General features: G+C 37.0%; 57 protein-coding genes (1 of these 57 cut by a window edge). 32 read left to right on the top strand and 25 right to left on the bottom strand.

What is annotated here, in order from left to right; translation table 11 throughout:
- Positions 1-894 precede the first annotated feature (894 nt).
- Both NZD88_RS17450 and NZD88_RS17455 read right to left on the bottom strand, forming a co-directional pair.
- A complete protein-coding gene (locus NZD88_RS17450; protein ID WP_259830839.1) occupies positions 895-2,211 on the bottom strand; it encodes a sensor histidine kinase in 1,317 nt (438 codons plus the stop codon).
- A 20-nt stretch (positions 2,212-2,231) separates the two neighbouring features.
- The gene (locus tag NZD88_RS17455; protein WP_259830841.1) at positions 2,232-3,575 is read right to left on the bottom strand and encodes a sigma-54-dependent transcriptional regulator; all 1,344 of its coding nucleotides are present in this window, start codon (positions 3,573-3,575) and stop codon (positions 2,232-2,234) included.
- Positions 3,576-3,878: 303 nt separating this feature from the next.
- Here NZD88_RS17455 and NZD88_RS17460 point away from each other — a divergent pair, with 303 nt between their 5' ends.
- The 5 genes from NZD88_RS17460 to NZD88_RS17480 all read left to right on the top strand — a co-directional run bounded on the left by NZD88_RS17460 (position 3,879) and on the right by NZD88_RS17480 (position 10,303).
- Positions 3,879-5,030, top strand: a complete 1,152-nt coding sequence (locus NZD88_RS17460) for an efflux RND transporter periplasmic adaptor subunit (protein WP_259830843.1) — start codon at positions 3,879-3,881, stop codon at positions 5,028-5,030.
- 29 nt (positions 5,031-5,059) lie between these two features.
- On the top strand, positions 5,060-5,782 hold the full coding sequence (locus NZD88_RS17465) for an ABC transporter ATP-binding protein (protein ID WP_259830845.1): 723 nt from the start codon (positions 5,060-5,062) through the stop codon (positions 5,780-5,782).
- Positions 5,783-5,916: 134 nt separating this feature from the next.
- Complete coding sequence (locus NZD88_RS17470) at positions 5,917-8,331, top strand: ABC transporter permease (protein WP_259830847.1); 2,415 nt, start codon at positions 5,917-5,919, stop codon at positions 8,329-8,331.
- Between the two features lie 53 nt (positions 8,332-8,384).
- On the top strand, positions 8,385-9,683 hold the full coding sequence (locus tag NZD88_RS17475; RefSeq protein ID WP_259830849.1) for a TolC family protein: 1,299 nt from the start codon (positions 8,385-8,387) through the stop codon (positions 9,681-9,683).
- A 95-nt stretch (positions 9,684-9,778) separates the two neighbouring features.
- Positions 9,779-10,303 carry a thermonuclease family protein gene (locus NZD88_RS17480; RefSeq protein WP_259830851.1) on the top strand — a complete coding sequence of 175 codons (525 nt, stop codon included), beginning with the start codon at positions 9,779-9,781 and terminating at the stop codon, positions 10,301-10,303.
- 135 nt (positions 10,304-10,438) lie between these two features.
- Here the strand turns inward: NZD88_RS17480 and NZD88_RS17485 are convergent, their stop codons facing one another.
- The 6 genes from NZD88_RS17485 to NZD88_RS17510 all read right to left on the bottom strand — a co-directional run bounded on the left by NZD88_RS17485 (position 10,439) and on the right by NZD88_RS17510 (position 16,016).
- The gene (locus NZD88_RS17485) at positions 10,439-10,855 is read right to left on the bottom strand and encodes a hypothetical protein (RefSeq protein WP_259830853.1); all 417 of its coding nucleotides are present in this window, start codon (positions 10,853-10,855) and stop codon (positions 10,439-10,441) included.
- Between the two features lie 204 nt (positions 10,856-11,059).
- Positions 11,060-12,253 carry an MFS transporter gene (locus NZD88_RS17490; protein ID WP_259830855.1) on the bottom strand — a complete coding sequence of 398 codons (1,194 nt, stop codon included), beginning with the start codon at positions 12,251-12,253 and terminating at the stop codon, positions 11,060-11,062.
- Positions 12,254-12,368: 115 nt separating this feature from the next.
- Positions 12,369-13,331, bottom strand: coding sequence for a helix-turn-helix domain-containing protein (locus tag NZD88_RS17495; RefSeq protein ID WP_259830857.1), 963 nt, complete (start codon positions 13,329-13,331; stop codon positions 12,369-12,371).
- Between the two features lie 441 nt (positions 13,332-13,772).
- The gene (locus tag NZD88_RS17500) at positions 13,773-14,384 is read right to left on the bottom strand and encodes a response regulator transcription factor (protein WP_259830858.1); all 612 of its coding nucleotides are present in this window, start codon (positions 14,382-14,384) and stop codon (positions 13,773-13,775) included.
- Complete coding sequence (locus NZD88_RS17505; RefSeq protein WP_259830860.1) at positions 14,381-14,920, bottom strand: hypothetical protein; 540 nt, start codon at positions 14,918-14,920, stop codon at positions 14,381-14,383. The genes NZD88_RS17500 and NZD88_RS17505 overlap by 4 nt, the downstream gene beginning before the upstream one ends.
- A 448-nt stretch (positions 14,921-15,368) precedes the next feature.
- The gene (locus NZD88_RS17510) at positions 15,369-16,016 is read right to left on the bottom strand and encodes a DUF1349 domain-containing protein (protein ID WP_259830862.1); all 648 of its coding nucleotides are present in this window, start codon (positions 16,014-16,016) and stop codon (positions 15,369-15,371) included.
- A gap of 83 nt (positions 16,017-16,099) precedes the next feature.
- Between NZD88_RS17510 and NZD88_RS17515 the strand changes: the two genes are divergently transcribed.
- The 9 genes from NZD88_RS17515 to NZD88_RS17555 all read left to right on the top strand — a co-directional run bounded on the left by NZD88_RS17515 (position 16,100) and on the right by NZD88_RS17555 (position 25,100).
- Positions 16,100-16,843, top strand: a complete 744-nt coding sequence (locus tag NZD88_RS17515) for a response regulator transcription factor (RefSeq protein WP_259830864.1) — start codon at positions 16,100-16,102, stop codon at positions 16,841-16,843.
- Positions 16,844-16,946: 103 nt separating this feature from the next.
- Positions 16,947-17,303 carry a helix-turn-helix domain-containing protein gene (locus tag NZD88_RS17520; protein WP_259830866.1) on the top strand — a complete coding sequence of 119 codons (357 nt, stop codon included), beginning with the start codon at positions 16,947-16,949 and terminating at the stop codon, positions 17,301-17,303.
- Positions 17,304-17,712: 409 nt separating this feature from the next.
- Positions 17,713-18,969 carry an aminotransferase class I/II-fold pyridoxal phosphate-dependent enzyme gene (locus NZD88_RS17525; RefSeq protein WP_259830868.1) on the top strand — a complete coding sequence of 419 codons (1,257 nt, stop codon included), beginning with the start codon at positions 17,713-17,715 and terminating at the stop codon, positions 18,967-18,969.
- Between the two features lie 6 nt (positions 18,970-18,975).
- Positions 18,976-19,605 (top strand): TetR/AcrR family transcriptional regulator, encoded by a 630-nt coding sequence (locus NZD88_RS17530; protein WP_169236204.1) that lies wholly within the window; start codon positions 18,976-18,978, stop codon positions 19,603-19,605.
- Positions 19,606-19,703: 98 nt separating this feature from the next.
- Entirely contained in the window at positions 19,704-20,789 is a 1,086-nt protein-coding gene (dnaX, locus tag NZD88_RS17535) for a DNA polymerase III subunit gamma/tau (protein WP_169236205.1), read from the top strand.
- A gap of 32 nt (positions 20,790-20,821) precedes the next feature.
- Positions 20,822-21,400, top strand: coding sequence for a hypothetical protein (locus tag NZD88_RS17540; protein WP_259830870.1), 579 nt, complete (start codon positions 20,822-20,824; stop codon positions 21,398-21,400).
- Positions 21,401-21,835: 435 nt separating this feature from the next.
- Positions 21,836-22,918 carry a chorismate mutase gene (locus NZD88_RS17545; RefSeq protein ID WP_169236206.1) on the top strand — a complete coding sequence of 361 codons (1,083 nt, stop codon included), beginning with the start codon at positions 21,836-21,838 and terminating at the stop codon, positions 22,916-22,918.
- Positions 22,919-23,018: 100 nt separating this feature from the next.
- Positions 23,019-23,945, top strand: a complete 927-nt coding sequence (gene rsgA, locus NZD88_RS17550; protein ID WP_259830873.1) for a ribosome small subunit-dependent GTPase A — start codon at positions 23,019-23,021, stop codon at positions 23,943-23,945.
- Between the two features lie 738 nt (positions 23,946-24,683).
- Complete coding sequence (locus NZD88_RS17555) at positions 24,684-25,100, top strand: nucleoside-diphosphate kinase (RefSeq protein WP_034707297.1); 417 nt, start codon at positions 24,684-24,686, stop codon at positions 25,098-25,100.
- Positions 25,101-25,179: 79 nt separating this feature from the next.
- Here the strand turns inward: NZD88_RS17555 and NZD88_RS17560 are convergent, their stop codons facing one another.
- Positions 25,180-27,024 (bottom strand): alpha-L-fucosidase, encoded by a 1,845-nt coding sequence (locus tag NZD88_RS17560; RefSeq protein ID WP_259830875.1) that lies wholly within the window; start codon positions 27,022-27,024, stop codon positions 25,180-25,182.
- Positions 27,025-27,214: 190 nt separating this feature from the next.
- On the opposite strand from NZD88_RS17560, the gene chrA reads away from it, so the two are divergent.
- The 3 genes from chrA to chrI are packed head-to-tail and all read left to right on the top strand — an operon-like array spanning position 27,215 to position 29,054.
- Positions 27,215-27,427, top strand: coding sequence for an MNIO class RiPP chryseobasin precursor ChrA (chrA, locus tag NZD88_RS17565; protein WP_259830877.1), 213 nt, complete (start codon positions 27,215-27,217; stop codon positions 27,425-27,427).
- 3 nt (positions 27,428-27,430) lie between these two features.
- Positions 27,431-28,525 carry an MNIO family chryseobactin maturase gene (chrH, locus tag NZD88_RS17570; RefSeq protein WP_259830879.1) on the top strand — a complete coding sequence of 365 codons (1,095 nt, stop codon included), beginning with the start codon at positions 27,431-27,433 and terminating at the stop codon, positions 28,523-28,525.
- 40 nt (positions 28,526-28,565) lie between these two features.
- Complete coding sequence (gene chrI / locus NZD88_RS17575; RefSeq protein ID WP_259830880.1) at positions 28,566-29,054, top strand: chryseobasin maturation helper ChrI; 489 nt, start codon at positions 28,566-28,568, stop codon at positions 29,052-29,054.
- A gap of 217 nt (positions 29,055-29,271) precedes the next feature.
- On the opposite strand, the gene rpe is transcribed toward chrI, so the two are convergent.
- Both rpe and chrP read right to left on the bottom strand, forming a co-directional pair.
- A complete protein-coding gene (gene rpe, locus NZD88_RS17580) occupies positions 29,272-29,922 on the bottom strand; it encodes a ribulose-phosphate 3-epimerase (RefSeq protein WP_169236212.1) in 651 nt (216 codons plus the stop codon).
- Positions 29,923-30,053: 131 nt separating this feature from the next.
- Positions 30,054-31,127 (bottom strand): chryseobasin maturation metalloprotease ChrP, encoded by a 1,074-nt coding sequence (chrP, locus tag NZD88_RS17585; RefSeq protein ID WP_169236213.1) that lies wholly within the window; start codon positions 31,125-31,127, stop codon positions 30,054-30,056.
- A 51-nt stretch (positions 31,128-31,178) separates the two neighbouring features.
- Here chrP and NZD88_RS17590 point away from each other — a divergent pair, with 51 nt between their 5' ends.
- A complete protein-coding gene (locus NZD88_RS17590; protein WP_169236214.1) occupies positions 31,179-31,883 on the top strand; it encodes a DUF4294 domain-containing protein in 705 nt (234 codons plus the stop codon).
- 22 nt (positions 31,884-31,905) lie between these two features.
- On the opposite strand, the gene NZD88_RS17595 is transcribed toward NZD88_RS17590, so the two are convergent.
- Positions 31,906-32,322, bottom strand: coding sequence for an NUDIX domain-containing protein (locus tag NZD88_RS17595; RefSeq protein WP_169236215.1), 417 nt, complete (start codon positions 32,320-32,322; stop codon positions 31,906-31,908).
- A gap of 110 nt (positions 32,323-32,432) precedes the next feature.
- The gene (gene mnmC2, locus NZD88_RS17600) at positions 32,433-33,140 is read right to left on the bottom strand and encodes a tRNA (5-methylaminomethyl-2-thiouridine)(34)-methyltransferase MnmC2 (RefSeq protein ID WP_259830883.1); all 708 of its coding nucleotides are present in this window, start codon (positions 33,138-33,140) and stop codon (positions 32,433-32,435) included.
- Positions 33,141-33,225: 85 nt separating this feature from the next.
- On the opposite strand from mnmC2, the gene NZD88_RS17605 reads away from it, so the two are divergent.
- The 5 genes from NZD88_RS17605 (at position 33,226) to NZD88_RS17625 (ending at position 39,141) form a co-directional block, all read left to right on the top strand.
- Positions 33,226-34,299, top strand: coding sequence for a branched-chain amino acid aminotransferase (locus NZD88_RS17605; protein WP_259830885.1), 1,074 nt, complete (start codon positions 33,226-33,228; stop codon positions 34,297-34,299).
- Positions 34,300-34,412: 113 nt separating this feature from the next.
- Positions 34,413-35,684 (top strand): spondin domain-containing protein, encoded by a 1,272-nt coding sequence (locus NZD88_RS17610; protein ID WP_259830887.1) that lies wholly within the window; start codon positions 34,413-34,415, stop codon positions 35,682-35,684.
- A gap of 408 nt (positions 35,685-36,092) precedes the next feature.
- Positions 36,093-36,605: an FKBP-type peptidyl-prolyl cis-trans isomerase gene (locus NZD88_RS17615; protein ID WP_169236219.1), complete on the top strand. Its 513-nt coding sequence runs from the start codon at positions 36,093-36,095 to the stop codon at positions 36,603-36,605.
- A 53-nt stretch (positions 36,606-36,658) separates the two neighbouring features.
- On the top strand, positions 36,659-37,726 hold the full coding sequence (locus NZD88_RS17620; RefSeq protein WP_423738670.1) for a peptidylprolyl isomerase: 1,068 nt from the start codon (positions 36,659-36,661) through the stop codon (positions 37,724-37,726).
- A gap of 248 nt (positions 37,727-37,974) precedes the next feature.
- A complete protein-coding gene (locus NZD88_RS17625) occupies positions 37,975-39,141 on the top strand; it encodes a retropepsin-like aspartic protease (RefSeq protein ID WP_259830889.1) in 1,167 nt (388 codons plus the stop codon).
- A gap of 611 nt (positions 39,142-39,752) precedes the next feature.
- Here the strand turns inward: NZD88_RS17625 and NZD88_RS17630 are convergent.
- Positions 39,753-40,007, bottom strand: a complete 255-nt coding sequence (locus tag NZD88_RS17630; RefSeq protein WP_123881224.1) for a hypothetical protein — start codon at positions 40,005-40,007, stop codon at positions 39,753-39,755.
- A gap of 491 nt (positions 40,008-40,498) precedes the next feature.
- Between NZD88_RS17630 and NZD88_RS17635 the strand changes: the two genes are divergently transcribed.
- Positions 40,499-41,011, top strand: a complete 513-nt coding sequence (locus NZD88_RS17635; protein WP_259830891.1) for a hypothetical protein — start codon at positions 40,499-40,501, stop codon at positions 41,009-41,011.
- A 234-nt stretch (positions 41,012-41,245) separates the two neighbouring features.
- On the opposite strand, the gene NZD88_RS17640 is transcribed toward NZD88_RS17635, so the two are convergent.
- The 7 genes from NZD88_RS17640 to NZD88_RS17670 form a co-directional block, all read right to left on the bottom strand.
- Positions 41,246-42,604 (bottom strand): M20/M25/M40 family metallo-hydrolase, encoded by a 1,359-nt coding sequence (locus tag NZD88_RS17640; RefSeq protein WP_259830892.1) that lies wholly within the window; start codon positions 42,602-42,604, stop codon positions 41,246-41,248.
- Between the two features lie 3 nt (positions 42,605-42,607).
- On the bottom strand, positions 42,608-43,966 hold the full coding sequence (locus tag NZD88_RS17645; RefSeq protein WP_259830894.1) for a M20/M25/M40 family metallo-hydrolase: 1,359 nt from the start codon (positions 43,964-43,966) through the stop codon (positions 42,608-42,610).
- A 1-nt stretch (position 43,967) separates the two neighbouring features.
- Complete coding sequence (locus NZD88_RS17650) at positions 43,968-45,371, bottom strand: M20/M25/M40 family metallo-hydrolase (protein WP_259830896.1); 1,404 nt, start codon at positions 45,369-45,371, stop codon at positions 43,968-43,970.
- Between the two features lie 55 nt (positions 45,372-45,426).
- Positions 45,427-46,671, bottom strand: coding sequence for a DUF1015 domain-containing protein (locus NZD88_RS17655; protein ID WP_259830898.1), 1,245 nt, complete (start codon positions 46,669-46,671; stop codon positions 45,427-45,429).
- A 3-nt stretch (positions 46,672-46,674) separates the two neighbouring features.
- Positions 46,675-47,640, bottom strand: coding sequence for a D-2-hydroxyacid dehydrogenase (locus NZD88_RS17660; protein ID WP_259830899.1), 966 nt, complete (start codon positions 47,638-47,640; stop codon positions 46,675-46,677).
- A gap of 116 nt (positions 47,641-47,756) precedes the next feature.
- Complete coding sequence (serC, locus tag NZD88_RS17665) at positions 47,757-48,821, bottom strand: 3-phosphoserine/phosphohydroxythreonine transaminase (protein WP_259830900.1); 1,065 nt, start codon at positions 48,819-48,821, stop codon at positions 47,757-47,759.
- A 118-nt stretch (positions 48,822-48,939) separates the two neighbouring features.
- Positions 48,940-49,290, bottom strand: a complete 351-nt coding sequence (locus NZD88_RS17670; protein WP_073335842.1) for a 4Fe-4S binding protein — start codon at positions 49,288-49,290, stop codon at positions 48,940-48,942.
- 59 nt (positions 49,291-49,349) lie between these two features.
- Between NZD88_RS17670 and NZD88_RS17675 the strand changes: the two genes are divergently transcribed.
- Genes NZD88_RS17675 through NZD88_RS17685 form a run of 3 tightly spaced genes read left to right on the top strand, consistent with a single transcriptional unit; the run spans position 49,350 to position 51,590 of the window.
- The gene (locus NZD88_RS17675) at positions 49,350-50,384 is read left to right on the top strand and encodes an acyl-CoA reductase (RefSeq protein ID WP_259830901.1); all 1,035 of its coding nucleotides are present in this window, start codon (positions 49,350-49,352) and stop codon (positions 50,382-50,384) included.
- A 45-nt stretch (positions 50,385-50,429) separates the two neighbouring features.
- Entirely contained in the window at positions 50,430-50,870 is a 441-nt protein-coding gene (locus tag NZD88_RS17680; protein ID WP_259830902.1) for a peptidylprolyl isomerase, read from the top strand.
- A 30-nt stretch (positions 50,871-50,900) separates the two neighbouring features.
- Complete coding sequence (locus tag NZD88_RS17685) at positions 50,901-51,590, top strand: Bax inhibitor-1/YccA family protein (RefSeq protein WP_169236229.1); 690 nt, start codon at positions 50,901-50,903, stop codon at positions 51,588-51,590.
- A gap of 523 nt (positions 51,591-52,113) precedes the next feature.
- Here NZD88_RS17685 and NZD88_RS17690 read toward each other — a convergent pair.
- The 4 genes from NZD88_RS17690 to NZD88_RS17705 all read right to left on the bottom strand — a co-directional run bounded on the left by NZD88_RS17690 (position 52,114) and on the right by NZD88_RS17705 (position 54,828).
- Positions 52,114-52,362, bottom strand: a complete 249-nt coding sequence (locus tag NZD88_RS17690) for a DUF6952 family protein (protein WP_034727575.1) — start codon at positions 52,360-52,362, stop codon at positions 52,114-52,116.
- The gene (locus NZD88_RS17695) at positions 52,362-52,670 is read right to left on the bottom strand and encodes a thioredoxin family protein (RefSeq protein ID WP_259830905.1); all 309 of its coding nucleotides are present in this window, start codon (positions 52,668-52,670) and stop codon (positions 52,362-52,364) included. The genes NZD88_RS17690 and NZD88_RS17695 overlap by 1 nt, the downstream gene beginning before the upstream one ends.
- 148 nt (positions 52,671-52,818) lie before the next feature.
- Complete coding sequence (locus NZD88_RS17700; protein ID WP_169236231.1) at positions 52,819-53,451, bottom strand: peroxiredoxin; 633 nt, start codon at positions 53,449-53,451, stop codon at positions 52,819-52,821.
- Positions 53,452-53,634: 183 nt separating this feature from the next.
- Positions 53,635-54,828 (bottom strand): pyridoxal phosphate-dependent aminotransferase, encoded by a 1,194-nt coding sequence (locus NZD88_RS17705; RefSeq protein WP_259830906.1) that lies wholly within the window; start codon positions 54,826-54,828, stop codon positions 53,635-53,637.
- Positions 54,829-54,995: 167 nt separating this feature from the next.
- On the opposite strand from NZD88_RS17705, the gene NZD88_RS17710 reads away from it, so the two are divergent.
- From NZD88_RS17710 to NZD88_RS17730, 5 genes are all read left to right on the top strand, one after another.
- The gene (locus NZD88_RS17710) at positions 54,996-55,823 is read left to right on the top strand and encodes a GLPGLI family protein (protein ID WP_259830907.1); all 828 of its coding nucleotides are present in this window, start codon (positions 54,996-54,998) and stop codon (positions 55,821-55,823) included.
- 104 nt (positions 55,824-55,927) lie between these two features.
- Positions 55,928-56,563: a 16S rRNA (guanine(527)-N(7))-methyltransferase RsmG gene (rsmG, locus tag NZD88_RS17715; protein ID WP_259830908.1), complete on the top strand. Its 636-nt coding sequence runs from the start codon at positions 55,928-55,930 to the stop codon at positions 56,561-56,563.
- Between the two features lie 62 nt (positions 56,564-56,625).
- Positions 56,626-57,030: a hypothetical protein gene (locus NZD88_RS17720; protein WP_259830909.1), complete on the top strand. Its 405-nt coding sequence runs from the start codon at positions 56,626-56,628 to the stop codon at positions 57,028-57,030.
- 6 nt (positions 57,031-57,036) lie between these two features.
- A complete protein-coding gene (locus NZD88_RS17725; protein ID WP_259830910.1) occupies positions 57,037-57,573 on the top strand; it encodes a DUF922 domain-containing protein in 537 nt (178 codons plus the stop codon).
- On the top strand, positions 57,570-57,671 hold the start of the coding sequence (locus NZD88_RS17730) for a PD-(D/E)XK nuclease family protein (protein WP_259830911.1). The gene runs 2,592 nt beyond the window's last position; only the first 102 of its 2,694 coding nucleotides appear in the window; the start codon lies at positions 57,570-57,572; its stop codon lies beyond the right edge, outside the window. The genes NZD88_RS17725 and NZD88_RS17730 overlap by 4 nt, the downstream gene beginning before the upstream one ends.

Consider the following 57,671-nt stretch of genomic DNA (forward strand, 5'->3'; position numbering starts at 1 on the left):
AAGCCGCTCTTAAAAAAACACAAATTACAATAAAGAAGTTAAATAGGTCGTTAGGTTATTGAATACAGAAAAAAAGGTTGTCCAAAAGGGTCAACCTTTTTTTGTTATAGAAACCTCTCCATATTTCAGAAAAATTAGTGTGATTTAAGGTAAATTCTTAAGCCATTTTGCCGATAAACATCTCAGCTTTTATCGACATATATCGATACCAATTATAGGATAATGTATTCTGCAATGTTGTTACTTTGTACCAGAGAAAAAACAAATGATGGTAGCTGTAAAAATAACACGTTATAGCTGCAAAAAACTAAATGATGAAATTAAAATAAGTGTATGCTTAACCTTGGCCTGACTTCTTGAAAGCCACTCTTAAAAAAACACAAATTACAATAAAGAAGTTAAATGGTTCATTAGGTTATTAAATACAGAGAAAAAGGAGGTTGTCCAAAAGGGTCAACCTCTTTTTTTTTTTGAGGCATCTCTGTATTTCAGAAAAATTATGATGATTTAAGGTGAATGTTTAAATCATTCTGTCGATAAACATCTAGGCTTTTATCGATATATATCGATGCTGATTGTAGGGTATTATATTCTGCAATGTTGTTACTTTGTACCAGAGAAAAAAACCAAATGAAAAACGTATTTGAACAGAAAAAGCGGCTATGCTTTAGAAGTTCTGTACAAACACACAAATGATGGTAGCTGTAAAAATAACACATTATGGCTGCAAAAAACTAAATGATGAAATTAATATAAGTGTATGCGTAACCTTGGCCTGACTTCTTGAAAGCCACTCTTAAAAAAACACAAATTACTATAGAGAAGTTAAATAGGTCGTTAGGTTATTAAATACAGAATAAAAAGAGGTTTATCCAAAAGGGTCAACCTCTTTTTTTATTTTAAAAACCACATTTCAAAAGAGCTGCCTTCTTCCTGTGACTGATAGATAAGATATCCCCGATGGGCTTCCATAATACTTTTTGAAAGAGTTAAGCCAATTCCGGAACCTCCATTTCTGGTCGTAAAAAACGGAAGAAATATTTTATCTTTAATTTCATGGGTGATGCCTGAACCATTGTCTGTTAACGCTAAAATAACCCGGTTGTTTCGAGATTTTATAGAGGTTTTAATAATCCTTTCTTCCTTTTCCAAGACGGCAAAAATAGCGTTGAGATAAAGATTGATAAGGCTTCGTTCAATCATTTTCAGATCTGCAGAAACAAAATGTTCTTCCAAATCTAAAACGACCTGAATATTGTTCTTTTCAAATTCATGTTTTAAAAAGTCAATGGCAGATTCTGTGATTTTTTTCAGAGAGACATTTTTGAGGATGGGTTTTGGAAGTTCTGCTACCTGGCGGTAATTGTCAACAAAATTGAGGAGCTGTTTTGATTTTGAAGTGATGATCATCAGGCTTTCTTTCATTTCTTCCTGATCTTCCTTATTGACTGTCTCCTGATTACTAATGTATTCAAGGTTTTGAATAAGACTGTTGACCGGAGTTAATGTATTTAAAAGTTCATGCGAAATCACTTTCATAAGGTTATTCCAGGCCAGTTTTTCTTTCTGCTCAATAATTTTCTGAACAGATTCTAAAGTGATAATGTAAAAACTATGCTGAACGTTTTTCACTTGTTTCGTTCTCATAGAAAAAGACTGTTTCGCATTTTGACGGATAGAAATATCAAGAAAATCCTGCGAACTTTCATAATTCGTTTCCTCAATAATTCGGTAAAATTCAGGAATTTTTGTGGCATACAGATTCCAGGAATTATATTTGGGGATTTCCAGGATATTCAGAAAGGTAGGATTCACGTAGAATACTTTCCATTCCTTATCAGTTTCAGATAAAATCATCAGACCGATGTCCATTTGGTCCAAAATACTTTCATACAGTAATTTGTAAGAAGATAAAGAAAGGTGTTCATTTTTACTTTGGTAATATAACTGTACACTGCCGTCAATTAAATCAGAACCTTCTTCTTTTGGAAACAATGAAAAATCTTTTTTAATGATGGATTGAATAATTTTCTCTGTTTTTGCAATCTGAGATAAAAATGAGAAATTGGCTAAAAGCACCAAAATTAGAGTCAGTAAAGAAAATAAGATCACATTCATCCATTTTTCTCTGACGAAAAAGTGATAGCATACTATTCCAGAGACGATAGCCAACGAAATATAAATCAACCAGATATAATTGCTTTTATGCATTGAAGTAAATATAACTAAAATTATAACCCGAACTTTTCCATTCTTCTATATAAAGCGGCTCTTGAAAGTCCCAGATCTTCAGCTGCCAAAGATATGTTACCCTGATGCTTTTTCAGGGCTTTTTTAATGAGCATTTCTTCCATGTCTTCAATATTAAGATTGGTGATCGTGTTTTCCTGTTCTTCCAGTTGAGGCATCAAAAGCTGAAGACTTTTGTCATTGGATAAAATTACACTTCTTTCGATACAGTGATCTAGTTCACGGATATTTCCGGGCCAGGGATAATTTTTTAGCTGAGATAATAAGTTTTCAGATAATTCCAAATTGGGTTTATGGTATTTCTGTTTGTAGCGGTCTAAGAAATATACAGCAAGAATATTGATGTCTTCCTGTCTTTCCCTTAAAGCCGGAATATTAATTTCCACCGTATTTATTCTGTAGTATAAATCCTGACGAAAACGGTTCTCCGCTACTGCTTTTTTCAGATTCTCATTGGTGGCAAAAATAAAACGCACATCCAGGATTCTTTCCTTGGTTTCCCCAATTCTGGAGAGTTTTCTGTTTTGGATCAGACTCAGTAATTTAGTTTGAAGTTGAAGTGGTAGATTGCCAATTTCATCCAGAAAAACAGTTCCGTTCTGGGTATTTTCTATTTTTCCGGCATAATCCTGATGAGCGTCTGTAAATGCTCCTTTTTTATATCCGAATAATTCAGATTCAAAAAGATTTTCAGAAATACTTCCCAAATCGATATGAACAAAAGGCTCATTTTTTCTGTCAGATTGCTCATGAATAGATTCTGCCAAAACATATTTTCCCGTTCCGTTTTCGCCCAAAAGAAGGATGTTGGCATCAGTAGGAGAGACTTTTTTTATTTGGTGAAGAATCTCCTGCATTTTTTGAGAATGACTGTCCAGCTGATACTGATTGCTTTTTTGATTGATGTTTTCCCATTGACTGAGCTTTTTATTCTTTCGTGAAATATCAACGGCAAGATTAACTGAGGCATACAGTTTTTCGTTATTCCATGGTTTGAGGATAAAATCTGAAGCTCCTTTTTTTAAGCCTTCAATAGCCAGTTCCACTTCACCATAAGCCGTCATCAGAATGATAGGAAGCTGTGGTTCAAGTGTTTTTATCTCATTCATCCAATACAGACCATCCTGACCATTTTCAAATCCTTTCCGGAAATTCATATCCAAAACAACAGCATCGATCTGATTTTCAGTTATAAATTTCAGAATTTTTGTAGGATGGCTAAGGCAGCTTACCTCTGAGAAAAACTTCTTGAGCCAAACCCTTGCAGAAAATAAAATATCTTCATTATCATCTACAATCAAAATATGAGCTTCTTTTTTACGCATATTATTTTTAAAAAATTAATTAAACAGAGAACTCAATACACAAAATTAAAGCTTAAGTGTTCATTATCGCACAAAAAGTGTCCGATAATGAACAGTTTTTAAAAATAGGTTTAAAGCTTTATTTCAGATTGTCAGAGACTTACAAATTTATAATTTACTGGCATCTGGATTGTGTAATTAATTGTAAGCAAACGAGTTATCTTAATTATGGATACGAAAATAGTAAAAAAGAAATCTAAATTGAAAATTGTTTTAGTCGGATTGATAATAATAGTGGCAGGATCACTATTCAGTCTGTATTTTATGAAACAAAAAAAGACGTATAATATTTCGGCAGAAGACATCCAGATGGATGAAGTCACCCGGGGAAAGTTTGAAGACATGTTGATGCTCACCGCACAGACGCAATCTCTCAATTCCTCTTTGGTTAATGTTTTGGAAGGCGGTGCCATCAAAGAAATATTTGCTGAAGACGGGCAGATGTTAACCAAAGGACAACCTATTGCACGGGTGTACAACCCCAATACAGAGTTTAATTATCTGAACCAGGAAACCGGAATTATGCAGCAGATCAGCCAGATGAGGAGCACGCTTCTTGAGCTTAAAAATCAGGAATTCGCTCAGGATAAGGAATTACTGCAGTCCCAGAATGATTATAATACCGCTTTGCAGTCATTTAATTTGCAAAAACGACTGTATGACGCTGAAATTGGGAAAAAGACAGATTATGACATCAGTTTGCAGAATCTGAATTACCAGAAACAAAGAAAATCAATCGTAGAAAAGGGAGCTTTTACTGAAAAAAAATCCAGAAGCTCACAAATGTCTGCCGTTAATTCTTCTATTAGTCAGATGGAGAAAAGCCTTCAGATCCTGCATTCCAATAAAAACAATTTCCTGATTATGGCTCCGGCTTCTGGAAGGTTGTCATCATTTAATGTTTCCATAGGAGAAAATCTGACAACCGGACAGAGTATTGGTAAAATCGATCTGATGGATGGCTATAAATTGGTTGCCAAAGTAGATGAATACTACATCAATAAACTTCAAATCGGAATTAAAGGAAGCCTGGATAATGACGGTAAATCTTATAACGTGATCATTACAAAAATTTTACCGGAAGTAAAGGACGGTCAGTTTTCTGTAGAGCTTAACTTTACAGATGTGAAACCTCAAAACCTCAAAATAGGGATGACTTTTGGCGTTAAACTGAAACTTTCCGCCGATACCCAGAGTGTAATGGTTCCTAAAGGTAATTTTTATAAAGATACCAACGGAAAATGGATCTTCGTGGTAAAAGGAAATAAAGCAGAAAAAAGAAACATTGCTTTAGGGCGTGAAAATCCTTTATTTTACGAAGTAGTTTCGGGATTGAAAAGCGGTGAAACAGTGATTACATCTGACTATTCAGATATAAAAAAATATGAAATCCTTGAGATTAAAAATAAAAAATAATTAACCTTCACATTTAAATAAGAATCAAAATGATTAATGTTCAGAATCTTTCTAAAATCTATAAAACTGAAGACGTACAAACCAATGCTTTAAATAATGTAAGCCTTCACATCAAAGAAGGGGAGTTTGTAGCCATAATGGGGCCTTCTGGCTGTGGGAAATCTACATTTCTTAATATTCTTGGCTTGCTGGATGATGCCTCTGCAGGATCTTACAAATTTGCAGATGTGGAAACTGTAAAAGCTGGAGAAAAAAAGAAATCTGCTATCCGAAAGAAAAATATTGGATTCATTTTCCAGAATTTTAATCTCATAGATGAGCTTAATGTCTATGAAAATATAGAATTACCCTTAATTTATAACGGAGTTTCCTCTTCTGAAAGAAAAAGAAGGGTAGAGGAAATTATGGAGCAAATCAATATCGGTCACCGTGCGAAGCATTATCCACAGCAGCTTTCGGGAGGTCAGCAGCAGAGAGCAGCCGTTGCAAGAGCTCTGGTGACAAAACCGCAGTTGATTCTTGCCGATGAACCTACCGGAAATCTTGACAGTTCCAATGGAAACGAAGTGATGAATCTCCTGGCAGAACTTCACAGAGAAGGTTCCACCATTATAATGGTAACGCACTCTTCTTACGATGCAGGGTTTGCTTCAAGAATTGTCAATATGAAAGACGGTGAAATATTTAATGAAGAACATGCTTCCCAAAGAAGAGATGTCTTTGAAAAAGCAGATGCTCAGGAACTCCAGTAGTTAGAACATTCTTTAACTAAATTATATTGTAAAAAACTAGTAACCGTGGAAGCTCTGCTTCTTTGATGTCAGGTGTATTTTCGACCTGAATAGGGTTGGAAATATACCTTCATCACTTACAAAATTATACTACCATGCTAAATAACTGGCTTAAAATAGCTTTCATTAATTATAAAAAAAACTGGTTGTCTACTGCAATCAATTTATTCGGACTTACGGTGGGTCTTACCGGATTTATGCTGATTCTCCTGCATTGGAATGATGAAGAATCATTCGAAAAATGGAATCCAGAAAAAGATCATATCTACTATTTCCAAACCTATCATAAGAAAGAAAATTCTTACGGGAATAATATTTCTATCCCAATGGCAAAACGTGCCAAAGAAGTCATTCCGGGAGTACAGGATTATGTTTTGTTCAACGGTTCGGGAATAGGAATTAAAATGACGACCAAATACAAAACGGTTTATCAGCGGGAAGGGATGACATCTTCGGAGAGCTTTTTTAATTTTTTTCCCTTTAAATTGGTTTCCGGAACCTACAAAAATGCTTTGAAGGGAGAAGGGGTCATTGCATTGTCAACAATTGCGGCTAAAAATCTTTTCGGTACAACGAATGCCGCTGGAGAAAGTGTCAAATTTGATGGCAAAAATTACGTGGTAACTGCTGTTTATGAGTTGCCGAAAGAAAACAGCCAGATCAAGCCCGAGTTCATTATTAATCCGGTGGAACAGATTAAAAGTGATGAAAAGAATTGGGGAAATTTCAATTATGGTTGCTTTTTTATGTTGAAAGAAGGAACAGATCCTGCTATTGTACAGCAAAAATTCAGAAAAGAAGTTTTCGAATACAGAGCAAAACTTGATAAGGATCCTTCAGGTATGACAACCGAACAATATTTGGATTTATATGGCCCTACCGCTAGTGTACTTACTCCGCTTGATGAAATAAAACTTCACGCAAAAGCATCCTGGTTTGGAACTCCTGATTTTAAAACCATCATGATATTGTTTACCCTTTCTGTCTTGATCGTTGTTTTATCGGCTATCAACTTCATTAACCTGAAAACAGCACAGGCTTCTCAGAGGGCAAAAGAAATAGGAGTAAGAAAAGCGATTGGCAGCACACGATCCAATCTTATTGTTCAGTTTTTACTGGAAACCTTTATGATTTGCATCGCTTCCTATCTGCTTTCACTGGCTTTAACAGAGCTTCTTTTACCAAGCTTCAACAAGTTTTTTGATAAGGAAATGAAGATGGATGACTGGCATATCTACTTTTATTCCTTTACAATGGTGATTCTGGTAACATTGATCTCCGGATTGATTCCGGCCATGTATTTGTCCAACTTCAAAGCCATAGAAACCCTGAAAGGAAATTTCGCAAGAAGCAAACATGGAATTTGGCTGAGAAACGGGATTCTTACTTTACAGCTTATTATTTCTTCATTCTTCATTATTGGCGGACTGATTGTGAATCAGCAGGTGAAATATATGATGGACAAAGATCTTGGGTACAGTGGGAAACAGATCTTGATGATCAACTTCAGTGATTTTAATCCCAAACCCTGGCTGAAGTACGAAAGACTTAAAACAGAGATGAGCAAAATACCAGGTGTGGCTGAAGTTTCTTATGGAGAAGTTGTTCCCGGAAGCAACAGATCCAGCAGTTCAAATGTTGATTTTATGGACAAAAGTATCCAGGCTCAACATGGATCTATGGATTACAATTACCTTCAGTTTATGAATGTGAAGCTGAAAAAAGGGCGCTGGCTGGACCCGAATCTTTCATCAGACACCATCAATAATGTTTTGGTCAACGAAGCTTTTGTGAAAAAATTCGGATGGAAGGATGACGAGGTTTTTAAGAATCAAATCCGTCCCGGATTTGATAACAAAAAATATAATATTGTAGGGATTGTAAAAGACTTCAACATCAGAAGCTTGAGAACAGCCATAGAACCTATTGTCTTTTTTCATTACAGGGAAACAGAATGGAAAAGATTAAATGTCTATAATATTCAGCTCAAGGTAAAATCGGATGATATTGATGGCACTCTAAAAAGAGTTAAAAAATACTGGTCAGGATCAGTAGAACCGGGATATCCTTTCGACTATTTCTTTGTTGATCAGAAGTTTGCCAAAACTTTTGAGAAATACAAAAAACAGCAAACCCTTTTCACCATTCTGAATGCCATGGTACTTATGGTGGCCCTGTTAGGATTATTCGCATTATCTTCATTGATGATCGAACAGAAACTGAAAGATGTGGCGATTAAAAAGACCTTGGGAGCTTCAGACGGAATTTTAATCATGGGGCTGACCAGACAATTTCTTTGGATTACACTCACTGCTGTTCTTATCAGCATTCCGATCAGTTATTATCTGATGAACGAATGGCTGAAAGATTTCGCTTACCGAATTGATATGCCTGTTTTGCCATTCATTATAAGTCTTCTTACTCTACTTGTGTTAACATTCGTAGTTGTGAGTATTAAAGCGTATAAAGCGACAAAAGTAAGTCTTGTAAAGTATCTTAAATACGAATGATATTCATTCCGGGTACTTATTTTCTTTAAAATACATTTAAATTAATCTTTTACATGAAAAATTTTATTTTCATATTTTTTGTCGGGCTATTTCCTGCGCAGCAATCCTGGAACCTTCAGCAGTGTCTGGACTATGCTGCTGCCAATCATCCACTTGTAAAGCAGGCAACGATAAACATAAAAAAAAATGATCACCAGATTGCAGCCTCAAAAGGCATGTTATTGCCCTCTGTAGAAGCCGGAATCAATCATAGCTATAGTTTCGGATCATCGATTAATCAATCCAACAATCAGAGAGAAGTACTTAATACACAATATGACCAGTTTATAGCGCAGGCTAATATTGAGCTTTTTAACTGGCGGAATTATGTGAATATTTCCCTGTCGAAACTGAACAAAGAAACCAGTACCTACAAACTGAAAAAGGCTCAGAATGAAGTGAAACTGAATGTCATTCAAACCTTTTTTATCTATCAAAACAGTAAAAGCTGGCTTGATGTCCTGGAAACTCAGATTTCAGGAATAGAAGAGCAAATTAAGCGAACAGAAAAAGAGGTGGAAATAGGAAGCCGCTCAAAAAGTGATATTTATGATATCAAAGCCAATTTGGGAACCCTGCAGGAACAGTGGGTGACTGCAAAAAATCAACGAGACCTGGCGAAAATTAATCTTCTTAACGCTTTAGTTCTCACTCAGGATTCTGTAGATTTTGTAATGACCAATGAAGAGACTTTACCGGACGAAGATTTTGATCAGTCGGATTTTACCAAAAGATTGTTGGAAAATAATCCCGCTTATCAGACCGTTCTTGCAGAAATAAAAGCTCAGGAAAAGAGTGTAAATCTTGCAGGTTCAGCGTATCTGCCTACCCTTAATGGAAGCTACAGCTGGTCTACTTTTTATAATAAATTTTTAAATAAAGACAATGTTTCCACCGTAAGCTTTTCAGATCAGTTTACTCAGAATAAAAACCAGTCCCTGTCTTTTGGACTTAATATTCCGGTTTTTAATAAGTTTCAGGTAAAAAACAACGTGGAAATTGCAAAGCTGAATGTGATTAATTCCAATTATGATAAAGAACTGATTGTTAATAATCTTACCCAAAGCATCAATTCCATAAAAGCCCAGTTTTTAAATGCTCAGGAAAAGTACAGCCTTTTGGAATCTAATTTTGAAAATCAGAAACTGTCTTTTCAGAAATCAGAGGAAAAATACAAAGAAGGCCTGATGGATGCGTATACTTTCTTTGTCGTGAGAAACAATTGGCTTCAGGCGAATTATAATCTGATCAGCAGTAAAAATGATGTAATCCAGCAGACTGAATTATTGAAAGTCCTGAAATCCGGATTATAAAAATGTTGGAATTTAACGTGTCTTGAAAAAGTGAAAAACATAAAAAAAACTACGGCTGGTACAGGGTTTTCGAAATAAATACATAATTTCGCAGCATGAGAATAGTTCTATGTGCATTGTTATGCTTTCCTCTTTCATTTTTCTCACAGACGAAGGCAAAAGTAGTTGGGATTTCAGACGGAGACACTATCACGGTTTTATTAGACGGAAATGTACAGAAGAAACTTCGCCTGGCAGAAGTAGATTGTCCGGAAAAGAGACAGCCGTTTGGTAAAAATGCCAAACAGTTTACATCAGACCAGGTTTTTGCAAGAAAAATCATGTTCACAGAGACTAATAAGGATCGCTACGGACGTTCGGTAGCCAAAGTATATTACGATAACGGAAAGTATCTTTCAGCGGAGATTATAAAAGCCGGATACGGATGGTGGTATTATTCTTATTCTAAAGATGCTGATTTAGGAGAAATGCAGGAAATTGCAAAAACCAAAAAACGGGGACTATGGCAGGATAAAAAAGCCGTATCACCCTGGGATTTCCGCAAAGAACAGCGTGAAAATGCTAAAAGGAAAAGACTTCAAAAACAAATGGAGCAGCTTGCAGAAAGAGAACAAAAATAACTTGAACATCGACGAGAGATGATTTTATGTTAAACCTTTCATCCGAATGTTCTGGTCTTAAAAATGACAGAACAACATAAAACAGGAACCGCTGCAAAAAAAGCAGCGGTTTCCTTATAATAAACATATAATAAACTAAGATTCTGTCTTGAGCAGTCCAAAATTAGACGTTGCAGGCTCCTTTCCAAAAAGGCAGGAGAAGATATTCTGAAATTCGTGAATATACTTACATCTGATAGAGTTACCATAAATTTTCAGGCCCTCCAGGATTTTTTTTGAACTTAGGTCAATGTCATATTTGATAAATATTTCTGGTCTTTCATAACGGATTCTCTGTTCTGAACTGTACGTTCGTAAAAATCCAAATTTCTCAAGCCATTCCTCCGTGATCTGAATAGGTCTGATAGAATCAGCCGGAACTGAAATACTATGAAAATCATTTTCAATTTTCACGAAATAATCTTGGTTGGCTCCGTGAAATATTTCAGTGATCGTGTAAGTCTGGTTTTTGTATTCAACTAAGTTTTTAATTTTAAGATCTGCTGCGTTCATAATATTGTGAGTTTAGAAAGGTGTGTGTTGTATTTATACTTGCAAATATTATGCCCTGCATTATAGTGAATGTCCTGTGTTTTTGAATGTTATGTTAATTTTTTCTATTCATAATTAATTATGTGTTAAAATAATACGCTTTTTTCTTAAAATCGGGATAAAATAGAAAATGCAATGTGGTGCCTGTGTGGTATATTTTCTTTGTTAAAGAACTTTAAGATCTTTATTTCTTGCAGCAAGCAGGAACGAAATACCTAAAGAAAATAGAAGGACTGTTATAAAAACATTCCATGAAAATGAATGAAGAATATAGCCTGTGCCACTTCCAAGAATACTGGATCCGAAATAATAAAAAAGCCAATAAATAGAAGTGGCGGAGGATTTTCCGTGTTTCGCACGGAGCGCAATCATCTGGCTGGCCATTGTATGAGCGGCAAAAAAAGCCAGCGTAAAAATTCCCAGACCGAAAATAATCATATAAACATTCTCTGAGAACAATAGGGCAGCACCGGAAAGCATAAAAAGCACAGAACCCTTCAGAATAAGATTACGGCTGAATCTCCTGGATAATCTGCTCGTGATCACCGTACCGAATACCCCGAAAATATACATTAGAAATATAAAAGCGATGACAAAATGGCTTAAGGAAAAAGGCGGGTCTTCAAGTCTGAAAGTCAGGAAATTGTATACACTGACGAAAGTGCCCATCAGAAGGGCTGCAATACAATATAAACGCAGCATATAGGGATCTGTGAAGAAACGCCTCATCTGTTTTACCTTGAGAGAATAATCTGTTTTCTGCGGATTAAAGAACTTTGATTTCGGAAATAGCTTCCAGAAAACTAGACCTAATATCAGACTTTCTATTCCAATGATGAGAACTGCATTTCGCCATCCGAATTCTCCCGCTAAAATAGTCGCAAGTATTCTCCCGCTCATTCCTCCAATCGTATTGCCACTGAGATACATGCTGATGGCAAGGGCAACCACAGAAATATGTACTTCTTCCGTAAGATAAGCAAGTGCCACGGCAGAAACTCCGGAGACTACAAAACCTTTTAAAAAGCCCGTTGCGATGAGCAGGCTTAGGCTGGGCATCCATGCTGAAATAATGGTAAGCAATGCGGATGAAATCAGTGAAAAGGTCATGAGACTCTTTCTTGAATAGCTGTCTGCCTTAAAAGCAAAAAACAGTAAGCCGGCTGCCATGCCAATAGTAGAAGAGGATACCAGCAGAGAACTGTCTCCTGCCGTTGTTTTGAAATATTCTGCCACTGTGGGAAGCATCGGCTGAAAAAGATAAAGCTGTGCAAAAACAGAAAGTCCCGAAAAGAAAATACAAAGTTTTATAGAACGGAACCTCTGGCTTCCTTTTTCCGCTTTTTCAGATAGATCCATGATTTTTTACGATTAAAAACACCTGGCTTTTATAGAAATTAAGGTCCAGTAAAGTTCACGATATTTTTTCAATCCTGAAAATGCTTTATTCGATAAGATGTATTGGTAAAACCAATCATTGAGCCATTTTGCTGATATATTCCGAAGGGGTAATTCCTTCGATCTGCTTAAAGACCCGGTTGAATGTAGACTGATTGGAAAATCCAGCTTCCGTATAAATGTACATTAAAGTAACTCTCTCGAGGTCATTTTCATCAAGAAGCTTCTTTACACAATTGATTCTGTATAGATTAAGGTAATTATTAAAATTGGGATAACCTTTACATCTGATTGATTTTGAAATATAGCCACTGTTGATATTCATTTCTGCAGATAATCTGGAAATATTAAAATTGACATCCTTATACAGATGTTTCTCCCTCATGATATTTTCAATTTTTTCAAACAGCTCCTCTGAGAAGGGACTATTTTCTATAGAAGGTGGTGTGGTTTTAGTTTCCACTTGTGACTTTTCCTCAATTTCGTTGTAGATTTCCACCCTCCTGATTTTGTCTTTAAAATAGAGCAGGAGCGATATGACTGCTACATTGGCGATAACCAGAAACGTATCAGTCATTTTTACATCCTCCGGACTATGTTTTGGAAAATTAAAGTCGAAATTTTTATTGATCAGATAGCCAACAACAATATTCAAAATAATAAATACGATATAAATAAGGACATATTTTCTTGAGAAAAAAACATAAGCTCCCATAGGAATGGGAATCAGCCAGACAAAACTTGCTACAGAGTTGTTCCAGAAAGCCAGCATAATATAAAAATTATAAAAGGAAGCCAGGATCATAAATAAATGAACCAGAGTATTCACCGAATAATTTTTCCGGACAATAATATAGGTATATGTCATGAAAAACAACCCGCCGTAAAGATACCATGACATGATTTTATCAGGGATAATAAAAGTAAAGGTAAGAGCAAATACAAAAAGAGTGATTGACATCAGGATAATATAATAGTGGATCAATTGTCTTTTGTAATGTTCTATTCTTTCAGTTTTTATGTTTTTTGCGGCTGTCATCTGTGTTTCGAGAATAATGAGGTTTGTTTCAATACCTATACGAGCGGTTAAACATTGAAAATAAATGTATTAAGCTATTGTCTTTTGTGTTTGGTAAGTGTTCCCGTTTTATTGCTTATTTATAAAGTGGATGGACCATTACTGATGCATTTACCGTCAGATTCACTAAAAAATCAATAACCATTGTGTTGAAGTACGATTTAAACAATGTTCCAACCGTATTTTACCTTATAAATAAAACACAAATATAATTAAAAATGGGGAAAATGAATGATCTCTTTGGAGTTGGTAAAAACAGACGATCATCCTAACAGTAGAAAAATAGGGGTAGGCTGCTCAGATCAGGAGGTTATTGTGTATCGGGGGCCGGATGTTGAAATACAATATCCGGCCTCAATTTTTGAAAACATAAAAATGATATTGACAGGCTTTCAAAACGCACTAGTGCATCATTTCATGAACTTTAATAAGCTCTGCGATATTAGAAACATTGAGCTTTTTAAAGATCCTTTTTTTATAAGTACTTACGGTAGACATCTGGATATCCAGTTTATTGCCGATTTCAAGATTTCCGGTACCATTGGCCAGCAGCTTAAAAATCTCATATTCCCGGGTCGAGAGCTTTTCAGCAGGATTACTTTTTTTATTCTGGATGATAAGCCCGATCAGCTCACCCGGATAATAGTAGCCTTTCTCTAAGACAGACCTTACGGCTTCTTTGATTTCTTCCTCACTGCTCTGTTTATTCAGATAACCTTCTGCGCCTTCCCTGATATACTGTATGGCTACTTCCTTATCATATCTTGAAAATACAAGGATCTTCAGGCCTTCCTGAAGTTTTTTAAGCTCAGGAATCATTTTCTTATACTTTGTTCCCGGCATATCAATATCCAGAAGAATAAGGTCATACTGATGCGCGGTCACATGGTTTTTTACCTGATCATAATTCTCTGCAAAATCTATTTTAATTTGTGGATGGATAGATTCTAACACTAAAGCAGTGCCTGCTCTTACTACATAGTGGTCATCAGCAACTAAGATTCTTTCATTCATATAAAGTGGGCTCTAATAAGAGTTTTTTCTACGATACTTACTTTGGTAAAATTGGAGCTGAAATGAACTTTGACAGATAGAAAATCATATACAGCATTCAAGCTTTTCCTTTTAAAATCAGGATTTTCAAGCTTTGGATTGTTTAATAGGCTGCTGTTGTTATTCATCTTGTCAGTGTAGATTTTCGCTCCCGTATCGGTGGTTATTATAGTTAGTTTTTTTATTATTTTCGATGATATCAAGTGGGACACTCCATCAAATATCTTTTGTGCAGAATTTTTCAGGATATGCCAGGCGCAACCGGATAAAATACTTAGATTAATCATGTAAAAAGCTCCGCTTTTGGAGTCGTTAATTATTGCTGTAATTCTTTCTTTGTACATTTCGTCAGAGATCCACGTAAAGTCATGGCAATGCTTGACAATAGGCTCTGCTCGTTGCATAAGACTGTTGTCAATAAGGTAGCATGTGGAAGTATGACGTTGTCTGTAAATATCCGAAAACAAAATTACAAAAAACAATGTCCAGGCTTTCATATAGGCATAAATGATCTATGCTTTCCGTTTGATTATTCCGGAAATTTATTAATAATAGTCATTGTACAAGCCGAAGTTTTTATAAGTGTTGGGAATAACTGAATACATTTCTTTTTCATTAATAGTTGCGTTTTGTGTATTGTCATTAAGTGAATTGATTCTGAGCTGTAAAATTAGTGATTTTATGCACATAAATTATCATGGTGAGAGATATTTGATCTGAATTTTATCCAATGAAACAATAGAAATTGATGAAAATTTTTCCAGGAAAATTTTATAAACGATGAAATTTTAGAAAAATTCAAAAAGCCCGGATATAGAACGATGACTGACTCCCTTATTTAAGTTCGGAATTTTCACAGAATCCTCACATCCTCACACAAAAAACCTCCCCAGAAAGAGGGAGGTGAATAAAAATTGACTATATATTGAATTAAAAACTCAATCGCTATTTGTTGTCTTCAAGCCATTTCAGCCTGCGCTGGTCGGGAAGGTGTTTTACTGTAAACCCTTCAAAAACTGCTGTGAAGCCGTTTCCGTCCGGACATGCGGCCATTAAGCCAACCATTACGGGAGTGTTGTCCTGCAGATAAGCATTGCGCATCATCGTATAATGGGTATCATCAAAAGAATAAAATACTTCCACAGCATCAAGCCTTCTTATTGCTTTTATCCAGACTGTAGAAGGTACTTTGTCTAATGTAATAACACTCCAGTCACTTGTTCCATGGGTTACCACAGTACTCAGGTTGTATTTCCCGTCTACGAATTCAATGCCTGCCTTTATGTAATTCTTTTCGTCTGTTCTCAACATAAGGCCCATTTGGTCAAATCTGGCTTTGTAATTTCCGGTGATCTTCACTTTTGCCTCGAACTCCCCACCGTAAGTTGTATAATAAAAAGGAGCATCATCTACTGTGAATCCATAATGGGAAATTCTCCAGTAGTCGCTCTGGGGAGTAACAAACATCGATAAACTATTATTTTTAATTTCCCATTTCTCCGGTTCATTGAACCAGTTCATCTTTTCCAATGTCTGCGAAAACGTTTTTTGAACCAGGAAAATAACACAAAAACTTAAAACCAATCTCTTCATTTCTCTTTAGCTGAACGTAAATTATTACTTTAGCAAAAATATTACTAAACCTATATTCTGCCAATACTGATAAATAACCATTTATGGAGATCATAGAAAAACTGAACAACCGGCTTCTGGGTAAAACGGCCGGAAAATGCCAGCTCGACATAGAGATATATAAGCAGAGGGCATTGATGTATGCACAGATGGAAGGTGCCGTATCGGTCCTAAGTGATATGCAGGCTGATAAAAGCTATGTGTACAAACCAAAGACTGCGTTGGAATTGGGCTTGAATATGGAAGAAAATCCAGCAGAAATCAACTCGATCTGGGAAGAGGAGATCATCAAGAAAATACATCCGGATGACAGACTCAAAAAATACATCCATGAATTGAGATTTTATGAACTGATGGATTCTCTGAATTCAGAACTTCGGTCAGACTATTGTGTGCTTTCAACAATCAGGATGAAAGATAAAGACAATAATTACAAAATGGTAAAACACCGGATGTTTTATATGTATTCTCCCAATAACGGGAAACTGAGATTGGCACTTTGTCTTTATCAGATCGCACTGGATCAAACGCAACCTCTTGTTTCCAATTTTATGATCATTAATACTGTGAAGGGGCAAGTGGTCGTAAAAGACAAGCTGGATTATCAAAACATACTGTCCCGAAGAGAACTGGAAGTATTGAAATACATAGGCGAAGGCTATGCCAGCAAACAGATCGCAGAATTTCTTTCGATAAGTATCAATACCGTAAGCCGACATCGCCAAAACATCCTTGAAAAACTAAATGTGAAAAACTCTGTACAGGCATTTAAAGACGGGTTTTATTAATAATAGGATAATCGTAAATACCCGAAAAGTTCACCGCGTTTCTTTTATTCTTATCTTTAATTTTACAGATTAAAATTTTACTATAAAAAATGATGATTAGGAAATGAAAAGAAGTGAAGAGATTACCATGCAGTATTTTGCTTTTCTCGAAAAACATATTCAGGAGGTGATTTCCGGAACAGTTCCCGAATTTATGGAGCTCAACGAAATTGCCGGCAAGCTTGCTGTTTCACATAAACACCTTACGGACACTGTAAAAAAAGAAAGAGGACAGCATCCCTGTTACTTTTATGATGAGAAAATTATTAATGAAGCAAAGGCTGTCATTAAAGATTCAGATCAGTCCATTGCAGAAATTGCAAGAGTCTTTACCTACGATCCTTCTAACTTTTCTAAGTTCTTCAAAAAAATGACAGGGACTACACCGGGAGAATTCAGGAAGAAGAGTAAATTAAAATGATAAAAATTCCGTCAAAGTTAGAAGTCGAAATTGAAAAAAAATAGAAGGATAAGTCCTTTTTTTGACTTCAGAATTTGACGGAATTTTTATAGCTGATTATTAAAGAAAAAAATAATATTTTAGAAATGAGGCAATTGTGAAAACATTTGTCTTTTTTTTGTGATTTATTTAGATATATTGATTTATGCTTGCCTTTTTTTTGTTAAATTTATGTCAATAAAAACCTAACTAACTGTTAAAACTGGTAAATGAATGTATCCATAAAGTAAAGTAATATGATTGTCAGATCATAACGTAAAAGTCCTATATGATGTATAATATTTAATATAATAGATAGATTTTACAAGCTTTAATTAATCATATATTTGTTTCTTCAAACAACTAACATTAACAACTAACAACATTAAGGATGAGTATCGATTTTACAACAGCAACTTTTAAGGATTTTGAGAATATTCCCGATTATGATATTCTTCAAAGAGCAGAAATCTTCAGCGATTTTCTGGATTACATGAAATCTAATGGGCGTTTGCATTACAGATTGAGAAATACTTCCGGAACCAACGCAACATTAAATGTAGAAATTGCCAACCAAAGCAGAGAATATGTAAGTTTCGTGTCCAGTGATTATTTAGGATTTACCCAGCACCCGAAAGTAAAGCAGGCTGCGATAGAAGGAATAGAAAAATACGGAACAGGTACGGGAGCTACACCTCTTATCGGAGGATATTTTGATTATCATGACAAATTAGAAAAAAGAATTGCAGATTTTTTTGGAAGAGACGGTGAGGAAGCAGTGGTTTTTACCACCGGATATACTGCAAACAGTGCCATGTTACAATGCCTTATGAAAGCGGAAGATCTGGCTATTTTAGACATGGCAGTTCATGCCAGTGTACATGAAGGATGTGCGTATACTAATAAAAAAACGTTTCAACACAATAATTTGGAACATTTGGAACACATTTTGAAGACATCAGAGAATCAGTACCGTACAAAACTCGTTGTAATCGATGGAGTGTATTCCCAGGATGGTGATATTTCGCATACCAGAGAGATCTATGACCTTGTTAAAAAGTATAACGCTTTTCTAATGGTAGATGATGTTCATGGTATAGGGGTGTTGGGAGAAACAGGAAGAGGAACTTTAGAACAGACAGATTTGCTTAGTAAAGTGGACATTATGACAGGAACTTTTAGTAAAACTTTTGGTAACCTGGGAGGATACGTTATTGCCGATAAAAAAATAGCCACTTTCCTTAAATTCCAATCCCGCCAGCAAATCTTTTCAGCTACAGCGCCGCCTTCTTCAGCAGGAGTTATTAAAGCTATAGAATTAATAGATGAAGAACCGGTTTGGAGAGAAAAGCTTTGGAGTAATATCAACTATCTTAAAAAAGGGCTTGATGATCTGGGACTTGATACAGGAACTACCTGTTCAGCCATTGTTCCTGTAAAGATTGGGGATCCCCATATTACAGGCGATGTAGGAAGGCTATTGATGGAGCAGGGGATTTATACAAACCCTATCATATATCCTGCTGTATCAAGAAAAGATGCAAGAATCAGGATGAGTGTAACGGCCCGACATGAGAAGGAACATTTGGATAAAACTTTAAATATATTTGAAGATATCAATACAAAATTGCATATTGCAAAAAAATAATAAATTATGCCCAGAAAAGTAGTGCAAGGTCCCATCAGGGACAAAGAAAAAACCAAACAGAAACTGCTGGCGGCAGTTGGTAAAATCCTTAGAGTAAAAGGTTATTCTGGATTAAAGGTGAGTAAAATTGCTGCTGTAGCAGGTTTTGACAAAAAACTGATCTATGAGTATTTTGGCAGTACAGATAAACTTATTGATGAATATATCAGATCTCAGGATTATTGGAGCAAAATAAGCCAGGACAGTGTAGATGTAGATTTGTCAGACGGTGGAAAAGAGCTTTGTAAGAAAGCGGTGCTTGCGCAATTCGAAAGTTTTAGGAAAAATAAGGAATTACAGAAAATTATCCTTTGGGAACTTTCTGAAAGTAAACCGATTCTTAAAAAATTAAACGAGCAGAGAGAAGAGGCCGGAGAAGTTTTGTTTGAAAACATCATCGATCCTTATTTCGGAGATCAGGCAATTAGAACAAGAGCTATCATGGCATTACTTGTTTCAGGAGCTTACTACCTAAACCTTTACACAGGATACAATGCCAACAAATTCTGCGGTGTGGATCTGAAAAGTGATGAAGGAAGAAAAGCTATTGAGGACGCTATCGCTGAATTAATTGATCTGTCTTACGTAAAAAAATAATGATTAAGAGTTTTCCAATTTTACCGAAAATAAATTTTTGTTGATAATTTGAAAACTTTTAATTTTCAAATTAAAACTATATTTCTTATTTTTGACCAATGGAAAATTTTATCGTATCTGCAAGAAAATATCGCCCACAGCAGTTTGACACTGTAGTAGGGCAATCTCATATTACGGATACGTTAGAACACGCTATTGGAGAAAATCAACTGGCTCAGGCCTTACTTTTCTGCGGTCCCAGGGGTGTAGGCAAAACTACATGCGCCAGAATTCTGGCCAGGAAAATCAATGAAAAGGATGGTTCTGTTTCAGAAGACGGCTTCGCCTATAACATCTATGAACTGGATGCGGCGTCCAACAATTCCGTGGATGATATCAGGGAACTGATTGATCAAGTCCGCTTTGCGCCTCAGGTAGGTAAATATAAAGTTTATATTATCGATGAGGTGCACATGCTGTCTTCTGCCGCCTTCAATGCTTTCCTTAAAACACTTGAAGAACCGCCGGCACACGCTATTTTTATTTTGGCGACTACAGAGAAGCATAAAATAATTCCTACCATTTTATCGCGCTGCCAGATCTATGACTTTAAGAGAATTACCATAGAAGATATTCAGGGACATTTAAAAAACATCGCTCAGAAGGAGAATATCCAGTATGAAGACGATGCTCTCTATTTAATTGCCCAGAAAGCCGATGGTGCTTTAAGAGATGCACTTTCCATTTTCGACAGACTTTCTACTTTCTCCCAGAAAAATATCACGCTGGCCAAAGCCGCCGAAGTTCTCAATATTCTGGATTACGACCAGTATCTTAATATAGTAGACCTGGCCAAAGAGAATAAAATTCCCGAAGTCCTTTTTGCTTTTAATGATATTGTAAAAAAAGGTTTCGATCCCCATATCTTTATTGCAGGATTAGGAAATCATTTCAGAGATCTGATGATGGCCCAGAATGCCAGAACAATAGAACTCATTGAAGTCGGGGAGAGGACAAAAGTGAAATTCGTAGAGCAAAGCCAGAAATGGAATGCCCAGCAGCTCATCGACGGCGTTGAAATCTGCAACCATGCGGATATTAATTATAAGAACTCCAAGAATCCAAGACTTACAGTAGAAATTGCATTAATGCAGCTGTCTTCCCTGACAGCTAATTTAGGCGATACTAAAAAAAAAAGTTCTTAATACTGGCCCCGTTTCTCAGTGAGAAACAGGAAGTGAGGATTATTCCCGAAAAAGCTCCCGAGAAAAAAGAAGTAAAGGTAGAAAAACCTGTCCAGCCTGAGGTTGTGCAGGAAACTGCTGTAAAAACTACGAAACCATTGTCAAGACAGGGGATTTCTTCAGGTTTTAGCATCAATTCTTTCCTGAATAAAGAAGAGAAAGAGATCAAAGAAGAAACCGTGGCTGTAAGAACAGAAAGCCTTCCTAAAAACCATTTTACAGAAACAGATCTGCAGATGGAATGGAACCTTATGTTGAAGCAGCTTCAGACCAGAAGCAGTTTTATCTTTAATGCCGTAAAAGCATTTAAACTGATAAAGTCCGGGGAAAATACCATTAAAGTTTTATATCCTTCAGATTCTGCCAAAGTGGAATTTGATAAAATAGCCGGAGAATTCTTTAATCATTTTAAAACAAAGGTTCATAACCATGCCATTGAAGTAGACTACCAGAGGGACTTCGATAGTCTCAAGATAGAGGTCGTGACCAAAAGAAAAATATTTGAAAAATTCATTGAAAAAAATCCAATTTTAAAAGACCTTGACGATCTGATGAAGTTTGATTTGACATAAGTTTTTGTATTTATGGCAATTTTTTTTTGTCAGAATGAGTTTTTTTATATCTTTGTCAAATAATTTTGTGAAAAATAACTTTTTGACAAAAACAAATTAGATTTAAAAAGCTAAATAAACAGAAGTTTCAGAACTCAAGTGGAAAAATTAGTACTCCCATATCTGTCTCATTTTGCACCCGCTAATTATTTTAGCGGTTATTTTAGTTTTTCTGCTTTCTATTATAGAAATTTCAGAACGTATTATCGATTTTATTGGTACTGCTAACTGAATTTCTTTCCAAAAAATACAGGAGAATTAAAGTCCTTTTATTTTCCTGATTCCTTTAAACCATTTTTGAACGGCATTTTTTGAAAAGAATTATAAAGTAAATTTTATAATGAAAGGACTATTGCTGTTAATTTGAAAAATAAAAAAACAATAAATTTTAAAAGTATGAATTTAATCGATGTAAAGAACGAGTGGATCAATGAGCTTTCGCAGCCATTAATGATCGCGGGACCATGCAGTGCGGAAAGTGAAGCTCAGATGCTTGAAACCGCTAAAAGAATAAGAGAAACCAATGCTAACGTCTCTATTTTCCGTGCAGGAATCTGGAAGCCTCGTACAAAACCAAACGGTTTTGAAGGAGTAGGGGTAATAGGTCTGAACTGGCTGAAAAAAGTAAAAGAAGAATACGGATTCAAGACCGCTACGGAAGTAGCCAACGCTCACCATGTATTCGCTGCTCTGGAAGCAGACGTAGATGTTCTTTGGATCGGAGCACGTTCTACAGTAAACCCATTTACCGTTCAGGAAATTGCTATGGCTTTAAGAGGAACTGATAAGCCGGTATTCGTGAAAAATCCTGTAAACCCGGATCTTGCTTTATGGATTGGTGCTTTGGAAAGGCTTTTAGGACAGGATATTAAAAACCTGGGAGTAATTCACAGAGGATTTTCAACCTACCAGAAAACAAAATACAGAAACAACCCGAACTGGCAGATTGCCCTTGATTTCAAAAGCCAGTTTCCCAATATTCCAATGCTGATCGACCCTTCCCACATCTGTGGAAACAGAACAGGTCTTGCAGACATTACACAGGAAGCCCTTAACGTAGGATACCAGGGAGCTATCATTGAAACGCACTGTAACCCTGATGAAGCGTGGAGCGATGCCTCACAGCAGATCACCCCTGAAGTATTGGCAGAACTGATCGGAAACTTAAAAGTAAGAAATTCAGGTCTGGCAGGTTTTGATAATGAAATGGGAAGACACAGAACTCTGATCTCTGATCTTGACTTCCAGTTGATTGAACTTCTTTCCCAAAGAATGAAGATTTCTGAAAAGATCGGTAAGCTTAAAAAAGAGAATGACATTGCGATCTTCCAGCCTGAAAGATGGAAAGTAATCACCGAATACGCAAATCAGAAAGCAAAGGAAACAGGAATGTCTCATGAATTTATTGAGAAAGTATTCAAAGCGATTCACGAAGAATCTATTGAAGTACAGAACAGTATTATGATCGATAGACAATAAGTGATCAATAATAAGTAACAGGGCTTGGGAAATAGGGAAGAGTTTACTCAGATACCGAAATCCTAAGCCCTAATTGCTTATCTTTGTAGCCAATTATCATATGAAAGGAAAAATCATTAAATCTACAGGCAGCTGGTATCAGGTCATGGAATTCGGAACAGATAAAGTTTTCGAAGCCAGAATCCGTGGCAAATTCAAACTTATCAAAACAAGACTTACTAATCCGCTTGCTGTAGGAGATTTTGTGGAATTTCAGTTAGAACAGGATGACGTGGCGTGGATCACCAAAATTGAAACACGTACGAATTACCTGATCAGAAAATCCGTAAACCTTTCAAAAGAAGCCCATATTATTGCTTCCAATATAAATCTGGCCTGCTTTATCTTTACCCTGAAGCATCCGGAAACTTCACTTGGATTTCTGGACAGATTTCTGGCCTGCTGCGAAGCATATAATATTACACCTTTGATTTTATTCAATAAAATTGATGTTCTGAACGAAGAAGAAATAGAGCTGGTGAAGGATATAGAATTTCTTTATCAGGAAATAGGCTATGACAGTTTGGAAATTTCATCCTATTCCAAATTGAATTTCGATCAGCTTCAGGAACTTCTCAAAGATAAAACCTCTGTATTTTTCGGACATTCAGGATGTGGAAAATCTACATTGGTGAATGCATTGCAGCCTGGGTTAAATTTAAAAACTTCTGAAATTTCAGATTCCCACCTGAAAGGAAAACATACCACCACATTTGCTCAGATGCACTTCTGGGATTTTGGCGGAAATGTTATTGATACCCCTGGTGTACGTGAATTCGCCATGATCGACATTGAAAAAGAGGAAGTACAACATTATTTCCCTGAAATCTTCAGAAAAAGGAAGGAGTGTAAATTTCACAACTGCCTTCATATTAACGAACCAAAATGTGCCGTTCTTGATGCCCTTGAAACCGGAGAGATCCAGTATTCACGCTATGCGAACTATACAAAATTGATGGAAGAGGCTGAAGAAGCTTCCAAACCATAAGAATATTTCCCACTTTCAATCAGATTTCTGCATTTCCCTTGGATTATATATTCAATTGGAAGCATTTCCATGACTGTTAAAGAACAGGAAAGAATAGATTCTTTATTCCCGCTTATATCCATAGAGTAGAAGAATAAGAAATTCACTGGTTCAAATCAGTCAAATACCGTTTGCACCCATAATGTCTGGGTAGTGCTAAAATTAATGCTTTGCATAAATCTAAAATAGAAATCCTGCTATTTCTATGCATCTACAGACTCCAACATTCGCAATTATTCCAGAAAAAAAATTAAAACGACAGTTTCTCCAGGCTAAAAACATTTCCATTTTTACAATAACTCCACTTTTTGAATCTATTATTTCGACAGAAATGACAATTTTTGGCAGTTTAAATTTTGTTCAAAAACAAATATAGAAAAAATATCAAAAAATTAATTTTACCTCATTGATTGAAATAGAAGCAATAATGTATTAATATGATTTTAATGGGTTTTAAAAATTATTGAATCTTCAATAAAATGGTTGAATTTTTACAAATAAAAAACCCAGCCGAAGCTGGGTAAAAACTAATAACCATGAAAACTCAAATTAAACATGAGAATCGTAATAGAATTAACAACTTTTGTGCCAAAGTTTTTTTTGAGTTTCTTAATAAAAGTTATTTTTATGTTAAAAAAAATTAAAATAAAAATCAAAGATATTTTTTGTAATTTTGCGGCATTAAAAAAATATACATTTATGTCTAACATTACATTCACTATGATTAAGCCTGATGCAGTAGCAGACGGACATATCGGTGCTATATTAGGTAAGATCGCAGAAGGAGGTTTTAAGATCAAAGCTTTAAAATTAACTCAGCTTACAGTTGCTGATGCTAAAAAATTCTATGAAGTACACGCTGAAAGACCATTTTATGGGGAATTGGTAGAATTCATGAGTTCAGGTCCTATCGTAGCTGCTGTTTTAGAAAAAGACAATGCAGTTGAAGACTTCAGAACATTGATCGGTTCTACAAACCCTGCAGATGCAGCAGAGGGTACCATCAGAAAAATGTTTGCCAGAAGCATCGGAGAAAATGCAGTTCATGGTTCAGATTCTGACGAGAACGCTCTTATCGAAGCTCAATTCCATTTTTCAGGAAGAGAGATTTTCTAAGAAAATACTCTTAAAAAATATAAATCCAGAGAATCTTTCTCTGGATTTTTTTTGTGCCAAAATGTCTTGAAATAGGAGCTTATAAATTATTTTCTATAGCTCCAACCTTTTCCCTGTGTAGTTCTACAGGCTTGTCCAGCAATACGGCAATGACTGTCATATGTTTGTCAAGCCTTTCCTTAGGGATGTCGATATAGATAATTCCCGGGGTGTCACTCCAATACAGTTTATTGTAAATTTCATGACTGATAATAGATCCTTCACCCACAATTCTGACTCTTGCAATTCCATTTTTTATTCCTTTCAGAGCAATGGGGCCTGTAGGAGTTCCTTCAACGAACAGGTAGATGGTCTGTCTGTCTTTTGACAGTGCACTCATTCCGGGATAATGCCCTTCCGGAAGTCCTTTTCCTGTTTCGTATAAAGCTTCCGCATGCTTACTGATCCATTGCAAAGTTTCTGGATTCGTTTTAGCAGTCTTGGGAATTTTCATTTCCTGTCCGTCACTGGTGAGCCCTGACCCATTCAGTAGGTTATTTCCGCTATGCAGCAGATCTGCCATATCATAAGCTGCCATCTTTGTGCTTTTGTTTTCCAGTATCTCAGTGAGAGTATGGGTGTCTTTTTTGAAATTTTTCAGGAGAACAGGAGAATTCTTAAAGGTAAGCTCTACTGTTGTAACATCCTGATCAAATGCTACCTTAGACAGATCAATCGTTAGGGTACCTTCATTTGTGAAGCTGAAATTGACTTTATCATGACCGTTGCCAACAATTTTCACAGAATCTGGTTGAGTGGCCAAACCATACACTTTCACAAAATCTTTCGCTTCTTCAAGATAAAGGAATATGGATTTTTGGGTACCGGAAACAGAAGATTTTCCTTTAAAGTTTTCAAACGAAAGTCCACGTGTGGTTCCATAGATGGCTTCTTTATTTTTTGAGGTCCATCTTCCCAGGTTTTTTAAAATTTCAACCTGTTTTTCAGGGATAGTGCCATCCGGTTTTGGTCCGATGTCAAGAAGTAAATTTCCTCCCATGCTGATCACATCTGCTAAAGTTCTGACAATCATATTCGGAGTTTTATAATGATGATCGTTGGGCTGATATCCCCACGAATCATTCATCGTATAGCAGAGTTCCCAATATTGGCTTTGCGGGCTTACGACAGGAATTCCCTGTTCCGGAGTATCATAGTCTCCGTGGTTGGTAAGCCTGGAATTGATAATAATGTCAGTATTGTATTTCTTTAAAATCTCCAAGGTCTGCGGAGCTTTCCATTCCCCGGAAGAATGTTCCCAGTCACCGTCAAACCATAGAAGATCAGGATGGTATTGTAAGGAGAGTTCCTTTAATTGTGTCTGGTAATAATCGGTAAACTGCTCCCAGCGTTTCGGATCATTTTTGATTTCGTATCGCTTTTTTGTTCGTGTATTGATATCATAATAGGGGTGGCTCCAGTCAGGAAGAGAAAAATAAAGGCCTGTTTTGAGCCCTGACTTTTTAAGGCTCATCACAAAAGGCGTTAAAACGTCTTTTTTAGCTAAAGAATGAGTCGGTATGGTCACTGCTTTTTCAGCTTTTGAGTTCCAGAGCGCGACACCATCATGATGTTTGGTGGTAATGACCGCATATTGAGCACCGGATTTTTTGATCAAATCGGTCCATTCGTCCGGTCGGTATTGTGAAGCTGAAAAACCATTCAGCTGTTTCATATAATTTTCGTGGTTGATGTAATTATTGAAGAACGACCATGATTCGGAGATTCCGTCTACAGAGTAGATTCCCCAATGGATAAAAATACCAAGTTTGGCGTTTTTAAACCATTCCATTTTTTGAGTATTTGATGAAGTGGTCTGAGCGTTAATACCATGTGATGTTGCTATTAATCCTAAGAAAACGGCTTTGATCAACCTGTTTTTCATGTTCCTTTATAATTTAACGTTAAATATAAATAAAGAAGATCAAATTTCCGGATAATAACAATGAATCTCTGCTTCAATAATAAAATACGAAAGCCGAACTTTAAATTTTGAAATGTTCTATGATAATTTGTTGTATTTTTAACAAAATCATGAATGGAATACTTATTGTAAGTTTCATTAAAAAAAGAATATGAAAATTCCAGCATTAGTAATGGCCAGTTTAATGGCTGTAAGCGTATCAGGGCAGACTTCAAAACCTGTAAAAAAGGCAAAAAAGCCAGTAACTAAAGTCAAAAAAGCCGATTCTCCCAAGTCTGTAAAAACAGCAGAGACAAAATTTGTCCCAAAGAGAGATACCATTCTAAGAAGTGGTGGCAACTGTCCGGCTTGTGGAATGGGATAACCTATGAGCAGACCGCTGTTAGGATTGTCAATGATGCCGGAAGCAGATTTTGTTTCCGCGATACTCCCTATCCTACAGAATAATTCTGTGGATGTATTGGAATGGTCCTTTGACACATTTTATGATGCAGACGAACCGGATTGGCTTTCGGGCCTTCTAGATTTTTATGCAGAAAATAACAGACTCCTCGGTCACGGAGTTTACTACTCACTCTTTGATGCCAGATGGACCGACAGGCAGGAAGTCTGGCTTAAGAAATTAAAAGAAGAACTGCGACACAGAAAATACAATCATATCACTGAGCACTTCGGATTTATGAATACCGAAAATTTCCACCAGGGTGTTCCTTTGCCGGTTCCCATGCATTCCAGGATTCTTCAGATTGGGAAAGATAGACTCAGAAGGCTTCAGGATGTTGTAGATATTCCTATTGGTGTAGAGAATCTTGCCTTTTCGTTTTCTATCGATGATGTGAAAGAGCAGGGGGAGTTTCTAGATAAACTTGTTGAGGATATTGACGGTTTTCTTATCCTGGATCTCCATAATATTTATTGTCAATCCTGTAATTTTGAAGTAGACATGCAGGAGATTATAAAGCTTTATCCACTGGAAAAAGTAAAAGAAATACATCTCTCCGGAGGGAGCTGGCAGGAAAGTGCTTACGGAAAGAAGCCCGTCAGAAGAGATACCCATGATGACCGTATTCCGGGTAAAATAGTAGAGATATTGCCTGAAGTTTTTTCTCAATGCCCCAACCTGGAGTATGTCATTATCGAAAGGCTTGGGCATACATTAAATGTGGAGTCTGAAAAGCAGACTTTTTTTGCTGATTTTAATCGGGTTAAAGAAATGATTGAAATGTCAGATGATCTTCCCGGAAATAGGCAAGTTTGGAACAAAAAGAAAGGGGAGTACTCAAAGCCTGTTGAAGATCTGTTGCTCTATGATGAACAGACAAAGCTGACGAAGCTTCTGTTTGATGAAGAAAGTACAGGATCTGTTAAAAATCAGAAATTTCATTATTTTAAACCGGAAAGTTGGGATGAAGAAATGATCATGACCGCACAGCAAATCATCAAAAAATGGAATCCTTACTAGGATTTTTTTTGCTTTATATCACAAATCAAAATATATGAAAATGACAACGGTATTTTTACTAATTACTGCCGTTCTTACGGCTTTGATTGCTGGGCTTTTCTATGCCTACTCATGTTCTGTAGTGCTCGGATTGGGAAAACTTTCTGACACAGAATATCTGAAATCTATGCAGAGCATTAACCGCGAAATTCTTAATCCGGTATTTTTTATGAGTTTTATGGGAACTGCTGTGTTGCTTCCCGTGACAACCTTTCTGTTTCGCGGTGAACAACCCGTTTTTATCTTTCTTCTGCTGGCTTCTGCTGCTTATTTGATCGGTGTATTTGGGGTGACGGTTGCAGGAAATGTCCCTTTGAATGATATGCTTGACAAGTTTGATATCAGCAGCTCGACAGCAGAGGCGGTTAATCAGATGCGCGAAAGCTTTGAAAACCGGTGGAATCTTTTAAATACGATCAGGACGGTATTTTCAGTCATAAGTATTATTTTGGTGGTTTGTGCCTGTATTTGGCGCAAAGAGCTGCCCTAATGATGTCCGTGATTAAGTAGAAATACTTAATGGAGATTCAGTGTTTCTACGGATGCGCGGTATGTGTTTTTATTTGCAATTTTACGTCAGCAATAACCCAAGGAATCTTAAGCATTAAGTCTTACAACAAAAAACTAATAACCACATAAGCTCAAATTCCGCAAGAAGAAAGGCAGCCCTCAAGAGCTGCCTTTTTCGTATTTTAAAGTTGAATTTTTTAGATCTTTAAAAGCTCTATCGTTCTTTCCGGGCTTTCTGCAGAGAATACTGCATTTCCTGCGACTAGAACGTCTGCTCCTGCTTCAAAAAGTTTGGACGCATTTTCAAGATTTACCCCACCGTCAATTTCGATCAGTGCAGTTGAATTATTGCTCAAAATAAGATCCTTGGTCTCCGCAATCTTTTTGTAGGTGTTCTCAATGAACTTCTGTCCTCCAAATCCTGGATTAACACTCATTAAAAGAACAAGATCTACATCAGCAATGATGTCTTCCAGCATGAGTACCGGAGTAGAAGGATTCAGAACAACGCCTGCTTTTACACCTCTGCTCTGAATATGGTGAATCGTTCTGTGGAGATGGGTACATGCTTCGTAATGTATAGAGATCAGATCTGCACCGTGATTGATGAACTCATCCACATACTTATCCGGTTCCACGATCATCAAATGAACGTCTACAAACTTTTTAGCATGCTGCTGAACGGTCTTCATCACAGGAAAACCAAATGAAATGTTGGGAACAAATCTTCCGTCCATCACGTCGATGTGGAACCAGTCTGCCTGGGAGTTGTTCAGCATTTCAATGTCTCTTTGCAGATTCCCGAAGTCTGCGGATAAAAGGGAAGGAGCAATAAGCTTCGTTTTCATTTTTACTTTTTATACTTTTACTTAGATGGTAAGACATCAGATGCAAGATATCAGAGGTCAGACTTTTAAAGAAGGCAAATACGCGCAATCATTTAAGTCTGTTATCTGATGTCTGAAATCTGGTATTTCAATTAATGATATTTCAGCTTCATTTCCGGTTTAATCTTCAGAAGCGTTTCGTAAATCAGCTTGATCACGTTGCCTACGTCTTCTTTAGATACCATTTCTACCGTTGTATGCATGTAGCGCAAAGGTAGGGAAATTAGTGCACTTGGTACTCCGCCGTTGGAATGGGCAAAAGCATCAGTATCTGTTCCTGTAGCTCTGCTTGCGGCAGCTCTCTGGAAAGGGATTTTCTTAGTTTTTGCTGTATCAATGATAAGTTCCCTGATGGTATGATGGATGCTTGGAGCAAAGAAAACCACAGGCCCGTCACCGCACTTCTGGTCGCCTTCTTTTTTCTTCTCGATCATTGGGGTGGTGGTGTCGTGGGTAACGTCTGTTACGATAGCGATATTAGGTTGAATAGTATCAGCAATCATATCGGCACCATATAATCCAACTTCTTCCTGTACTGAATTTGTGATGTACAGCCCAAAAGGGATCGATTTTTTGTTCTCCTTTAAAAGTCTTGCCACTTCTGCGATCATAAACCCTCCGATTCTGTTATCCAATGCTCTGCAGACAAAATACCGGTCGTTCATTTCAAAGAATTCGTCAGGGTAGGTGATCATGCATCCTACATAAATTCCCATTTCTTCTACTTCTTTTTTAGAAATAGCTCCACAGTCGATAAAGATGTTTTCAATTTTAGGGACAGGTTCATTTTGATTGGTTCTGGTATGAATGGCGGGCCATCCGAATACCCCTTTTACAATTCCGTTTTCACCATGGATGTGAACAACTTTGGATGGAGCAATGGTCTGATCCGAGCCTCCGTTTCTGATTACATAGATCAATCCGTCATCTGTAATGTAATTCACGTACCACGAGATTTCATCAGCGTGTGCTTCAATTACTACTTTAAATTCGGCCTCGGGATTGATTATCCCATAGCATGTTCCATAATGATCCACTTCTATTGTATCTACATACGGTCTGATGTAGTCCATCCAGATTTCCTGGCCTTTGTGTTCGTAACCTGTTGGAGAAGAGGTGTTTAAATATTTTTCTAAAAATTTTAAAGATTTCTTTTCAAATTTCATAAAAAGGAATGATTTTTGCGTTTAATTTTTGTTATTATAAGTGTAAAAATAATGAATTTTAGTAAGATTGTCTGTCTTTTTATCTTCTTTTTTGGAGTCAGTGTTTTTGGTCAGAAGGATTCTATCGTTGCAAAACCTCTCAATCAATATCCTGCGGAATCATTGAAAGTAGATGAGTTCGGTAATAAATATTATTATGACGAACGTCAGAAGATGAAGGTTTATGAAATTAACGGCGAGCCGGTGGTGGTGCTGGATGAGCTTGTTTTGGTGAATAAACCGAGGTTTAATAACCAACTGGATAAAAATTACTATTATTTCCTTAATAAAAAGCTGAACAGAGTCTATCCACTGTTTGTTACTGCTCTTCAGCAGTACAGAGACATGCAGGCCGACATGAACGACATGGACAGTAAAGCAAAAAGGAAATTTGTAAAAGAAAGACAGAATATGCTTGCTGATCAGTATGAAAAGCAACTAAGGGATCTTACCACTACGGAAGGTCAGGTTTTTGCCAAGCTGATGAACAGGGCTACCGGTAAGAATGTATATGAGATCATTAAAGAACTTAGAGGCGGATGGAGCGCTTTTTGGTGGAATGTAAAAGGTAAAATGGCGGATATCGACCTGAAAGATCAATACAACCCACATAAGAACAGAACGGATGAGTTTATAGAATCCCTGCTTCAGTCCAACTGGAATTCCGGGTATCTTCAACCTTATCCTGGAGCCGGAGATTTCAAAGTCAGAAAATAAATATAAAATTCCTGTAAATCATTTACAGGAATTTTTCTTTTAATTTATCGAAGACAATTTTATCTACAGGAAGCGGAAAGGGATTATCCGGTCTGTCGATGTCCAGCCATTCTGTTTTCTCAATACATGGATCCAGAATAAGGAAATCTTCTTCGGTAGTAATGTTTACTATATAATATATGGTAAGCAGCTGTTCGTTTTCTCTGAAACGGGAAACCAGGAAGTCTTCCTGTGTATACAAATGTTCCACCACTTCTATCTTTACATTAAGTTCTTCATCAAATTCCCGGTGGAGACACTCCAGAAGTCCTTCACCAAATTCCAGACCACCTCCCGGAAACTTCATTAACGGCTCACCTGCATATTCTTCAAAAAGGGTCAGTACTTTTTTATCTTTTACTGCGCACGCATATACTCTAATGTTGACCTTATCAATCATATATAATATTTTGTATAGCTAAAATAAGGAAATAAGTGGAAAAGGCGAAACCAAAAAGACAAATTTGCCATTCTCTGCTTGGCTCTTTTAGGATTAATTTTTGCCAGTTCTTAGCTTTCCTCGTTTACTTCGTTCTCATTGTTTTTCATTTTCACGGCATTCATCATCTCTCTTTTTCCCGGAGGTCCCTGTTTTTTCTCTACTTTAAAATGGAGCTCCTGAAGAATTCTCCTTACACTTCCTTTTGAAGAGTAGGTTGTTAATAAACCGTTAACGGACATTTTGTCGGAAACCATTTCAAATAGTGGTTTTTCCCATAAGTCAGGCTGTACTCTTGCGCCAAAGCAATCGTAATAAACCAGGTTGATTTTTGGTAAGTCTATGTCTTTCAGAGAGAAGAAGTCGCATTCTATCTTTTTCAGATTAAAACCAGTAATGATTTCAACGGATTTTCCCCAGTCTGCCTGATGAATTTTTTGATAAATATTTTTGAATTCCGGGTTATCAAAATGCTCAAAGTAGGCAAGATCATTAATTTCGGATTCATTTATGGGGTATTTTTCCAGGGAAAAATAGTTGATGACATGATTTTTGTCAGTTTTTAAATATTCATTAATTGTCACCAAAACATTCAAACCTGTTCCAAAACCGAGTTCTAAAATATTAATTTCATAATCATTTAACTGATTTAGCCCATTTTTGATAAACACATGTTCTGCTTCCTGGAGCGCTCCATGATGAGAATGATAGTTTTCATTTAAATCATTGATAAACAATGTTTTACTACCGTCGTTTGTGGTCTTAATCTCTCTTTTCAAGCTATTTTTTTGTCAAATTTACTCCAAAATTTTTATATTTAGAAAATTATGTTAAATTTGTAGAACATCGTAAAAATTTTTAAAAATGATAATTCAAAAAACTGAAAACTCCAGACTTTCGGAATTCGATCCGAACAATTTTTCATTTGGAAGTACTTTTATTGACCATATGGTGATATGTGAGTATGAAAATGGAAAATGGGGTGATGTAAAATTGGTTCCTTACGGTCCTATACCATTTACACCGGCCATGATGGGTGTAAACTACGGACAAGCTTGTTTTGAAGGTATGAAAGCTTATAAAGACAAAGACGGGCAGGTTTTCCTTTTCAGGCCAGAAAAGAATTTTGAGCGTATCAACAAATCAGCAACTCGTCTGGCAATGCCGGAAGTAACTGAGGAAATGTTTTTAGACGGATTAAAAGCATTAGTGGATATCGACAGAAATTGGATTCCACAAGGAGAAGGAATGTCATTATATATAAGACCATTGATTTTTGCTACGGAGGAAGCTCTGAAAGCAAGAGTTGCCAATAAATATATGTTTGCCATCGTTGCAACACCAGCGAAAAGTTACTATTCAGAACCTGTTTCTGTAAAGATTTCAGATCATTATTCAAGAGCTGCCAACGGAGGAGTAGGTTCAGCTAAAGCAGCAGGTAACTATGCCGCTTCTTTCTATCCTACACAGTTGGCTATCGAAGAAGGATATGAGCAGATTATCTGGACAGATGATGCAACTCACGAATATTTTGAAGAGAGTGGAACAATGAACGTATTCGTAAGAATTAACGATACGATCTATACGCCGCCTACCTCTGAAAAAATCCTTGACGGAGTAACAAGAGACAGCTTCATCCAACTGGCCAAGAAAAGAGGAATTGAAGTGAAAATAGAGCCTGTAGCAGTGAAAACTGTGGTAGAAGCTCAGAAGAACGGAACATTAAAAGAAGTTTGGGGAGTAGGAACTGCAGTGGTAACTACCGTATTCCAGGCTTTAGGATATGAAGGCGTAAAACTTGAGCTTCCAAGATTGTCAGATGAGGAAAGCTATGCAGCAATCCTTAAAAAAGATCTTACAGATCTTCAGAACAACCTTAGCGAAGATGCTTTCGGATGGAGAGTAGTCGTTGAAAAAGACGTTCTGGAAACTGTTTAATTTTAACATTATTTGATTCAATAATACGACCGGCGGAAATTTATTCTGCCGGTTTTTTTATTTTCTCGCGAAATATTGGTAATTTTTCAGAAATTTACAATACTATGCCATTCATGAAATTCAAATTACCTCTTGGTCTGCTTTCGGTCATCAGCGTTTTAGCTTTTTCCTCATGCAGCAATGATGATGATACAGAGCAGTCGGTAAATGATTCAGCTGTAATAACCGTAGAAAATATAATTGATAGTAAAGCACTGACCCAATTCGGAACTTTCCAGAATGCGGGTTCATCACCTCTTCTTAATCCCGGAGAATCTACTTCCTTTAGTTTTTATGCAGGAAAAGGCCAGACGATAAGCTTTGCAGCGATGTACGGAAATAGTAATGATTTATTTTTTGGGCCAGCTAATCCTGGACTCAAACTGTATCAGGATAATGGGAATCCGGTAACCGGGAATGTTTCTTCACAGATCAGACTTTGGGATAACGGGACACGTAAAAATGAACCTACAGGCCCCTCAGTTAATCATCCGGGGACAGCGGAATCTCCTCAATTGAATGTGGCTGAAATTACATTAGCCGTACCTGCTTCACAATTGCTGAAAGCTGAGCTTACCTATGAAGGAGGAACAAAATTTACTTTGAAATTAACCAATACCTCAGGCGGCACAGCCAATGAAACTCCTATAAGTGCAGGAGTATGGGCTGTTTCCCATATTTCAGGATCAACTCTTTTGAAAGAAGATCCTATTTTTTCACCGGGTAAATTATCAGCCAACGGATTAACAGATCTTGCTGAATTGGGAAAAACGACGCCTCTCGAACAGTATCTTACGGGCATCACCGGTCCCAACTCTCCTTTTTCACCGGTATTGGTCGTAGTCTACAGCGGTAATGATAGTCCTATATTTAAGACAGGGGAGAATGACCGCGGACAGGGCCTTAAGGAACTGTCTCAACAGGGGAATGCTGATATTTTAGCCGCTTTTCTAAAGACGAAGTCAGGGGTAAAAGAAGTATATGTGCTTAAAGATCCAACAACAACTATTTTGCAGCCCAGAATAAACGGGAACAATGGCGGTAAAGCTTCACAAACCATATCAGCGCGCAAAGGAGACCGTATTGCACTGGCAACGATGTACGGACAGTCTAATGACTGGTTTATTGCTGCTGTTAATAATGGAGTAGATGGCTCAACGAGAGGAGATATCTCTTCGATCATGGGGCTTTTTGATAGTGGAACGCTACAGAGTTCTTATCCCGGAGCGCATATCGGATCTCAGCCGGCGCAGGCTGAAAGCCAGCCGGTACAGCAACTAGCCAACCCCAATCAGTTTAATAGACTTCCTTCATTGCCACAGATGATCAAAGTGACTATTCAATAATATTTTAATATCAAAATCAAAACATATAATCATCTCTTCATGGGGTGATTTTTTGTTTCAAATAACCCATTTATTTAACCACAAAAGGCACAAAAGTTTTTAATGTTAAGCACTGTAATTTTAAAAGTTTTATCATCTTGAAAACAATAAGATCACATAAGCAGAAAATCAAAGATTTTCATAAGAACTTAAGTGTATTTTTTTTGCAGCTGAATTTTAAACTTTAAATACACTTAAATGTTTCAAAACTTTTGTCCTTTTGTGGTTGAATTTTTTAAATATTTGAATTTTTTTAATCTTTAAATCTCCTGTAAATCCATCCCCCGGAAATACTTCACCATTTTCTCCAAAATTTTTTAAAACCTATTGAACAATATTTCCCCGAAATGCGTATTTTCGCAAAAGTTTATGAAAAAATTACTCTTCATATCAGCAATAAGTCTGTTAAGCTGTAACCGGAATGCCCCCACGGCACATCCTCCTGTAGGTGGAGTGTTGAGCCAGAAAGACCTGGATGTTTCGAAGGAAAGGATGAGGAATCTGAATACCATAGAAAGAGGGCAGATCCAGGACTGGATCACCGGGCAGTCTGTGAAGTATTATCCTACACAGCTTAATTACTGGGTAACTGTTGAAGGTTTTGATCAGAGAACAAGAAGAGCGGATGATACACCAATTTCCTATTCTTATGATCTGTATGATTTTGATGAAACCAAGATCTACGATAAACCTTTTGAAAGAAGAGATGCCAGATTCGGGCATTTTGATGAACTGAAAGCGGTAGAGAATGCTTTGCGTTTTATGCATGATGGAGAGGAAGTAACGCTTTTGGTCCCTTCTTCACTGGCCTACGGAACCTTTGGAGATGAAAAGAATATAGACAACGATATACCATTAATCATAAAATTAAAAGCTCTATAATAATGAAATTGTTTAACAAGAATATAATTCTGGCAGCGGCAAGTATCTCGCTGATGAGTTGTACCCCAATCTATAAAAAAATGAACGTAGACAAAGAAACTTACGAAGGTCTTAATGACGGACTTTATGCAAATCTTCAGACTTCTAAAGGAAACCTGATCGTGCAGTTCGAAGACAAAAAAGCACCAGTAACTGTAGCCAATTTTATCGGTCTTGCAGAAGGGAAAATAGACAACAAAGCGAAGGCGAAAGGAGTTCCTTTTTATGACGGAACTATTTTCCACAGAGTGATCAAAGATTTCATGATCCAGGGAGGTGATCCTCAGGGGACAGGAATGGGAGATCCTGGATATAAATTCGAGGACGAGAAAAACGACCTTAAACATATAGGTAAAGGAATCCTTTCTATGGCGAATTCCGGACCTAATACCAACGGTTCTCAGTTCTTCATCACTGAAGTGGCGACACCTTGGTTAGACGGAAGACACACCATCTTCGGAAAAGTAGTGAAAGGTAACGATGTAATCGATGCAATCGCTAACGTAGAAAAAGGAGCTCAGGACAAGCCTAAAACAGATATCGTTTTAGAGAAAGTTTCTGTTTTCGGTAAAGGTGACGCATACAAGAACTACGATGCAGCAAAAACTTTCACAGAAGGAAAAGCTAAAATCGCAGAAAACAACAAAGCTTATATCGCTAAAGAAGAAGCTGACAAAAAGAAAAAAGAAGAGGAATTCAAAGCTAACCAGGATAAAATGGTTGAAAACCTTAAAGCTGGAATGCAGAAAACTGAATCCGGATTATATTACAAAATCACAAAAACAGTGGCAGGTGCAAAAGCTCCTAAATCTGGTGATAATGTATCTGTACATTATGCAGGTAAATTAATCGACGGGACAGAATTCGATTCTTCATTCAAAAGAAACGAGCCAATCGAAATTCCAATCGGAATGGGAAGAGTAATCAAAGGATGGGATGAAGGTATCCTATTGCTTAAAGAAGGCGAAACAGCTACCTTATTGATCCCACCAGCAATGGCTTACGGAGAAAGAGGAGCAGGAGGTGTTATCCCACCAAACGCTTGGTTAGTTTTCGATGTTGAGCTTGTGAAAGTACAGTAATTGAGAATTTAAGATATTGAAAGCCGTCCGGAAGGACGGCTTTTTTTTGTTAACTATTTGAAAATAAAGATAGAATTCGGATTTCCGTAGAAAATGATGTACTCATATTTAGAATTATATAGTTGAAACGTGGATTAATAATTGGCCAGAACTACAAGAAAAAATTTGAGAAGTTTTATATAATGTATTAGGTTACAATTTATTTACTAATTGGAATAAAATATGTTATTTTCGTGTAAATTATCCACATGAAAAAAATCCTCTACAGCCTTCTCATACTTTCCACAACTACTTTTTCCGCTCAGGGAAAAAAATTCTTCAAAAGCGGAGAGGTACAGCTTCAAAATCCGGTAGAAAAGATCAATCTGCGATATGCCAATGATCTCCCTTTTGTACAGGTGATGATCAACGGGAAATCATATAATTTCCTTTTTGATACCGGAGCTCCGACCGTCATTTCTACGGCCGTATATGCTGAGCTGGGACTTGAGAAAAAGCATAAAAGTACCGTAAAGGATTCACAGAAAAATAAACACGAACAGATCTTTACCATTTTACCCGAAATGACGGTTGATAAAGCCGTTTTCCAAGATGTAGGGGCTGTAGTTATGGATTTCAGCGTTTCTGAACTGAGCTGCTTCAGGATCGATGGTATCTTGGGGGCCAACCAAATGGCAAAGCTATTCTGGAAGATTAATTATTCAGAAAATTCACTGGAAGCATCAAAGGATCTTGCTCAATTTAATCCTGAAGAGTATGATATTGTGATTCCTTTCAGCCCAAGAGCGCAGAAAACCCCCGTTGTAGAAACCGATTGGCAGGGCAAAAAAGTAGATATCACCTTCGATACAGGATTTTCAGGGAGACTTAAGATCACAGACAAGGTATTTGATGCCCAAAAAGTAATAAAGAGTGTAGAAGTCTACGGAACAAGCTCTGTTGGTGCTTATGGGGCCGGAAAACCTGCGCTGGGGTATATTTTCAGAACGGCAGATCTGTCATTGGGAAACAAAAACTTTTCAAATGAAATTATCGCTACCGGAAATGCAAGTCTGATTGGAAATGAATTCTTTAAAAACTTTATCTTCATCCTCGATTGGTCCGGCAACAAAATCTACATGAAGCGAATCAAAAACGAACCGGCCAAGCTGGAGTCTTTTGGCTTTGGGTACCGCTTTGTAGACTCAAAACCAACAGTAGCCTTTGTCTTTCAGGAAGAGAATTTCCCATTGAAAGTAGGTGATTCCATCATCAGCATCAATAATATAAATCTTGATAGCCTGGACAAAGACGGGGCCTGTCATTATTTCCTTAACAGGGTAGAGAGCGGGCAGAGTGCCATAAATGTGAAGATCAGGAGAGCGGGTAAGGAGATGGAGGTGAAACTTGAGAAGAAGGAGTTTTTAGGAGTCTAGAGTGAGTTGGAAAGGTTTAGGGTCTGAGAGTTTTAGAGTGTTAGTGTTTTAGAGTTTTAGGAAGTGAAATATCTTCCTCAGATTCCTCAGATTTTGTTGTTTTGAATACAAAAATCTTTGATTTTTTTAAAGCTTAAGTGAACTTCTATACATCAAGCATTCAACTTAAAAGATAACTTAAGTGTTTAAAAACTTTTGTCCCTTTTGTGGTTGAAAAAAGTTTCCCGCAGATTACACAGATTTTATTCTAAATACAAAAATATTTGATTTTTTTAAAGCTTAAGTGAACTTTTCTATACATCAAGCATTCAACTTAAAAGATAACTTAAGTGTTTAAAAACTTTTGCGACTTTTGTGGTTGAAAAAAAGTCTCCCGCAGATTACACAGATTTTATTCTAAATACAAAAATCTTTGATTTTTTAAAAGACTTGAGTGAACTTCTATACATCAAGCATTCAACTTAAAAGATAACTTAAGTGTTTAAAAACTTTTGCGACTTTTGTGGTTGAAAAAATCAGTAAATCTCTCATATTATACAGATTATAAGTACAGAGTCACAAAAAACCGTTCAAATGAATTGAACGGTTTTCTAGTAAAAAAGAAATTAAAATTATGCGTGTCTTGATTTCTTCCTCATTTGGGAAGAATTCATTTTTCCGGCAAGGGAGCTGATAAATACAAGTCCAAAGCCGAGGTATGCCGCAAATGCGGTTAGGTATACTATTAAGCTGTTAAAACTAGGTTTTGAGGCATATACTAGTACGGAAAAAACGGCAAAACTTAGCAAGAGCATAAGGCTCCAGATATTCATTTTTGCAGCATCTTCATTTCTCTTAAAAATCATTTCAAAAAAGTCTCTCATCATAATCACTTTTTAAGGGTTATACATCTGTTTTCCGTCCTTTCATAGAACGGTCCGGAATCATTATTCCGTTATACATTAACAGGTCATGGATCATGGCTAAAACTTGGCTAAGGTCATGATCGTATGGCCGTTGGGTTGGTCTATATCAGGGTATGCTTTAGGCTACCCGGAAAAATTTAATTAAAAGCAGTGTTGAATCCGGAAAGGGATTCATGAGCTTTATGACACCGTACACAGTACATCGTAAATGGAATTGACAAGAGGATTATCTCTTCCGTCGTATACGGTATCTAAAGAAAAAGGATCATATAAATATGATAAATAGCCTTTATCCGGCCCAGCGGAAACTGAAAATCCCGCGGCAACTTTTAATCATCGTTTGTGTTTATAATTTTTTTTCAATGAATTAGCTTGCGAATATCATGCCAAAGTGAATTTTTTAACCTATTTTTAGGGCTAAGTTGCTTTAAGTTTGAATAAATTTACAATTGATGAATCCGGAAAGTTTAGAAGAAAATATACAGATTATTGCTGTCAAACTTATAAAATTGGCAGAAGACCAATGCTGGAATAAAATTTCTCATCATCTGACTTTTATTGTTTCAGATTTTAACGAATTTGGAGAAAATTTTCATGAAAGAAGAAAGTTGAGGAATAAAGTGAACAGATATAAAACACCTCTACCGTTAGATAAAGCCATTAAAATGCTAAAAAATGAATATCATGATCTCTATGACATCAATCTTTATATTTATAAAGCATTACAAAATGAAACGATTATTGAAATTCAATATTTCAGAAAATCAAATATGGAATCCGCTTATTACGAAAAGATAAAAAATGATACACCGATGCTTCATGCAAAGATTGCATATCCCCACTATGCTTGGAATGAGGGGAAGTTTGACGTTAACTGGGAATCTAAAGAAGGATTGAGGCATTATTGGAAAAGTTTTCTTTATGAATTTAAGTGCGGAAGAAAAATAAAAAAGCTAAAAAAATAGACTATTGTACAATTCAAACCAGAAAAGTTCAAATTATGAGATCACATTCCCCTCTTGTGGAGGGGTGGCGAAAATTCAAAGAATTTTTGACGGGGTGGTTTAAAAATTTCAATTTAAAAAAATCAACAAGTTAATCCTATAAAGCAGCTAGCTTCATCAGAATCAACTTGTTGACCACATATTCCCCTTTGTAAGCAAATGTATCTTAAATAAAACTTTTTGTTACAAAATAGTCTACCAGTTTTTATCAATCATATAAATAATCTGAGTCATCGCTGTAGCACCCAAAAGAAGTTCCCTTCTGTTCACCTTTTCAAAAGTATCTTCTTCCGTATGATGGATGTCAAAATACCTCTGCGAATCCGGAACCAGCTCAGCCGTAGGAACACCCATGTCATGAAGTGGGTAAATATCTGTTCCTGAATATTTTCCTTCAAAATTGTAAACGCCGTAGGGCAAAAATAAACCCGTCCAGCTTTTGATTTGCTTTCTCTTTTCCTCATCCATTTCCAACGCAATGCCTCTTGGCGCAAAACCTCCCGCATCAGATTCTATAGCGAAAAGATGTTTCTCATTCTTTTCCTTGGCTGTTTTTCCATATTGAATGCCTCCTTTAACGCCATTTTCTTCATTAGCGAAACAAACGACCCTGATGGTATGATTATTTTTAAGGCCTAATTTTTTAAATGTTCTCAGTACTTCAATGCTTTGAACAATTCCGGCACCGTCATCATGCGCGCCTTCACCTACATCCCATGAATCAAGATGTCCACCGACAACAATCACACTCTGGTCTTTTTTGCCAGTGATCTCCCCGATAACGGAGTGGGAGAGTTTCTCATCTTTCATGCCGCAGTTGGAATTAAGCTTTGCCGTTACTTTCTGCGTTTTTAAAAGAGCTTCCAGTTCGTCTGCTGTTGTACTTCCAATGGCTATGGCAGGAATTTTCAAAATTTTATCTTCATAGCGCATTGCTCCTGTATGAGGAACATCATCAAAAGCTGAAGACAATGATCTGACAATCGCAAATTTTCCGCCTTTTTTAGCCGTTAATGAAGCTGCCGTTACCCTATATTTTGCCGCATCGCTATAGCCTCTGAATGTTTCCACAAAAGACTGACTGAAAGGGTAGTTAAAGAACACGATCTTATCCTTTACTTGATCTGCAGAAAGCTTGTCATATTCTTCCATGGATTTCACGATAATTATCTCGCCTGATACATCTTTTCCATTCGTCCCTTCAGAATTCCCCAGAGAAAGCATCTTCAGATTTTTCCATTTTCCGTCTGCTGTTTTGATCTGTAGAGATTCCTTACCTCGGGTCCAAACCGGAACCATGACTTCCTGTAGCCATACCTTATCGGCACCTGCATCACGGAGCTTCTGTTCTGCCCATTTTACGGCCTTTTCGTAAGCTTCCGAACCGCTGAGACGGTGACCTATGTTTTTGCTTAAATCCCTAAGTTCCGTATAGCTTTTTCCATTGTTCAGTATTTCTGTGGAAATCTTGCTAAACTGTATAGAATCTTCTTTAGACTGTCCAAAAACAGCCATCCCTAAGAAGAATAATGAAGTTCCAATTATCTTTTTCATAGTTTACCAGTTTTTATCGATCATATAAATAAGCTGTGTCATCACCGCAGCGCCTAACAGCAACTCTCTGCGGTTGACCTTTTCAAAAGTATCTTCTTCGGTGTGGTGAATATCAAAATAACGTTGTGGATCAGGAACCAGTTCTGCAGTGGGAACTCCCATTTCATGTAACGGAGCAATATCCGATCCCGAATATTTTCCTTCAAAATTATAAACCCCGTAGGGCAGAAACAGACTTGTCCAGCTTTGAATCTGGTTTCTGTTTTTATCATCCATTTCCAGGGAAATTCCTCTTGGAGAAAAGCCTCCTGCATCTGACTCTATGGCGAAAAGATGTTTCTCATTGCTTTCCTTGGCTGTTTTTCCGTATTGCTTGCCGCCTTTTGTTCCGTTTTCTTCGTTGGCAAAGCATACGACCCGGATGGTATGGTTATTCTGTATTCCTAATTTTTTAAACGTTCTTAAAACTTCAATACTTTGTACAATTCCGGCACCGTCATCATGCGCACCTTCACCTACATCCCATGAATCTAAATGTCCCCCGACAACGATCACGCTTTGGTCTTTTTTACCAGTGATCTCGCCTATTACGGAATGGGAGAGTTTTTCTCCCTTCATGCCGCAGTTGGAGTTGAGTTTTGCGGTAACCTTTTTATTTTTTAATAATGCTTCCAGCTCATCGGCTGTTGTATTTCCGATAGTAACGGCCGGTACCTTTGAAATGTTGTCATCATAACGCATATTACCGGTATGAGGAACATCGTCAAAGGCTGATGACAATGATCTGATGATGGCAAATTTTCCGCCTTTTTGCGCTGTTAAATTCGCAGCAGACCGTCTGTATGCTCCAGCTTCACGATATGAAATAAAAGTTTGTACATGTGACTGATTAAAAGGGTAGTTAAAGAACACTATCTTATCCTTTACTTGAGATGCAGGAAGTTGATCATATTCTTCTAAAGATCTAACCATAATCATCTCTCCTAAGACGTCTTTTCCGCCTGTTCCTTCAGAATTTCCAAGAGAAAGCATTTTCAGTTTCTTCCATTGTCCGTCTGCTGTTTTAATGTGTAGAGATTCATTCCCTCTCACCCAAACCGGAATCATCACTTCCTGAAGCCATACCTTGTCGGCCCCGGCATCGCGAAGTTTCTGTTCCGCCCATTGCACAGACTTTTCATAGGCCTGGCTACCGCTTAAACGGTTTCCTATATTTTTAGTAAGGTCTTTCAGTTCAAGATATCCTTTTCCGTTGTTCAGTATTTCCGTGGAGATTCTGTTGAACTGTATGGAATCTTCTTTAGACTGTCCGAAAACAGCCATGCTTACCATTAAAAGGGAAAGGGTGACGTTTTTTTTCATTTTACCAGTTTTTATCAATCATGAAGATAAGCTGTGTCATTGCGGTAGCACCCAACAATAGTTCTCTTTTGTTCACTTTATCGAAAGTATCCTGTTCAGAGTGGTGATAATCGAAGTATCTTTGTGTATCTACAACCAATTCAGCTAAAGGAATATCTAACTTTTTCAATGGAGAAATATCCTGAATAGCTTCAGTTTGGTCAAAATCATAAATACCGTAAGGAAGGAAATAATTTTTCCATTCGAAGATCTGTCTTCGTCTTTGTGGCGGCATATCTAAGGAAAATCCTCTTGGAGAATATCCTCCTGCATCTGTTCCTAAAGCAAAAACATGTTTCTCTCCTTTCTTTTTCACATAGGCTGCATACATTTCACGTCCTTGTCCCCCGTTTTCGCTGTTCGCATAAAAAACAACTCTTATCGTATGATTATTTTCGATCCCAAGCGCTTTGAATGTTCTTAAAACTTCAATGCATTGTGCAACACCGGTTCCGTCATCAATAGCACCTTCACCGAAATCCCACGAATCTAATTGAGCTCCTAAAACAATCACTTTAGAATCTTTTTTACCCTGAATTTCAGCAATAATATTCGGATTGGTAGTATTGCCTTTTGATTGCGCCGTCATATTCAGTTTGGCGGCAACTTTTTGATTTTTTAATAATATTTCTAATTCATCAGCGGATTTTACTCCAATGGACAGGGCAGGAATTCTTACTTTGTCATCAGGTTCGTAATACACCATTTTTGCATGTGGTGTATCGTCCATAGCGGTTGTTAAAGATCTTATAATTAAAGCTTTTGCTCCTGTTTTAGCAATCACGGAAGCGGAAATTAATTTAGATTTTGCGGTAATTAAATAAGAATCATTTGTATTAATGATCTTCGGATCCATCGGAAGATTTACGAAAACGATTTTATCTTTCAATTGTCCAATCGAGATGGCATTAAGCTCAGAAGTTGAATTGATTAAAACAATTTCGCCTGTAAGATCTTTCCCGCCTGTTCCTTCAGAATTCCCGAAAGACAGCATTCTGATATTTTTCCAATCTCCATTCGCCGTTTTTATTTGCAAAGATTCTCTTCCTCTTATCCAGACCGGAGCTTTAGCTTCCATTCTCCAGATCATTTCAATACCGATAGATTTGAGTTTTTTTTCTGTCCATTCCACAGCTTTTATATAGCCGGGAGTTGCACTGAAGCGAGGTCCGATACCTTTGGTAAGCTCACCCAGATTTTCATAGGCCGTACCGTTGGTCATCACTTCGTCTGAGATTTTCCGGAATTCATCCTGGTAGTTGAACTTAGCCACGGTTGTCTTTTTTACTGGTTTTTTCAGTGGCTTTTTTTGAGAAAATAAAAATCCACTCAAAAAGAGTGGAAGTATAATGAAGATTTTTTTCATTTTTTATTTACCTTTCTTTTTCCGCTTATAAAAGTAGGAAAAAAATAGGAATTTATTAAGGTTTCATATCGTACATTAACAGTGCTGTAACCAATTTAGGTTCTATGAATGTACATTTTGGAGGCATACTCAGTTTCAGGTCTGAAATTTTGATCATATCATTGAAACTCACCGGATAGATTCCAAATCCGACTTTTCCTTCACCGTTGTCTATTTTCTCTTTTAAAGAATTAATTCCCTGTATGTTAGAGGTTCCTTTGGCATAGGTGATCTTTTCAGAACTGTCAGAATTCTCAATTTTAAGGATATTCTTGAAAATATATTTATCTAAAAGATGATGATCAAGGTTGTCCAGTGACATTTCCGTTGAACGAAGGTCATGCTTTACGTGAAGTGAGTAGAATTTACCGTCCAGATACATAGAAATATGGAATTTCTGGGAAGGGAAGTAAGATGTTTCGCCTTTTTCATGAATCAGAAAATACTGATCCAGTTCCTTTAAAAATTCTTCACTTGAAAGACCATTCAGGTCTGATAAGATTCTATTGTAATCGTGAATTTTAATCGATTGGTTGGACACGATAAAGCTGTACACAAAGTTATAGGCTTCAGTACCGTTATGTCTTTTGTTTTTCTCCTTGTGGAACTTTGCATTCAGGGCCGTAGAACCAATTCTGTGGTGTCCGTCTGCAATGTAGAAAGAGTCGATCTGGTCTATCACTTCTTTGAACTGCTGAAGTTTCAGACGGTTGTCTATTCTCCAGATCTTGTGTCTGATCCCGATAGAATCGACATGATTGAAAATAGGAACATTCTTTTCTTCATGATTCATCAGAAGCTCGATCTTGGAATTGGAAGGGTAGGTAAGCAGTACAGGTTCTGCCTGCAGGTTTACTTTCTCCAGATAATGAGCCAGCTTTTCCTTTTTCTGAGGAATGGTACTTTCATGTCTTTTGATCTTTCCGCTCCAGAAATCTTCAATACTCGCTAATCCAAGCAAGCCTCTGAAAACTTGTTTGCTGGGGTATATCTGCTCATAAAGATAATAAGCGGAACTGTCCTGGACCAGTTTTTTTTCATCCAGAAGTTCTTCAAACGTGGATCGGATCTTTCTGAGATTCCGGTCAATATCTTTAGATTTACTTACCACATAGGGTTTAATCATGTTGATGTAAGTATTTTCAACTTGAGCTTTCTCTGCAATCTCCTCCTGGGTGAAATTGTCCAGCGGATGGGTAGGGAAAGTGCTCTCAAAGTCTTTATGAGGTCTTATTCCACGGAAAGGTTTAAAAACAGGCATATTTTATCTTATGGTTTCTTTTTGTAGCTTAATAATCTGTTCTGCAAGTTCTGCGCCGATTTTTTCCTGGGCATCTACTGTATTTCCGCCTACGTGAGGGGAAAGGGATAGCGCTGGGTTCATCAGTAAAGGAAGTTCCGGAGTAGGTTCGTTCTCAAACACGTCCAGTGCAGCTCCCGCTACTTTTTCTGATTCGATGAAATCAATAAGGGTTACCTCATTGATGACGCCTCCTCTTGCAGTATTCACTATGTAGACTCCGTCTTTCATTTTTTCAAACTGAGGCGTGTCTATGATATATTCATTTGTTTTCGGCGTATTGATACTGATGAAATCCGTGTCTTTAAGAAAAGCATCCATATCGTTGGTAGAAGTGATCTCAAAATTCAGACTCTGTCCATCGAAAAAATCCAGGGTAAGAACTCTTGTCTTTGGATTTTTTGTCAATACTTTGATTTTCATTCCTAATGCTATTCCTATTTTCACGACTTCCTGGCCAATACTTCCAAAGCCAATCACTCCAAGTGTTTTTCCGGAAAGTTCATACGCTTTACTGAATGACTTTTTCATGGCCTCGAAATGCGTTTCTCCCTCGAGGGGCATCAAGCGGTTCGATTCGTGAAGAAATCTAGCCAGTGCGAAAAAATGTCCGAAAACAAGCTCAGCTACTGATTTTGAAGATGCTGTAGGGGTGTTGATCACTTTTATCCCTTTGCTTTTAGCATAATCTACATCAATATTGTCCATCCCGATACCACCGCGCCCAATAATTTTAAGGCTTGGGCAGGCATCGATCACGTCCTGTCTTACTTTCGTCGTGCTTCTTACCAAAAGAATATCTACGTTATTTTCATTGATAAAATTGATAACGTGATTCTGGGCCACTCTGTTGGGCAGAACTTCAAATCCTGCTTCTGTGAGTGCCAGTTCTCCTGTTTTCGAGATTCCGTCGTTTGCTAAAACTTTCATGTGTTATTGTCTTAATAGATGGTAGACCTAAGATGTTAGAAACGAGACTTTAAAGTCTGAAATCAGTCATCTGAAATCTTTAAATCTTTTTTATTTTTTTGGCCGTCTAATATAAGTTATTTTATTGACTTCATAACATCCACCAAAACCTGTACACTTTCAATCGGTAAAGCGTTGTACAAGCTTGCTCTGTAACCTCCCAGGCTTCTGTGTCCGTTCAGTCCACTAATCCCGGCAGCCTTCCATGCATTGTCGAATTCTTCTTTTTTGCTTTCGTCTTTCAATTGGAAAGAAACATTCATTAAAGAACGGTCTTCTTTTACGCAGAACGTTTCGAAAAGAGGATTGCTGTCGATCTCATCATATAAAAGTTTTGCTTTCGCTTCATTTCTTGCTTCTGCCGCTGCGATTCCGCCATTCTTCTCAAGATACTGTAGCGTAAGAAGAGATGCGTAAACCGGGAAAACCGGAGGAGTATTGTACATGGATTCTTTTGAGATATGCTGAGAATAATCCAATATAGACAACATGTTTTCTCTTCCTGTCTTTCCAAGAATTTCTTTTTTGATCACCACCAGTGTTACCCCGGCAGGTCCCATATTTTTCTGAGCCCCAGCATAGATCAGATCAAATTTAGAGAAATCCAGCTGTCTTGAGAAAATATCAGAACTCATATCACAAACCATCAGAGTATCTACCTCCGGAAAAGATTTCATCTGAGTTCCGTAAATCGTATTGTTTGAGGTGCAGTGGAAATAATCGTATTCTGAACCCACCGTATAGTTTTTAGGAATGAAAGAATAGTTTTCTTCCTTGGAAGATCCTACTACGTCTACAGTCCCTAATTTTTTTGCTTCTTTAACAGCTCCCGCCGCCCAAGTACCTGTATCAAGATAAGCTGCTTTACCGCCTACTTTCAGCAAGTTGTATGGAACCATCGCAAACTGAAGGCTTGCACCGCCTCCTAAATAAAGTACTTCATAATCATCACCAAGGTTCATCAGTCTTTTCACAATGGCACGCGCTTCGTCCATTACCGCAACGAAATCTTTGCTTCTGTGCGAAATTTCAAGAAGAGACAATCCAATACCGTTGAAATCTAAAATAGCTTCTGCTGATTTTTCGAATACCTCCTGAGGTAAGATACATGGTCCTGCGCTGAAGTTGTGCTTTTTGCTCATATTTTTACTTTTTTGGTTGTGCAAGGTGGTTGGGCTTGCGGTTTATATTGATATTTATTAGATTCTTTGAGATTTACAGTTAAAAAAACCGCCTCATAGTGGTGAGACGGAGCCTTTATTATTCACCGTGTAAGAACGCTTTTTTCTCAAGCAGCGCTTCTTCAGATTCTACGTGATCTTCATCAGGAACACAACAGTCTACCGGGCAAACCGCTGCACACTGAGGTTCTTCATGGAATCCTTTACATTCCGTACATTTGTCTGTTACAATGAAATATACATCATCACTCACAGGTTCCTGCGGCGAATCTGCATCTACAGTAAGTCCTGACGTCATGGTCACAGTACCGGCCAGAGCGGTACCTTCAGAAGCTTTCCAATCTACGGCCCCTTCATATATTGCATTATTTGGACATTCCGGTTCACAGGCACCGCAATTAATGCATTCATCAGTTATTTTAATAGCCATCGCTAATTTTTTTTAAATTTGCACAAAATTACAAAATATTCCCCAATTTAAAAGTAATTATGAATATCGAAAATCAAGTTTTAGGACTTATTAAGTTAAGCGAGTATATAAAAGAGTATTTAACAAAGAATCCGGAGGATGATAATGAGACTGATACGGAGTTTGAATTATTACTCAAAAGGTCTGAAATAGAAAATCCATGGTTTACTATTGATAATCAGAAATTTGCTCTTAACGAGTGGACGAATCTGCTTACGGAGGACAATATAAATAACTGGATTAGAAACTATTCCGTTTCTAAGGTTTCAAAAAGAGTAGGATTGATCCTGGCCGGAAATATTCCTCTGGTAGGATTTCATGATGTGATCTCGGTGGTTTTAAGCGGGCATATTCCGTTGATCAAACTTTCTTCAAAGGATAAGCTGATGGTTCCTTTCCTGCTAAAAAAATGGAATGAATTTTCCGGTGGTGCCGTTCAGTTTGAATTTGTTGAGAGACTGGAGAATTTTGATGCAGTGATTGCTACAGGAAGTAATAATACGGCAAGATATCTTGAATATTATTTCAAAAATCATTTAAGCATCATCAGAAAAAACAGAACGTCTGCAGCTGTTTTAAAAGGGGATGAAACTCCTGAGGAACTTCAACTTCTGGCCGAAGATATTTTCAGATATTTCGGGCTTGGGTGCAGAAATGTGACGAGAGTTTTTATTCCGGAGGATTTTGTGATCGACAGACTGTTTGAAAGTTTTGTAGGATTCAAGGACATCATCAATCATCATAAGTATGCTAATAATTACGATTACAACAGAGCGGTTTATCTTCTGAACCGTGATCTTTTCTGGGATAATAATTTTGTGATGTTAAAAGAAGATGATAAACTTTTCAGTCCGCTTTCTGTAATCAATTTCAGCAGATATTCATCTTTGGATGAAGTTAAAAGCTTTATTGCTGAAAATGAAGAAGATATTCAGTGCATCGTGGCAAAGGAAGAGCTTGGGCTGGATTCTATTCCTTTCGGAGAAGCACAGCATCCTTCTCTGGATACTTATGCGGACAATGTAGATACGATGAAATTTTTGGAAGTGGTCTGATTTTAGTATCTTCACTTACCAATTTTACCCAATATCGAATAGATTATGAAAAAAATATTTTTAGGACTTACAGTGCTTGCCACGCAGTTCATGTTTGCCCAGAAAGTGACCGGAGCGAAGGTTGAAAAGGTTCAGAAGGAAGTTCCGGCGCAGTTGAGCAAAGAGAAAATCAATCTGTATAATGACAATTTTCTTAAGTTTGTTACAGCTCTTAAATCTTCGGACCGACCTGCTATTGATTTGCTTCTTTCAGACAAGGTAAAAGAAATTGTTACGGATGATGTTCTGAAAAAGGTGAAGGAAGGCTTTGATGTCAATAAAAAGCTGGAAATTTTAAAAACCGGTTACCATAAATTAATGGACGGATCCAGTCTGCCAAGCATCCACTACAAATACGCAGGAGATTCTTCAAAAGAGGTAATTATGGCTGTATTTGAAGAGGACGGAAAGATCCTGGGGGTAATGCCGGCGAAACAGACGAAATAACCTTAAATTAAAATAAAAAAAATACTAACTATGATGACAGATGTCTTAGTTGCCCATTCCTCAGATGTGGAGAAAGCAGCTTTTTACAGAAAAACGTATTTGCACGTTGCTTTATCAATCCTGGCCTTTATCGGGGTTGAAACTATTTTACTAAAAACTGTTCCAGTGGAGATCATTGCGATGATGTTCGGGCAGAAATATACCTGGTTGCTGATCATTGGTGTTTTCTGGCTGGCATCTATGTTAGCGTCTAAATGGTCGCTTTCTCAGAGCAGGACTACCCAGTATTTCGGATTGGGATTTTATATCATTCTGGAGGCTGTGATCTTTATGCCAATGCTTTATATTGCTGCGGGAATGCAGGGTGGAGGAAATATTATTTTCCAGGCTGCCATGCTTACGATTGCGATGTTTGCAGGACTTTCATTAGTAGCATTTACCTCTAAAAAAGATTTCTCATTTTTAAGAAACATCATTATTATCGGAGGTTTTCTTTCGATAGGACTGATTGTAGCGGGAGCTATTTTTGGATTCAACCTGGGGCTTTGGTTCTCGGTAGGAATGATGGTTTTGGCTTCTGCAAGTATTCTGTATGAAACCAGTAAGCTTAAAAATACGTACACAACAGGACAGTATGTGGGGGCTTCTTTACAGCTTTTTGCATCAATTATGCTATTGTTCTGGTATATTCTGAGAATCTTAATGAGCAGAAGAAGTTAATTTAAATGAAGAGTGAAGAATGATGAATGATGAATGAAAAATTGTCAATTCACATTTAATCTCTAATAAATAATAATCCTGGTGATATTTTCACTGGGATTTTTTATGCTCTTCCGGACTTTATAAACACAAATGCCACAAATGTTTTCACAAATATCACTAGTGACGAGTGTGTATGTTTAGTGTAATTAGTGCAAAGCATTAGTGTAATTGGTGTTTTAATAAACAAAGAAAAGTATTGCATTTTTATTTATAACACTTGAATTTTTCAATCTTTAAATCTCACCCATTTAAACCCAAAAAATCCTGATGACATTCACCGGGATTTTTTGAACATTCTTTCATCAGAATCAACAACGGCAATAGCATCAGCAATGGCATATTACAGAGGCTTTGTGGCACGTGTTTGAAATTGAAATTAAAGAATTGAGAAAATAGAGTATCGAGGAAAGCCTCTGTAGTACTGTGTTTTTATAATCTTTTTTACTGATTAAATCTTTCGATGATTAAAAAGGAATAAAAATTATTTGTCGATAGATCCTAAGACCTTCTGTGCAAAAGAATTTAAAGCGTCTTTTTCGCTCATTCCGTTCTGAACGCTGGCATGTACTTCCAAAGCACCGCAGATATTGGTGATCAGTTCTCCTGCTACATTCAAATCTTCTTCGCTGGTTCCTCTGAATTCACAGAAACTTTCCAGTACTTCTAATGTTTTTTCAAGATTCTCAGGGGTTTGATTCTGATAAAACTGTCTGATTACGGGTAATTTCATTATTGTAATTCGTTAAAAAGGTTAATTAAACTTTCAGCCTGGTTGCTCTGTACCTGGTTTACCAATTCACCGTTTTTAAATACTGCGAAAGTAGGAAGGTTGTCAACTGTGGCTAATTTTCTGCTTTCAGGAAGTTTTTCAGCATCTACATATAAAAATGGAATCTCTTCGTTTTCTGCTGCTAATTTTTTGAATTTAGGCTTCATGATTCTGCAGTTTCCGCACCATGTTGCACCATATTGAACAACTACTTTTTCGTTGTCATTCACGATATTCTGTAACGTATCTTCTGTTAATTCTGTATACATAAGTTTATTTTTAGAAAAAATAAACAATGTAGCAATCTAATAATTTATCAGTTTAACAATTAAAAATATTGAATTTCAAGTATTGGTACATTGTTACACTGGTATATTGTTACATTACTATAATTGCTACATTGTTATATTATTTTAATTAGTTCTTAGCTAAGTATTCTGCTGTAGAAGTTCTGTCTGCCTTCATGGCATCTTTTCCTTCTTCCCAGTTGGCAGGACATACTTCACCGTGTTTTTGAACGTGTGTGTAAGCGTCGATCAATCTTAAATATTCTTTCACGTTTCTTCCAAGAGGCATATCGTTTACAGACTCGTGGAAAATTTTTCCAGTTTCGTCGATTAGGTATGTTGCTCTGTAAGTTACGTTAGAACCTGTGAAAGTTTCTTCTCCATCTTCATTGTATTCGAAATCCTGATCTACGATTCCTAAAATGTTAGCTAATTGTCTGTGTGTATCAGCTAAAAGCGGGTAAGTTACTCCTTCAATACCTCCGTTATCTTTTGCTGTGTTCAACCATGCGAAGTGTACTTCGTTGGTATCGCAAGAAGCACCGATTACTTTAGTGTTTCTTTTTGCAAATTCACCTAAAGCATCCTGGAAAGCGTGAAGCTCTGTAGGACATACGAAAGTGAAATCTTTCGGATACCAGAATAGGATCACTTTTTGTTGGTTGGTAGTAGCTTCTTCAAGGATGTTGATTCTAAGATCGTCACCCATTTCAGACATAGCATCAATTGTTACATTTGGGAATTTTTTTCCTACTAAAGACATAATTTTCTGTTTTTATATTAAATTTTCTACTGCAAATATATGAACATTTCATCTATCGAACAAATCAATATCGATAAATAAAATCTATAATTGTTTTTAATGGATCTATAGAAAAAAAGCCCTGAAATCAGAGCTTTTTGTTTACTTTATACTAATTTTTTATGGAGTCGAATTTTAATTTAATCAATTAAAAGGCGCCAACACATCTTTGATGCGTTTCATCGCTTCTCTAAGGTCTTCCTCGGAAGCTGCATAAGAGAATCTGATGCATTCCGGGCTTCCAAAAGAAACTCCCCCTACACATCCTACATGAGCTTTTTCTAACAGAAACATGGCGAAGTCATCAGAATCTTTAATTTCTGTACCATTCAGTGTTTTTCCGATATAATGGGAAATGTCCGGGAAGAAGTAAAATGCAGCTTTTGGAAGCAGTACTTTAAATCCTGGAATCTCTTTCATCAGGTCATACACAAGATCTCTTCTTTTCTGGAAAGCATCGATCATGTATTTGTATTCAGAAGGATCCGTTTGTAAAGCGGTAATAGAAGCTCTCTGTGCTACTGTATTTGCCCCGCTGGTCATTTGTCCCTGAATCTTTTCGCAAGCCTTAGCCAGCCATTCCGGACAGGCAGAATATCCGATTCTCCATCCTGTCATCGCAAAAGCTTTAGACATTCCGTTGATCACGGCAGTCTGCTCATATACTTCCGGAAACTGGGCAATGGAAGTTGTTTTGGTTTCGTAATTGATGTATTCGTAGATTTCGTCAGAAATAATGGTCACATGAGGATATTTGGCAATCACTTTCGCCATAGACTTAAGTTCATCGTACGTATAATATCCACCGGATGGGTTACATGGAGAACTGAAAAGGATCGCTTTCGTTTTATCTGTAATAGCTTCTTCAAGCTGTTCGGCTGTTATTTTAAAATCAGTGACATAAGAAGTGGGAAGCATTACTGAATTTCCACCCATCATCTTTACCATTTCATCATAACTCACCCAATAAGGAGCTGGAAGAAGAACTTCATCACCGTCATTGATTACAGAAGCAAGTACATTTAAGATAGCTTGCTTAGCGCCATTCGAAACACAAATTTGCGCTGGTTTATAGTCTAAATTATTATCTCTTTTTAATTTATTTGCTACTGCTTCACGAAGTTCAAGAAACCCTGGAACAGGAGAGTAGTGGCTGTAATTTTGGTTGATGGCATCAAAAGCGGATTGTTTGATATTATCCGGCACATCAAAGTCCGGCTCGCCCAGAGTAAGGCTGATCACATCAATGCCGGCGGCCTTCATTTCCCTTGCTTTGTTGGACATTACGAAAGTCTGTGAGTAACCTAACCTTTTTACTCTGTCTGAAAGTTTATCCATATGGTTTTTTTGAATTTTAACAAATATATAATAAAAACGTTTTGCCGGGAAATAAAAATGGTACGAGAAAAAAAGATTTTTGTCAGGTTTTAATTTAATCACTAGATTTGGAATAGCAGGCTTCTGCTTACTTCAATCCTATTTTAATACTATATCAAAGCCAAAAAATGTACAGACTTTTGTTTTTATTATGTGCTTCCCTTATTTCGGCACAGAGCTACCGTTTTGTTTATGAATATAAATTTAAACCTGATGCCGGGAAGAAAGATTCTTTGGTGACAGATTATATGAACCTGGACACGGATGGAAAGAATTCTTATTACTCTAATGCCGTAAAATATGAAAGGGATTCCGCCTACAATGTGGATAAGAGCTATCCGGCACTCTTAAAGGGAAGGAACTATGACCGCAATCTGAATTACACCGTGGAAAAAGATTATGCTAAAAAAACCATTCATTTTTACGATAAATTTAAAAATGTAAATCTTGTGACAACGGATAATGAAGCTCCCAAGTGGAAAATAGAGAATGATTTCAGGAAGATCAATGCGATGAACTGTCAGAAAGCAGTTGCAGAATATAAAGGCAGAAAATGGGAAGCGTGGTTCAGTAAAGATTTTCCGGTGAATGACGGGCCATACAAATTCAGCGGACTTCCCGGATTGGTGGTGATGCTCAAAGATTCTGAAAGTGATCACGTTTTTGATCTGATCCAAATCAAAAAAATTAAAGCTACAGCCGCTTTTATTCCAAAAAATAATAAGCAGGTCACCAATATAGAATACAGAAAGATCATCAAAAGCTACCGTTTTTCCCCTGGAGAAGATGTGGCAGGCATGAATATAGACTCCAAAGCAGGGAAAATGGAAATGCAGCTCAAAGACGGCTATGTTGCCCAGTTGGACTACAATGAGCTTAAAAAAAGCGGCGCCAATGTGGATGCTGCGATCGCCAGAAAGCTTAGACTGTCTGACAATCCCATTGAAAAAGAATAAAACAAGGAAAAAATATTGTCATTGGGCAGTCTTTTTTGATATCAGGACCTTAAAGTTTGAACAAAGCCAATAAAAACTTATTTTTGCAGATTATAATAATTCATATGGCAATATCGTTACTATTAAAATACTTTCCAGATCTTACAGAGAAGCAGATCGAGCAGTTTACCCAATTGGAGAAACTGTACAATGAATGGAATGAAAAAATCAATGTAATCTCAAGAAAAGATATGGAATCGCTGTATGAAAAGCACGTTCTGCATTCTTTGGGAATTGCGAAGACAATGGAATTTGCACCGGGTACAAAAGTTCTGGACATTGGAACCGGAGGAGGTTTCCCCGGAATTCCCCTGGCAATTCTTTTTCCGGAAAGCCAATTTACTTTGGTAGATTCAATTGGAAAGAAGATCACAGTAGTTAACGCAGTTGCAGAAGGAATCGGACTGACGAATTTAACTGCAATTCACGGAAGAGCAGAAAAGGTCAAAGAAAAGTTCCATTTTGTGGTAAGCCGAGCGGTAACGCAGATGCCGGAATTCCTGAGATGGCTGAAAGGAAAATTTGAAAAAGAACAGTTTAATCCCAAACATAACGGAGTTTTGTATTTAAAGGGCGGTGATCTTGCAGAAGAACTTGCCGGAATTAAATGTGAAATCTTCAACCTTAAACACTATTTTGATGAAGAATTTTTTGATACTAAAAAAGTGATTTATGTATCGAAAGGTAATTTTAATTCTTAATTTTATATAAATTTAGGATCATTTTTACCGAATTTTTGTTAATAATCGGTAAATTAGAGGTTATGAAAAATCTTTTAAGTATTGGATTTTCTGTATTGTTTTCAGGGCTGGTTTTTGTCTCCTGTGAAGATGATGATTATCAGACCGTTCAGTCCATAGGAAAGATCAGGATCGACAGTGTCAAGATCATGAAAGATACGATGGATGTGTTTACAGTACAGAGCATTAAGACGTATTCTACCTATCCGTCCCAGTGTGAAGGGTTTTACGGATATGATTATATTCATACCAATAGTCTGGAAAGATCTGTTACTGCTTATAAATACACTACAGAAGGTCCCTGTGCGCAGGAAGCTCATGTAGGAACAAATCAGATCAATTTCAGCCCGCGCCAGAAAGGAGTTTATACCTTTAAATTCTGGAATGGAGGCAGTAACTGGATCAACAAAACAATTGTAGTTGAATAATTAATAATGAAACTGATTTCACTTTTCTGTTTTCTTGCAGTAAACGTCATCTTTGGGCAGAAAATAATCTGGCAGGAGGACCGGAAGCTGACCTGGGATGATTTTAAGAGCCCGGTAAGCCGGAAAAGCAATCCCGATGTGGTCGCCTATACCCATTGCGGCTGGGAATATTCTGTGGTAAAATCCAGCAACCCAAAGTCTCCGGTGAAAATTGAAATCACAACTATTTTTAATGAAGACAGATCGTGGAAAGACACCAAAAGGATCAACGATTATATTCTTTTGCACGAGCAGAAACATTTTGATATCGCAGAATTATTTGCCAGAAGATTAAGGAAAGAAGTGGTGGAGAAGATCAAAACCTCTGGTGATTACGATAAAAATTTTAAAGCAGTTTACAGTAAAATCGCAACCGATTATAAAAACTTTCAGATATCCTATGACAAAATTACAGAGCATGGGATGAATAAAGAAAAACAGGCAGAATACAATGCCCTCATCGCTGAAGAAATAGACCACTTAAAAAGTTACAAAGCCTCTTGAAATTCCTTAATAAGATCATCCACGAGCTCCTGGCTCAAAATCCGGACCTCTCGGACTTTAATATCGTTCTGCCCGGAAAACGTCCCATTGTATTCATC

It is taken from the genome of Chryseobacterium pyrolae, assembly GCF_025153485.1.
GTDB lineage: Bacteria > Bacteroidota > Bacteroidia > Flavobacteriales > Weeksellaceae > Chryseobacterium > Chryseobacterium antibioticum.

Excerpts from the sequence above, each read along its gene's own strand:
- NZD88_RS17450 (WP_259830839.1), bottom strand. The coding sequence starts at position 2,211 with ATGCATAAAAGCAATTATATCTGGTTGATTTATATTTCGTTGGCTATC.
- NZD88_RS17455 (WP_259830841.1), bottom strand. The coding sequence starts at position 3,575 with ATGCGTAAAAAAGAAGCTCATATTTTGATTGTAGATGATAATGAAGAT.
- NZD88_RS17460 (WP_259830843.1), top strand. The coding sequence starts at position 3,879 with ATGAAACAAAAAAAGACGTATAATATTTCGGCAGAAGACATCCAGATG.
- NZD88_RS17465 (WP_259830845.1), top strand. The coding sequence starts at position 5,060 with ATGATTAATGTTCAGAATCTTTCTAAAATCTATAAAACTGAAGACGTA.
- NZD88_RS17470 (WP_259830847.1), top strand. The coding sequence starts at position 5,917 with ATGCTAAATAACTGGCTTAAAATAGCTTTCATTAATTATAAAAAAAAC.
- NZD88_RS17475 (WP_259830849.1), top strand. The coding sequence starts at position 8,385 with ATGAAAAATTTTATTTTCATATTTTTTGTCGGGCTATTTCCTGCGCAG.
- NZD88_RS17480 (WP_259830851.1), top strand. The coding sequence starts at position 9,779 with ATGAGAATAGTTCTATGTGCATTGTTATGCTTTCCTCTTTCATTTTTC.
- NZD88_RS17485 (WP_259830853.1), bottom strand. The coding sequence starts at position 10,855 with ATGAACGCAGCAGATCTTAAAATTAAAAACTTAGTTGAATACAAAAAC.
- NZD88_RS17490 (WP_259830855.1), bottom strand. The coding sequence starts at position 12,253 with ATGGATCTATCTGAAAAAGCGGAAAAAGGAAGCCAGAGGTTCCGTTCT.
- NZD88_RS17495 (WP_259830857.1), bottom strand. The coding sequence starts at position 13,331 with ATGACAGCCGCAAAAAACATAAAAACTGAAAGAATAGAACATTACAAA.
- NZD88_RS17500 (WP_259830858.1), bottom strand. The coding sequence starts at position 14,384 with ATGAATGAAAGAATCTTAGTTGCTGATGACCACTATGTAGTAAGAGCA.
- NZD88_RS17505 (WP_259830860.1), bottom strand. The coding sequence starts at position 14,920 with ATGAAAGCCTGGACATTGTTTTTTGTAATTTTGTTTTCGGATATTTAC.
- NZD88_RS17510 (WP_259830862.1), bottom strand. The coding sequence starts at position 16,016 with ATGAAGAGATTGGTTTTAAGTTTTTGTGTTATTTTCCTGGTTCAAAAA.
- NZD88_RS17515 (WP_259830864.1), top strand. The coding sequence starts at position 16,100 with ATGGAGATCATAGAAAAACTGAACAACCGGCTTCTGGGTAAAACGGCC.
- NZD88_RS17520 (WP_259830866.1), top strand. The coding sequence starts at position 16,947 with ATGAAAAGAAGTGAAGAGATTACCATGCAGTATTTTGCTTTTCTCGAA.
- NZD88_RS17525 (WP_259830868.1), top strand. The coding sequence starts at position 17,713 with ATGAGTATCGATTTTACAACAGCAACTTTTAAGGATTTTGAGAATATT.
- NZD88_RS17530 (WP_169236204.1), top strand. The coding sequence starts at position 18,976 with ATGCCCAGAAAAGTAGTGCAAGGTCCCATCAGGGACAAAGAAAAAACC.
- dnaX (WP_169236205.1), top strand. The coding sequence starts at position 19,704 with ATGGAAAATTTTATCGTATCTGCAAGAAAATATCGCCCACAGCAGTTT.
- NZD88_RS17545 (WP_169236206.1), top strand. The coding sequence starts at position 21,836 with ATGAATTTAATCGATGTAAAGAACGAGTGGATCAATGAGCTTTCGCAG.
- rsgA (WP_259830873.1), top strand. The coding sequence starts at position 23,019 with ATGAAAGGAAAAATCATTAAATCTACAGGCAGCTGGTATCAGGTCATG.
- NZD88_RS17555 (WP_034707297.1), top strand. The coding sequence starts at position 24,684 with ATGTCTAACATTACATTCACTATGATTAAGCCTGATGCAGTAGCAGAC.
- NZD88_RS17560 (WP_259830875.1), bottom strand. The coding sequence starts at position 27,024 with ATGAAAAACAGGTTGATCAAAGCCGTTTTCTTAGGATTAATAGCAACA.
- chrA (WP_259830877.1), top strand. The coding sequence starts at position 27,215 with ATGAAAATTCCAGCATTAGTAATGGCCAGTTTAATGGCTGTAAGCGTA.
- chrH (WP_259830879.1), top strand. The coding sequence starts at position 27,431 with ATGAGCAGACCGCTGTTAGGATTGTCAATGATGCCGGAAGCAGATTTT.
- chrI (WP_259830880.1), top strand. The coding sequence starts at position 28,566 with ATGACAACGGTATTTTTACTAATTACTGCCGTTCTTACGGCTTTGATT.
- rpe (WP_169236212.1), bottom strand. The coding sequence starts at position 29,922 with ATGAAAACGAAGCTTATTGCTCCTTCCCTTTTATCCGCAGACTTCGGG.
- chrP (WP_169236213.1), bottom strand. The coding sequence starts at position 31,127 with ATGAAATTTGAAAAGAAATCTTTAAAATTTTTAGAAAAATATTTAAAC.
- NZD88_RS17590 (WP_169236214.1), top strand. The coding sequence starts at position 31,179 with ATGAATTTTAGTAAGATTGTCTGTCTTTTTATCTTCTTTTTTGGAGTC.
- NZD88_RS17595 (WP_169236215.1), bottom strand. The coding sequence starts at position 32,322 with ATGATTGATAAGGTCAACATTAGAGTATATGCGTGCGCAGTAAAAGAT.
- NZD88_RS17605 (WP_259830885.1), top strand. The coding sequence starts at position 33,226 with ATGATAATTCAAAAAACTGAAAACTCCAGACTTTCGGAATTCGATCCG.
- NZD88_RS17610 (WP_259830887.1), top strand. The coding sequence starts at position 34,413 with ATGAAATTCAAATTACCTCTTGGTCTGCTTTCGGTCATCAGCGTTTTA.
- NZD88_RS17615 (WP_169236219.1), top strand. The coding sequence starts at position 36,093 with ATGAAAAAATTACTCTTCATATCAGCAATAAGTCTGTTAAGCTGTAAC.
- NZD88_RS17620 (WP_423738670.1), top strand. The coding sequence starts at position 36,659 with ATGAGTTGTACCCCAATCTATAAAAAAATGAACGTAGACAAAGAAACT.
- NZD88_RS17625 (WP_259830889.1), top strand. The coding sequence starts at position 37,975 with ATGAAAAAAATCCTCTACAGCCTTCTCATACTTTCCACAACTACTTTT.
- NZD88_RS17630 (WP_123881224.1), bottom strand. The coding sequence starts at position 40,007 with ATGATGAGAGACTTTTTTGAAATGATTTTTAAGAGAAATGAAGATGCT.
- NZD88_RS17635 (WP_259830891.1), top strand. The coding sequence starts at position 40,499 with ATGAATCCGGAAAGTTTAGAAGAAAATATACAGATTATTGCTGTCAAA.
- NZD88_RS17640 (WP_259830892.1), bottom strand. The coding sequence starts at position 42,604 with ATGAAAAAGATAATTGGAACTTCATTATTCTTCTTAGGGATGGCTGTT.
- NZD88_RS17645 (WP_259830894.1), bottom strand. The coding sequence starts at position 43,966 with ATGAAAAAAAACGTCACCCTTTCCCTTTTAATGGTAAGCATGGCTGTT.
- NZD88_RS17650 (WP_259830896.1), bottom strand. The coding sequence starts at position 45,371 with ATGAAAAAAATCTTCATTATACTTCCACTCTTTTTGAGTGGATTTTTA.
- NZD88_RS17655 (WP_259830898.1), bottom strand. The coding sequence starts at position 46,671 with ATGCCTGTTTTTAAACCTTTCCGTGGAATAAGACCTCATAAAGACTTT.
- NZD88_RS17660 (WP_259830899.1), bottom strand. The coding sequence starts at position 47,640 with ATGAAAGTTTTAGCAAACGACGGAATCTCGAAAACAGGAGAACTGGCA.
- serC (WP_259830900.1), bottom strand. The coding sequence starts at position 48,821 with ATGAGCAAAAAGCACAACTTCAGCGCAGGACCATGTATCTTACCTCAG.
- NZD88_RS17670 (WP_073335842.1), bottom strand. The coding sequence starts at position 49,290 with ATGGCTATTAAAATAACTGATGAATGCATTAATTGCGGTGCCTGTGAA.
- NZD88_RS17675 (WP_259830901.1), top strand. The coding sequence starts at position 49,350 with ATGAATATCGAAAATCAAGTTTTAGGACTTATTAAGTTAAGCGAGTAT.
- NZD88_RS17680 (WP_259830902.1), top strand. The coding sequence starts at position 50,430 with ATGAAAAAAATATTTTTAGGACTTACAGTGCTTGCCACGCAGTTCATG.
- NZD88_RS17685 (WP_169236229.1), top strand. The coding sequence starts at position 50,901 with ATGATGACAGATGTCTTAGTTGCCCATTCCTCAGATGTGGAGAAAGCA.
- NZD88_RS17690 (WP_034727575.1), bottom strand. The coding sequence starts at position 52,362 with ATGAAATTACCCGTAATCAGACAGTTTTATCAGAATCAAACCCCTGAG.
- NZD88_RS17695 (WP_259830905.1), bottom strand. The coding sequence starts at position 52,670 with ATGTATACAGAATTAACAGAAGATACGTTACAGAATATCGTGAATGAC.
- NZD88_RS17700 (WP_169236231.1), bottom strand. The coding sequence starts at position 53,451 with ATGTCTTTAGTAGGAAAAAAATTCCCAAATGTAACAATTGATGCTATG.
- NZD88_RS17705 (WP_259830906.1), bottom strand. The coding sequence starts at position 54,828 with ATGGATAAACTTTCAGACAGAGTAAAAAGGTTAGGTTACTCACAGACT.
- NZD88_RS17710 (WP_259830907.1), top strand. The coding sequence starts at position 54,996 with ATGTACAGACTTTTGTTTTTATTATGTGCTTCCCTTATTTCGGCACAG.
- rsmG (WP_259830908.1), top strand. The coding sequence starts at position 55,928 with ATGGCAATATCGTTACTATTAAAATACTTTCCAGATCTTACAGAGAAG.
- NZD88_RS17720 (WP_259830909.1), top strand. The coding sequence starts at position 56,626 with ATGAAAAATCTTTTAAGTATTGGATTTTCTGTATTGTTTTCAGGGCTG.
- NZD88_RS17725 (WP_259830910.1), top strand. The coding sequence starts at position 57,037 with ATGAAACTGATTTCACTTTTCTGTTTTCTTGCAGTAAACGTCATCTTT.